The following is a 57,432-nucleotide window of genomic DNA, read 5'->3' as shown; positions in this document are numbered from 1 at the left end:
TGGTGCTGGCGGCATCGGCGCGGCGGCGCAGGATCAACTGCGAGGCCGAGATGACGAGCCACACGAACAGCGCGATCGCTCCGGAGGTGTTGACGAGGAACAGGAAGACCGTGTCGGGCCACAGGTAGTTCAGCCCCACCGTGACGAACCCGACCACGGTCGAGACGAGCACCGATCGGACCGGGACCCCGCGTCCCGAAATGCGGCCCCAGGACTTCGGCGCGTCCCCGCGGGTCGAGAGCGAGAAGATCATGCGACTCGCCGTGTACAGACCGGAGTTGAGGCACGAGAGGACGGATGTCAGCACGACGATGTCCATAATGATGCCAGCGCCGGGGATGCCGAAGCGCTCGATCACGGCCACGTACGGGCTCTTCGCCACGGAGGCGTCGTCCCACGGAAGCAGGGTCACGACGATGGCCATGGAGCCGATGTAGAAGACGAGAATGCGCCACACGGTCGAGTTGACCGCTTTGCGGACCGCGGTGACCGGGTCCGCGGACTCGCCGGCCGCAATCGTGGCGATCTCCGCGCCGAAGAACGAGAAAACGACGACGAGAATGCCAGCGAGCACAGCACCGCTGCCGTTGGGCATGAAGCCACCGTGGCCGAGCAGGTTGGTGGTGCCGGGCGCGGGGAGGCCGGGGATGAGGCCAAGGATCGCGGCGATGCCGGCGATGAGGAAGAGGACGATCGCGGTGACCTTGACCGAGGCGAACCAGAACTCGAACTCGCCGTAGGACTTCACGCTCCACACGTTGGTGAGCGTGAGGGCGACCATGAGCACGAGGGCCCAGATCCACTGGTCGACGCCGGGGAGCCAGCGGTGCATGATCGCAGCGCCCGCGGTGGCCTCGATGCCGAGGACGATGATCCAGAACCACGCGTACAGCCAGCCAATGCTGAAGCCAGACCAGCGCCCGAGGGCCTTGTCCGCATAGGCGGAGAACGAGCCGGTCTCGGGATTCGCAGCGGCCATTTCGCCGAGCATGCGCATCACGAGAATCACGACGACACCTGCCGCCGCATAGGCGACGAGGATGCCGGGGCCAGCTTGGTGGATCGCGGCGCCGGAGCCGACGAAGAGGCCCGCCCCGATGACGCCCGCGATGGCGATCATCGAGAGGTGGCGGGGCTTGAGGGTTTTGTGGAGTTCAGGTTGGGAAGCCATCGGGCTCACTTCCATCGAGGTTTTCAAATGCCGGATTAATGGTGGAGTGAGAACCTCTGTCTGTGCGGTGACTATTGCACAGTCTTTATGCGCCGCTCTCGGTCGACCATCCAAAACCGTTTCACGCTAGACAACGTATGTCTCTGAGGATCACCTTCGAAACCTCACTGCAACGTATCGGAGGCCACGCCACTCCGTGGTCTGCCACACACTTCGGCGAAGTGCGGCCCCTGTTCCGGAGCATCGACCAGGCGCGGCTGCGGTCATCGGGCTACCTTCCGGTCGGTGAGCGCCTGACCTTCAATGGCAACGGCGTCAGCGACCTCCTGGAGAAAGCGCGTGATGTCTCGTCGACGGTCGTCGGGCAGGGCGTCGATGAGACCTTTGACCCGGTGGTCACCGCGGCGGTAGAGGACGCGGAGCTCGTTCGCAGCACCCGAAGAGCGTCGATGACCTCCTGGCTCAACGGCCCGCCTCGGCGCTGGGGATGGGAGAGCTCGCGCGTCGGTCCGTGGTGGGCGAGACGGCCGCGTGGACGTGCTCGTTGGTGTCGAGCTCCGCCAGCATCGCCGCGGCGAGGTCCGCCCGGCTGGTGTAACCCTGAGTTGGGGCATCGGGATCGACCCGGTAGGCAGAACCGTCCGCTGCGTCGTAGAGACGCCCCGGCCGCATGATCGTCCAGTCGATGTCATCGCAGCGACGCAGGTACTCCTCCATCCGCCGCATGTCGGCGTACAGGGTGCGTCCGACCACCTGGCGCAGGAACGGGAACAGCACATGGTCGGCAAACCAGTTGGTGTGCGGCGGCGGGTAGGTCAGACCCGAACTGACGACGACGAGCCGGCGCCCACGGCCACCGGCCCGCAGCCCCTCGACGATGTGTCGGGCGCCTGCCGAGTACACATCGATCGGATGACGCGAGTAGGCAGTCCCCAAGGTAGACAACAACGGCGTCAGCACCGGCCACGGCCTCCGCGACGCCCTCGCCGTTGCTCGTAATATCTGTCAAGAGTCCGTCCCGCGCACTATTCAGGGAGACCTGGGGGCGGATTCGCCGTCCCGGCGCGGCATGAGCGCTCGATGGTCGGGCTCAACGTGGAGGTGGGCTAGCTTGGGTTCTTGCCGAAGACAGACACGCTGGGCCGTCACTGGCAGCGGCGGCGGCCCTTAGGTCCAGCTGCTCCCGACGGTTCGTGTCCGGAGCCTGGACGCAGCAAGGTGTGCTGCAGGCGGCTCCTCCCGGATGTCAGCCTTCGCCGCCCACGTCCGCTGCCATGTTCGCGAAGCGCGAGTAGTGGCCCTGGAATGCCACGACGATGTCCTTGGTGGGGCCGTTGCGGTGCTTGGCCACGAGGATGTCCGCCTCTCCCGCGCGCGGGGACTCCTTGTTGTAGACGTCCTCGCGGTGGAGAAGTACCACCATGTCCGCGTCCTGCTCGATGGAACCGCTTTCTCGCAAATCGGAAATCATGGGCCGCTTGTCCTGGCGCTGCTCGGAGCCACGGTTGAGCTGGGAGAGGGCGACGACGGGGACGTTGAGCTCCTTGGCGAGGAGCTTGAGGGCGCGGGAGAACTCGGACACCTCCTGCTGGCGGCTCTCCACCTTCTTGCCCGAGGTCATGAGCTGGAGGTAGTCGAGGACCACGAGCTTGAGGTCGTGCTGCTGTTTGAGGCGTCGGCACTTGGCGCGGATCTCCATGAGCGACATGTTGGGCGAGTCATCGATGAACAGCGGCGACTCGTTGAGCGGGCCCAGCACCGAGGCGATCTTGGACCACTGGTCGTCCCGCAGCGTCCCGCGGCGGAGGTCCTGCAGCTGAATGGAGGCCTCCGCGCTCATGAGGCGCATCGCGATCTCGTTGCGGCCCATTTCGAGGGAGAAGAAGACGGTGGCCATCTTGTGCTTGATGGCGGCCGAGCGAGCGAAGTCCAGGGCGAACGTGGACTTGCCGACCGCAGGTCGCGCCGCGATGACGATCATCTGCCCCGGATGCAGGCCATGGGTGAGCTCATCGAGCTCGTAGAAGCCGGTGGGGACACCGGTGAGGCCGCCACCGCGGTGGCCTGCGGCCTCGATCTCGTCCATCGCGCCCTCCATGACCTGCGAAAGCGGAATGTAGTCTTCCGCCGCCCGGCGCTCGGCAACGGCGTAGACCTCGGCTTGGGCCTGGTTGACGAGGTCCTCGACCTCACCGTCCTGCCCGTAGCCAAGCTGGACGATCTTGGTCCCTGCGCTGACGAGACGGCGCAGGACGGCGCGCTCCGCCACGATCTCAGCGTAGTATCCGGCGTTCGCGGCCGTCGGGACGGACTGGATCAGCTCATGGAGGTAGGCCGGGCCGCCTACCCGATTGATCTCGCCGCGTTTGGTCAGCTCGTCCGAGACTGTCACGGCATCCGCGGGCTCGCCCTTGCCGTAGAGATCGATGATCGCCTCATAGATCGCCTCGTGCGCGGGACGGTAGAAGTCCACACCCCGCAGCACCTCCACCACGTCCGCGATGGCGTCCTTCGAGAGCATCATGCCCCCGAGCACTGACTGCTCGGCGACGATGTCCTGGGGCGGTGTACGTCCGGCGTCCGAGTCACGGAATGACGGTGCCGAATCGACGTGGGACGTGGACACAGGCAACACCTCGGACGCTTGGCAATCATCCGGGAAGGCAACCCTGCACAGCTCCCCCGGAGGGACGAGCACACCGTATCGGCCCTTACCGACAACCGTGAAGCCCACTGTCCACCCCTACTGTGGACAACGTGTGGGAAACCCATGCTTGGATGTTCGCAGAAGCTGTGGACAACTGTGGAAAACTTTGGGGGGCGTCTCAAAACTCCCTGCTGATCTGCGGAAACGAAGTTGACAAGCTGTGGATCAAAAAAATCTGTCCACAGGAGCAATCCACAGCTCCTAGCGGCCCGGTTTGGCAAACAGATGTGTTCTCATTCATCTACGGCGCATTTGTGTGATCTGTGCCACATATTTATGTGATCCGCAGCACATATCTCGGGTTGAAGTGGCACGGCGATGCGCCTTCAGACATATATGGGTCCCCTCGCGACAGCCGCAGCACAGGCACTACGCTTGAACTGCCCGCTCCGCCTCTCGAGAAGCACCGATGGAAAACCTGCTGCCCCCGCTCCTGATCCTCCTGGTCGTTGCCGCCATAGTCGTCCTAGTGCTCCGTGCAGGCGCGCGGCGCAGCAAGACCTCCCTCGAGAGCGCGCCGACAGCGGGGCCGGACGCCGCAGCGTCGGCTGCCGCCCGGCTCACGGAAGCCCAGCACCGAGCCATCTACTCGCTCATCGCGCGCGGCCTCACCGTCCAGGCGATCGGGGCCTACCGCGAGGCGACGAGTGTAGGCCTCGTGGATGCCCGCAACGCCGTCATCCTCCTGGACCGGTACCCTCAGCCTTTCCGAGGCGACGCGGCCCCGAAAGGGGGAGCTGCACCGCAGCAGCCCACACCGAAGCCGGAGACGCCGGCAGGAACGCGTGGCCAGGGCGGGCGTGCCGAGGCGGTGCCCCCGACGCGCGACGAGCAGCGAACCGGGGCTAACAGGCCGCGGCCACAGCGCTTCCCCTACCGCTACCGCGCGATCGTGAGCAATGGGCGGCAGACCCTCGAGGTCGCGTCCAATATGCTCAACGACGAGATCTACGGCGAGATCAAATCCCTGGCGCAGATCGGGGACGCCGAGGATGCGGCACAGATGCTCCACCGCCACTCGGACATCAGCCTCGAGGATGCCCGCGCCTTCGTCGCGCTGCTCTAGCCGCCCACCTGCGCAGCTAGCCTGCGGAAACCTCGGCCGCCTCGAGGACGCGGAGCGCGTTGCCCCAGCACAGCGCCTCGAGATCCTCCCGCGCCCAGCCCCGCTCGTCCAGTGCGTCGAGCAGCGGGGCGTAGCCGGACACACCGTCCATCCCGACCGGGAGGTCGACGGTCCCGTCGAAGTCGCCGCCGAGCCCGAGGTGCTTCGGGCCGACTACCTCACGGGCATGTTCGAGGTGGCGCACGACGTCGGCAATGGTTGCCTCGGGCGCGGGGTTGGCCACCGACCAGGCGACGAACTCGTCTGCGGCCGCTGGGTCTTCCTCGGGCGCGACGTCGTGGAAGCCCGTGGGGAGGCCCAGCGCCCTGCGGATGTCCCTGACGGCGAGGGCATGCTCTCGGCACGCCTCGGAGACGAACTTCGGAACGAACGTGACCATGAGGATTCCGCCGTTGCCTGGGAGATGCTCGAGCACATGGTCCGGGACGTTGCGCGGGTGGTCGCAGACGGCGCGCGCAGACGAGTGCGAGAAGACCACAGGCTCATGTGTCGCCTCGAGGGCGTCCACCATGGTCCGCGGCGAGACGTGAGAGAGGTCCACGAGCATGCCGACGCGGTTCATCTCGGCCACGACCTCGCGCCCGAACTCCGTCAGCCCAGTGTCCTCGCCGCGCTCCATGGCCGCTCCGGTGGCTGAACAGGCCCAGGGGACATCGTCATTGTGCGTGAGGGTCATGTAGCGCACGCCCAGCCGCGCAAGCATCCGCAGGACGCCCAGTGAGCCGGCGATGCTGTGGCCGCCCTCGGCGCCCATGAGTGAGGCGATCCTGCCCCGCCCGACGGCGGCACGCACCTGGGCGGCCGAGGTCGCCGGCTCGAACGTGCCGGGGTGCGCGGTGACGATGCGGTGCACGCAGTCGATCTGCTCGAGGGTCGCGACGACCGCATCTGCGGGGCCCAGGGTCGAGGGGACGAAGACGGACCAGAACTGGGCTCCGACTCCGCCAGCGCGCAGCCGCGGGATGTCCGTGTGGAGCCGGGGCTGGCCTGCACCGAGCCCCGCCGCGACGACGTCGTACGCGAAATCCTGGCGGAGGGCCCAGGGGAGGTCGTTGTGTCCATCGAAAACGGGGACGGAGACCGGGGCACCGGAAGCACGGGGCGCTGGCTGCATCCCGCCATCGTACGTCTGGAGGCCACCCCCTGATGGCCACCGCGGAAGGTGACCGCCAGGGGATGACCTCCAGACAGTGGGGGAGTGTGCGGCTAAGCGCGCGGTCCGGTCAGATCCGCGAGGAGCTCTTCGAAGGACTTGTCCTCGGGACGGGTGGCGACCTTGGGCAGCGGGGCTCCTGCAGCGGCGCCAGCAGCGCCCACGCCCCCGATTCCATGCTCACGCGAGAGTTCCTGGACGAGCTCGGTCGAGGCGCGCTCGATGCGGGCAGTCAATCCGCCGCTCGCGCGGTCCGCCACAGTGCCATCACCCTGGCCCCAGTCTGTGGGGGCCGCGAACACGGCGGTGGGCAGGATCCTGGTGCGGAGATAGCTGAACAGGGGGCGCATCGCGAAGTCCAGCATGAGGCTGTGGCGTGCAGAGCCACCTGTCGCTGCCAGAAGGACGATCTTGCCCTCGAGTGAGCGCGGCTCGAGGACGTCGATGAACGACTTGAACAGGCCGCTGTAGCTTGACGAGAAGACCGGGCTCACGGCGATGATGGCATCCGCGCGCTCGACTGCGGCGATGGCCTCGGCGAGGTTCGGCGCCGCATATCCCGTGACGAAGTTGTTCGCGATGTCCACCGCGAGGTCACGCAGCTCGAGCGTGGTCACCGCGGGCGCCAGGCCGGCCGCGGGCGCGAGCCTCTCGACGGCGGCGGAGAGCTGGTCTGCGAGCAGGCGGCTCGACGAGGGGACCCCGAGTCCCGCGGAGATGACGACGATGGTGGTGTTCTCTGCCATAGCCCCTGTCTTAGTCGGAGATTCATGCGTTTGCATCTAGTCTCCCCAACACCTCCCCGTGGGAGGGTATTCCCGCAGGCACGGCGAAGGCCCCTTCCACGGATGCGGAAGGGGCCTTCGAGTCCGACCGTCCCCTGCGGGACGGACAGCGCATCGCGACTACTTGGCGGGGACAACCTCGAGGTTGACCACCGCGGAGACCTCGTCGTGCAGGCGCACGGAGACCTCGTACTTGCCGGTGGACTTGATGTGGCCGGGAATGACCACCTTGCGCTTGTCGATGGCGCCCAGGCCAGCGGCCTCGACAGCACCGGCAACGGCCTCGGCGCGGACGGTGCCAAACAGGCGACCCTCCTTGCCGGCCTTGACCTCAAGGCGCACGGGCTTGCCGGCAAGGGCAGCTGCCTGCGCCTGGGCCGCCTCGAGCGTCTTGTGGGCGCGGGCCTCGCGAGCGGCGCGGATCTGCTCGACCTGCTTCTCGCCACCTCGCGTCCACGTGACGGCGAAGCCGCGGGGAAGGAGGTAGTTGCGCGCGTAGCCGTCCTTGACCTCGACGACGTCACCGGCAGAGCCGAGACCAGTCACCTCGTTCGTCAGAATGAGCTTTGCCATGAAATTTGCTTCCCTTCTCAGCCGCGGCCAGCGCCGGAGTAGGGGAGCAGAGCGACCTCACGGGCGTTCTTGATCGCCTGGGCGATCTTGCGCTGCTCCTGCACGGACACGCCGGTCACCCGGCGGGCGCGGATCTTGCCGCGGTCCGAGATGAACTTGCGCAGCAGGGCGACGTCCTTGTAGTCGATGACAGTGATGTCAGCGGCCTTCAAGGGGTTGGACTTTGGTTTCGGCTTACGGATTTCAGCCTTGGCCATCGTGGAGCTCCTTAGTCTCTGGAGCCCGTGGCGGGAGCCACGGGATGGTTGATGATGTAGTGGAAGGACCGATCAGAACGGGGGCTCGGAGTCGTTTCCTTTGCCCCAGCCGCCGGCATTGCTGACGCCCGGGGTTGCCCACGGGTCGTCCTGCTGCTGGCCGGCGCCCCAGCTGCCGCCGGAGTTGCCGCCCTGGCCCTGAGAGCCCTGGCCGCCGCCCCAGCCTCCGCCAGCGTTACCGCCGCCGGAGTTGCCGCCTTGGCCGCCACCGAAAGTCCCGCCCTGGCCGCCGCCGAAGTTGCCGCCACCCTGACCGCCGGAGCGCTGGGTGCGGTTGACCTTCGCGGAGGCGTAGCGCAGGCTCGGGCCGATCTCGTCGACCTCGAGCTCGATGACGGTGCGCTTCTCGCCTTCCTTGGTCTCGTACGAACGGCTCTTCAGACGTCCAGACACGATCACGCGCATGCCCTTCGTCAGGGACTCTGCGACATTCTCGGCAGCCTCTCGCCAGATCGACGCGCGCAGGAACAGGGTCTCCCCGTCCTTCCACTCATTCGCCTGACGGTCGAATGTACGCGGGGTGGAGGCCACGGTGAAGTTGGCGACGGCCGAGCCGGACGGGGTGAACCGCAGCTCGGGATCATTCGTCAGATTGCCGATCACCGTAATGGTGGTCTCGCCTGCCATGCTTCCTCCTGGTTCGTTCGACGCGTACTGAAGATCGTTGTACTTGAGATCGAGGGATTCACGCCAAGACTACTTGGCGGAAACCTTCTGGTCCTCGGGGCGGATGATCTTGGTGCGCAGGATCGTCTCGTTGAGGGAGAGCTGGCGGTCCAGCTCCTGCGCCGAGGCCGGCTCCGAGGTGAAGTTCACGACGGCGTAGATCGCCTCGTTCTTCTTCTTGATCTCGTAGGACAGACGGCGGCGTCCCCAGATGTCCACCTTGTCGACGGTTCCACCGTCGGTGGTGATCACAGAGAGGAACTTCTCCAGCGACTGCTGGACCGTGCGCTCGTCGACCTCGGGGTCGATGAGGACCATCAGTTCGTATGGACGCATGTGTGAACCCACCTCCTTCGGGCTAAGCGGTTGCGGTCTTTCCGCAACAGGAGGTTCATGTGCGTGCCCACACGCCCTCCCCTGACAGAAGCCGGGAGCTGGCGCAAAGACTGCACAAGTCTACCGGATGCGCGGGCCTGCCTCGACCGGGCCGGTGAACCGTCCTAGGCTCAACGCTACGCGGTACGAGGCGCCGTCGTGCGTCGTAGTCTGCGCATGTGGACAATCCGCAGGCGCGAGAACGTGTGGAGGAAGAAGTGCCGAACCCAGGGATCGGAGGCATGAAGGCGGACACGCCGCGCGCCCGCTCAGCGCGCGCCAGGACCGCGCGCCACCGCATGTGGACGATGGTGGCGGTCGGGATCGCAGTCTTCCTCGTGACAGGTCTCTTCAATTCCTGGTGGCACGCGCCCGCGGCCGGATGGGGCGCTGCGGCCCTCGTCTACGACGTCTGGGTATGGTCCCGCGTCATCCCGATGGATGCGGTCAAGACCAAGGTGCATGCCCTCGAGGAAGACCCTGGCCGTCGCAGTCGGGATGTGCTGCTCTTGAGTGCGAATCTCGCGGCGATCGTCGCGGTGGCGATCGTCCTGGTTTCGGGCAACCAGTCCGACAGCGGGAAGGTGCTCTACGCCCTCCTCGCACTCGCGGTGGTCGGCGCGTCGTGGCTGCTCGTGCACACGGTCTTCACCCTGCGCTACACCGAGATCTACTACGTTGCAGATCCGGACGGGGGGATCGACTTCAATCAGAGTGAGCCTCCGCAGTACACGGACTTCGCGTACATGGCGTTCAGCCTCGGGATGACCTATCAGGTCTCGGACACGGCGATCACGAGCCACGCCATGCGATCCGAGGCGCTCAAGCACAGCATCCTCGCGTACGTGTTCGCGACCCTGATCCTCGCCTCGACGATCAACCTCGTGATCAATCTGGCGAGCTGAACAGCTCGTAGACGAGGACTGCCCGAAGCCACGCGACGAACCTCGGCAGCTCCCACCCGGCGTCCCGCACGAGGGCGTTGAACGGCCCGGCTCCGCCGTACATGAGGAGGAGTTCGAGGGCCTCCGCGCGGCCAAGGCCGGGGCGGAGGCCGAAGCGCTCATCGAGAAGCGCAATGATCTCGCCATAGCCTTCCCGGCGGAGCCCCTCGTTGTATTCCCGGACCGCCCGCGCCTCGGGCTCGTGCCGAGCCTCTCTGGCCACTTCCTCGATGCCGGCAGCCCGGGCCTGGATCTCGCCGTTCCCGGAGGCAAAGTGGCCGATCAGCTCCTCACCGCTGGTGGCGGCGAGCATCGCAGCGTAGAACGGCTGTTCCTGCGGCGGCCGCGGGTCGTCCTCGCCCAGGACCGCGCGGGCGTAACAGGCCTGGAGCAGCTCCGGCTTCGTGTGGAAGACGAAGTAGACGGTCTGGACCGAATAGCCGGCAGCCCGCGCGATGTCCGCCATCCGCGTCCCGGTGTAGCCCTTCTCGACGAAGAGCGCCGCCGCCGCCGCGACGATCGCCCGGCGGGTCTGCCGGGCCTTCCCGCGGCGCCCTGCTGGCTCCTCGAAACTTGCTCCCGCAGGCATCTTGACGCACCTCCCAGTTCGCCCCACACTATGTGGTGTAAGTCACTAGAGTCTACCTCTAGTGAAGGACTCTGGAAGGTGATTCCCATGCCAGTAGCCATGGTTTCCTACGCCGACACGCGCGACCAGTACGACTCTGTCCCGACCGTCCTCGACCCCAAGCCCGCCGGTCTGATCCTCCATGCGGCAAGCGAGCTTCCCGACGGACGCGTGCAGATCGTGGATGTATGGGAGAGCATCGACGCGAGCAAGGCGTTCGAGCAGACCCTCTTCCCGGCGTTCGAGAAGGCCGGCCTCCTCGAAGAGATGATGTCCCGCGAGCAGCCCGTGGCCTACGAGACGTTCGACCTCGTCAAGTAGCCCTGTGTCCCACGACTCTTCGCGGGCTGAAACCCCAGCGTCAGCCCGCGAAGAACCGCTCCGCCACTGTGGACAGCCGCCACGGGTCCTGCACCCCTGCGAGCTCGCGCGCAGAGTGCATCGACAGGAGCGGGATGCCGACGTCCACCGTGCGGATTCCCAGCCGCGTGGCGGTGAGCGGTCCGATCGTGGAGCCACAGGGGACGTCATTGTTGGAGACGAACTCCTGGTACGGAACCTCCGCCTCAGCGCACAGTCGGGCCCACAGCGCCGCGCCCGGGGCGTCAGTCGCGTAGCGCTGGTTCGCGTTGATCTTCAGCAGAGGGCCGCCGTTGAGGACCGGCAGGTTGGCCGGGTCATGCCGCTCGGCGTAGTTGGGGTGGACAGCGTGCCCGGCGTCGGCGGAGACGTGCCAAGAGGCGGCGAACGCACGACGCCGCTCGGTCGGAGAAGCGCCAAGGCCGTCACCGATGCGGGCCAGGACGTCCTCGAGGAACGGGCCCGCCGCGCCGGAGCGGGACCCGGAACCGACCTCCTCGTGGTCGAAGGCCGCGAGGACCGCGATGGAGCCGCCGCCGTTGTCCCGAGCGTTCGCGAGCGCGGTGAGGCCCGCGTGGACCGAGGAGAGATTGTCCAGACGGCCCGAGGCGAAGAACTCGCCGGCCCCGCCGAACACGGCAGGCTCCTGGGTATCCGCCACGACCACGTCGAAGCCGCCCACCTCCCCGGGCGCAACGCCGGCAGCTTCCGCGAGCAGGCCGACCAGATCTGCCGTTGACGGGTCCCCGAGCCCCCACACGGGATTCATGTGCTGCTGCTTTCCGAGCGTGAGCCCCTCGTTCACGGCCCGGTCGAGATGGATCGCGAGCTGCGGAAAGCGCAAGAGGGGGCCCGAGGCGACGAGGTGCTGCGCGCCGTCGTGCGTCACGAGACGACCGGCGAGGCGCAGCTCCCGGTCCAGCCACGAGTTCAGCAGGGGGCCGCCGTAGACCTCGACACCGGCCTGGAGCCAGCCGAGGCGGCCCGTGGTGGGCTTGGGCTTGAGCTTGAAGGAGGGGGAGTCGGTGTGCGCCCCGAGGATGCGGAATCCAGTGGTGGGCCCGGCGCCGTCGGGCACAGTCCACGCGATGAGCGCACCGTCGCGGACCACCGCGTGGCAACCCGGGCCGATGGGCCAGTCGGCCGCCTCGTCCAGCAGCTCGAAGCCGGCCTCGGCGAGCCTGCGCCCACCCTCTGCAGCGGCGTGGAAGCTCGATGGCGAGGCCACGACGAAGCGGCCGAGGTCCAGGGCGTGGAGGTGCGCGGCGGTAGGCATGTACGCGAGTCTAGCCAGCAGGGTCAGCGCGCATAGCGGGCCACGAAGTTGGCCAGGACCTTCTGCGGCTCGGTCACGCGCGTGCCGCGGGCGCGCTCCTTGACGGTCTCCGCCTCGTCCGGCGGGAAGTAGCCGGAATGCCGGTAGGCGTCGACGCGCCGCTCGAGGCCCGCAACGTCGAGTTCGGGGTGGAACTGGGTCGCGTAGAGGTTCTTGCGGAAGCGGAACATCTGCACTGGGCACGTATCCGACCCGGCGAGCAGCGCGGCCTCAGGCGGGAGCGTGCGCACAGCCTCCTTGTGGCCCACGAACGCGTGGAATGCCGGGTCGAGGCCTGCGCACAGCGGATCGTGGAGCCCTACCGTGCTGAGTCTCACCTTGACGGGGCCAACAGCCTCGCCGAAATGGCGGTCGACGACGGCCCCCATCTGGGTGCCGAGCATCCCGACTCCGTAGCACGCACCCAAGAATGGGAAGTCCTCAGCGACGATCTGGCGCAGGAGCACACCGATCTCCGCCTCGACGCGGCGCTGGGTGGCACTCTTCTGCTCGGCCGGATCAGAGGCGGTGAAAGGGCTCCCGCCGAGGATCACGCCCGAGTAGTCCGCGAAGCGGATCCCGGGGAGCGGCCCGGCCTCCGCGCGGACACGGTGGAGCTGCTCGGGGGCAAGGCCGCTGTACGCGCAGAAGGCGCGGTACTCATCCTCGGCGACCTCGTCGTGGTCCCGGGCTGCGAGGAGCAGAAACGGCCTCATGCACACATTGTGGGTGCCCTCTGCCTGCCGGGAAAAGGTGCTTCACCGAATCTGAGTGGACCTTTGAGCTCCGGTCTGTATGATGTCCTCGCAAGGTGCCGTTCGTTAGCTGAGGCTCCTTCGCGTACACAAGCCAGCGACCGCCCACGTCGAGAGACGCCCCCGGTCAGGACAGGCTGCCCCGGACTAAGGGGCAACCCCGATTGGCTCCTCCGGCCCCGCCGAAGGTCACGACGCGAAGTGCCAAAGGTCTTACGAGGAAGGGCCCCCGGCCACTCTGGCCGGGCTCCGAAGGCGCGTGAGATCCGTCCAGAGGAGGTGGCCGACCGTGTCCAGCGGCGATAGTAGTCCCTCCCCGCATACGCCCTGAGTCTTCAGCGCTCGATTCCCTTTCCTGCTGCGCGCCGGCAGGCCTGTCCCGCCCATTCATGACCGGGGCCGGCAGCCACGGCGTGCCCGCTTCACGAGCCCTGCCTCCGGCGGGAGGAAGCCGGTCCCCATGATCAAGACCCCACTGAACCGCGCCCACCACTCCGACACCCCGCCCCAGACGGCCGCCCACGGGCCCTCATCCGCCCCCGAACAGTCCGCCGTGCTCGACTCGGCGCACGTCGGCGACATCCACGGCGCGTTCGGCACGATCCGCGTCAGCGATGGAACAGCCGACGCCGCCGGTGCGTCCTCGGCGCGCTCGAGCTGGAAGGCCCGGATCAAGACGCTCCTGGCAATCATCGGCCCGGGGCTCATCGTGATGGTCGGCGACAACGACGCCGGCGCCTTCGGCACGTACACCGAAGCAGGCCAGAACTACGGCACGAGCCTTCTCTGGACGCTCCTGCTCCTTGTTCCCGTCCTCTACGTCAACCAGGAGATGGTGCTGCGGCTCGGCGTGGTGACCGGCGTGGGGCACGCGCGGCTCATCCTCGAGCGCTTCGGGAAGTTCTGGGGCGCGTTCAGCGCCATCGACCTGTTCATCCTCAATGCCCTCACGATCGTCACCGAGTTCATCGGCATCAGCATCGGCCTCGACTACCTCGGCGTGCCCAAGATCCCGGGCGTGGTCGTCGCTGCGGTCGTGGTAGTCGGGGCGGCCAGCACGGGCTCGTTCAAGACGTTCGAGCGCGTGTGCCTGACCCTCGTGGTCGGCTCGTTCCTGCTCGTGCCGGTGTTCTTCATGAGCAACCCGGACTACGGGCAGATGGCGCACGACTTCGTGGTCCCCGGGTTCCCGGCCGGCTCTGACGTCGCGGACGTCACCCTGCTGGTCATCGCGATCGTCGGCACGACCATTGCCCCGTGGCAGCTGTTCTTCCAGCAGTCCTACGTGATCGACAAGCGCATCACCCCCCGCTACATGAAGTACGAGCGCGTGGACCTGTGGCTCGGGATCGCCCTCGTGATCCTCGGCGCCGCCTCGATCATGTCGTTCACCGCGTCCACGTTCGCCGGGCAGCCCGAGTTCGGCCAGTTCACGGATGCCGGCGGTGTCGCGGAGGGCCTCGGGACGTACGTGGGCCATCTGGCGGGGATCCTGTTCGCGCTTGCGCTCATCGATGCCTCGATCATCGGCGCGGCGGCCGTTGGGCTCTCCACCTCCTACGCTCTCGGGGACGTGCTGGGCCTCAAGCACTCGCTGCACCGCAAGATCCGAGACGCGAAGGGCTTCTACGCCGCATTCGCCGGGGTCATCCTCCTCTCCGCAGTCATCGTGATCATCCCGGGCAGTCCGCTCGGCCTCCTCACGGTCGGCGTCCAGGTCCTCGCCGGAGTGCTCCTGCCCTCGGCCACCGTCTTCCTCCTGATGCTGTGCAACGACAAGCAGGTCATGGGCCCGTGGGTCAACGGCCGCTGGATGAACATCTTCACCTCGGCCGTCATCGCGGTCCTCGTGATCCTGTCCGTGGTCCTCACGGCGTCGGTGCTGTTCCCGGACATCGACGCCGCGACGATCCTCACGATCCTCGGGGTCGGTGCGGGCCTCGCGGTCCTCACCGGTGCAGGGCTCACCGTGGCCCACCTCGCGCGGCGGAGCCGGACCCGGCCCGCACCAGAGGGGACGCACGACGCCGCGCCCGCACCGGCCGTCGTCCGCCCACCCGACCGCTCCCAGCGCCTCACGTGGCGCATGCCTCCGCTCGCGCTGCTCGAGCGTCCCCAGCTTTCGACCGCCCGCAGGGTCGGCCTGAGCGTGCTGCGCCTGTACCTCCTCGTGGCGATGGTCCTCGTGGTGGTCCGGGTCGTGCAGCTCGCCGTCGGCGGCTGACCCGCCGCGCCGACCTTGGCCAACCCGACCCTAGCCGACCCGACCCTGGCCGCGCCGACCCCGGCCGCGCCGACCTCTCCATACCCGGACCCGCTCACGCCGACGTACAGTCGGCTCGAGAGCTCGACACGCTTTTCGAAAGGTTTCCGATGAAGGCCGCCCCCCAGACCCTCTCCCTCTCCGCGCTCCTGCGCCAGCCCGTCATCGACTCCGACGGGCATCGCATAGGCACCCTTGCGGACGTGATCGTCCGCTTGGGCGGCCACGACTACCCCCTGGTGACCGGACTCGTCGTGGCCGTCGGCAATACCCGGGTGTTCGTCTCCGGCGCTGACCTCGCGACGCTCACAGAAGAGCGGATCGAGCTCTCGCGCAGCAGCATCGAGATCCGCGACTTCACCCGGCGCGAGGGCGAAGTACTCCTGTCCGAGGACGTCCTGGGCCATCGGCTCATCGACCTGGCCCGCGTGGCGTTCGTCAAGGCCTACGACGTCCGCCTCAGCCAGGTCCTGGACGGGTGGGCGGCGACGGGCCTCGACGTCCACCGGCGCCGCTGGCTGGGCCTTGGCGCGAACCACGCAGCCCACGCCGTCCGCGACTGGAGCGAGTTCGAGCCGCTCATCGGCCACCGGGACTCCGCACAGGCGCGACGGGCTACCGGCCGGATCCCCGAGCTCAAGGCAGCCCAGATCGCTGACATCATCGAGGACGCGACAGGGCACGAGCAGGACGAGCTCCTCGCCCAGGTGCACGAGGACCCGGAACTCGAGGCGGACGTCTTCGAAGAGCTGGACGAGGACAGCCAGTCCTCGCTCTTCAGGCACCGTGGCAATGCGGAGGTCGCCGAGCTGCTCGGGCGCATGCAGACAGACGATGCCGCCGACGCGCTCATGGATCTTCCCCAGGAACGGCGGGTCGCCGTGCTCAACGCGATTCCGGAGCCGAGGAGGACCGAGGTCCACCGCCTCCTCGGGTACCACGACCTGACGGCGGGCGGCCTCATGGGCACCGACTTCGTCTCCGTCCCGGCCACCGCGACAGTCGGCGAGGCCCTCGAAGCGGTCCGGGCGGCGTCGTACGTCCAGCCCCAAGCCCTCGTCACCGTCTACACGCTGCGGGAGGACGGCACGCTCGACGGCACGCTCACCCTTGTCGCCGCGGTGCAGGCCGATCCCGGGCAGGTACTGTCCGAAATCGCAGACCGCGATGTGGTGGTGGCGTCGCCCACGGATGACGTCGTGGATGTCACGCGGCGCATGGCCGACTTCAATCTCCTCGCCCTTCCGGTGGTCAATGAGCGGCACGAGGTGATCGGGGTGGTCACCGTGGACGACGCGCTCGAGGCTGCGATTCCGCAGGACTGGCGGCAGCGGGAGTCGAACCACCGAGAGACCGGATCGGAGCTTTGACTGAGAGTTTCCCGGCAATTCTGGGAAATACCTTGATCGGCAGGCCGCTCGTCTGCCACTCTCTCACCAGCTGGTTTTGACCGTATCTGTTAGGTCGGGTGAAGAAACCGCCCATCCGGCGCGCATCCACTCCAGCCCCAGGAGGGCACCTCATGAGGAAGATTTTCGCCGCCGCGGCGGCAGGCCTGCTGCTCGCCGGGCTGGCCGCGGCCACCCCGGCAGGGGCGGCACCGACACCAGGGCCGAATCCACAGTCGGACCACTCCATTCAGGTCTGCGCGACGCCGCGCGCGGGCGACGCTGCGTGCCATGCGCGGCAGGCCGCCGACGCTACGGGCAAGCCGATCACCAATGCTTCCGCGCCGCCGTCCACGGGCCTCCGCCCGAGCGACATTCGCGACGCGTACAAGCTCACGGGCGCCACGGGTGCCGGCAAGACTGTGGCGATCGTGGACGCCTACGGTTACCCGAACCTCGAGCGGGACCTTGGCGTCTACCGCTCTTCGTTCGGCCTGTCCAAGTGCACGACAGCAAACGGCTGCCTGAAGGTGCTGAACCAGAACGGCGGCACGAGCCTGCCGCGATTCAACACCGGCTGGGCGCAGGAGCAGGCGCTCGACGTCGACGCCGTCTCCGCCGCGTGCCCTGACTGCAACATCGTGGTCGTCCAGGCCAATTCGGCATCCTTCGTCGACCTTGGCACTGCGGTGCAGACGGCGGCGGGGCTTCCCGGCGTGGTCGCGATCTCGAACTCGTACGGCGGCTCGGACGTGGCTGACTCGACCTACGGCAAGTACTACAACTTCCCGGGCATCGCCGTCACCGCGAGCACCGGGGACAACGGCTACCAGGGCGCCTCCTACCCGGCCTCGTCGAGCTACGTGACGGCCGTGGGCGGCACATCGCTCGCGCGCGCGATCAATCCACGCGGCTGGTCGGAGTCCGCTTGGAGCGGCAGCGGGTCCGGCTGCTCGACGTACAACGCCGCGCTCCCGGCCGCAGCCCCGTTCAACACCGGCTGCGCAATGAGGGCCATGGCCGACGTCGCCGCGGCGTCCGACCCGAACAATGGTGGCCTCGCGGTCTACTACCCGACCTCGAGCAGGGCCTCGACCTGGGGGCAGTTCGGCGGAACCAGCGAGGCCTCGCCGATCATCGCCTCGGTCTACGCCCAGAGCGGCAACACCGGCTCCAACTCAGCCCTGGCGAACTCCATCCCGTACACCAACAACCGGGCTGGCCTCTTCGACGTGATCGACGGCTCGAACGGCACATGCTCGCCAGCGCAGTGGTGCACGGCGGGCTCCGGATGGGACGGCCCGACCGGGCTCGGCACCCCGAACGGGACCGGCAGCTTCTAGCGTCACGCCCCTCACGCCGGGCCCAACGTTGAGGGGTCAGGTCCCTACGTTGAGGGGTCACATCCCGATGGATTCCCATCCATAGGGATGTGACCCCTCATCCATAGGGACCTGACCCCTGACCGCCCTCACCGCCTGATTGAGGCGGAGCCTCAGACCGTCGCCGAAACTCGCCGTCCCGGGTGGTCGGCGGCCAGCCGTGGGCCAGCCCCGAGCACGGTCGCCCGGAACGTCTGCCCCGGCACCGCCTCCGCGAGGAGTCCGCGACGCCGCAGCTCGGGCGTGACGAGCCGTGCGAACTCGAGCAGGTCCGCGGGCCGCACAGCGGAGGTCAGGTTGAATCCGTCCACGCCGCCCTCCTCGGCGAAGCGCTCGAGCTGGTCGGCCACCGTGGCCGGGGAGCCGACGATGACGGGCCCGCGCCCCCCGATGGAGACGAACTTCGCGACCTCGCGGAGGGTCCAGGTGCGATCGGGGTCAAGGGTCGTGAACTGGGCCAGAGCGGACTGGTTGGCCTCGCTCCTGATGTACTCGAGCGGGGCCTCCTGGTCCAGGCCCGAGAGGTCGAGACCCGTCCAGCCGGCAAACAGGGACAGCGCGGCATCCGTGTCGACATACGCCTCGTACTCGGCGAGCTTCGCGGCCGCGGCCTCGTCCGTCTCAGCCACGATCACCGTCGCGATGTTGAAGACCTTGACCGCCTCCGGCGAACGGCCGGCGGCGGCCAGCTCAGCGCGGAGCCCGTCCACATTCTTCCTGGCCTGAGCCGGAGTCGAGCTCGCGAAGAACACGGCCTCGGCATGCTTGCCCGCGAACGCCTTCCCACGGGCGGAGGCCCCGGCCTGGAACAGCAGGGGGCTCCGCTGCGGGGAGGGCCCCACCAAGGCGGGGCCGGGCACCCGGTAGGCATCGCCGTCGTGCGCGATGTCCCGCACCTTGGCCGGGTCCACGAACACGTTCGACGCCGCATCGGCGACCACCGCGCCGTCGTCCACCGAGCCCTCCCACAGCTTGTAGACCACGTCCATGAACTCCTCGGCCCGGTCGTAGCGCTCATCGTGCGGGATCTGGGCGTCGAGGCCGAGGTTCCGCGCGGCGGACTCCTGGTAAGACGTCACGATGTTCCAGCCGACGCGCCCACCCGTGAGGTGGTCCAGGGTCCCGAACTTCCGCGCGAGCAGGTACGGATGCTCGTACGTGACGGATGCCGTCACGCCGAACCCGAGCCGCTCGGTCGCGGCCGCGAGGGCCGAGACGATGAGGAGAGGATCGAGGGTCGGGTACTGGACGCCGCCGCGTACGGACTCGTCGGCGCTGCCCGCGTACACGTCGTACTGCCCGAGGATGTCCGCGAAGAAGATCCCGTGAAAGCCGCCGTCCTCAAGAGCCTTCGCGAGCTCCGTCCAGTAGCCCAGCTCGGCGAACCGGTGCGCCTGGGAGTCCGGATGCCGCCACAGCCCCGGCGACTGGTGCACCGGCACGAGCATCTCGAATGCGTTGAGGAGGAGGGGCTTGGCCATGGGATTCCTTTCAGGTGACAGGCTGGCGGCGGATGCGCGGGATGGACGCACGACGGCGCCCGGCTGCTCAGGCGGTCCGCTCGCTGCCGTCTGTGTTGGGCCGGACGGCTTGCCGGCTGGCGGCCTCTTCGGCGGCCGGGTCCTTCGCCGCGAGCGCTGCGACCGTGGTGAGGATGCCGAGGAACGCGAACCAGCAGGCCACGAGCCATGGCTGGCCGCCGCCTGCCTCGAGGAGCACCGCCGCGACGAGCGGGGTGATAGCCGCGGAGAGCACCGTGCCGACCTGGTAGCCGAACGAGACGCCCGAGTAGCGCAGCTCGGTGGGGAACTGCTCTGCGAACCACGCGGCCTGAGGCCCGTAGATCGCATCGTGCAGGATGTTCATGCCCACGAGCAGCACGAGGGGCAGATACGTCAGGCTGCCGTGGTCGAGGAACCAGAAGAACGGCCAAATGAGCGCGATGACGCCGATCGAGGCGGCCACGGCGATGCGGCGGCGGCCAATGCGATCCGAGAGCCAGCCCCAGAAAGGCCCCGAGAGCAGGCCGATCGCCGAGACGATGAGAATGGCCGCGAGTCCTGACGTCGTGTCGTGGCGGCGGTCCTTGAGGTAGCCGAGGATGTACACGGTCATGAGCGTGTAGATGGCCGGCTGGACGAGGCGCATGCCGACGGTCACAAGGATGCCGCGTGGGTGCTCGCGGAGCACCCGCACCACGGGCCTTCTGACCGTGCGTGCCTCCGTCTTGACTGCCGTGAACTCCTCCGCGTCCGTCACGCCGAGGCGGATCCACAGGCCCACCACGACCAGGACGCCCGAGAGCAGGAAGGGGACGCGCCAGCCGAAGGCCTGGAATTGGTCCGCCGTGAGGAAGGCCTGTGCCAGCGCGTACGCCGCAGTGGCCAGGAGCATGCCCGCTGCGGAGCCGACCTGGGTGAACGAGCCGAAAAGCCCGCGGCGCCCAGCGGGCGCGTGCTCCACCGAGAGCAGCGCCGAGCCACCCCACTCCGCTCCTGCGGAGAGGCCTTGGACGAGGCGGAGCCCCACGAGCCCGACCACGGCGAGGATGCCGATCGCGGCATAGTTGGGCAGGACGCCGATGAGCGTCGAGGCGATGCCCATAGTCAGCAGCGACGCGACGAGGAGGGCCTTGCGGCCGATCCGGTCGCCCAAGTGGCCCGAGATCACGCCGCCCAGCGGGCGGGCGATGAACCCGACAGCGTAGGTGGCGAACGAGGCCAGGACGCCCACGAGCGGGCTGGCATCCGGAAAGAACTGCTTGTTGAACACGAGCGCGGAGGCCGTGCCGTAGAGGTAGAAGTCGTACCACTCGATGGTGGTGCCGACGAACGCGGAGGCAAGGATGCGGCGCTTGGCATGCAGCGCGCTGCCGAGTCCCGGCCCGGAGGTGACAAGAGTGGCCATGCGGTTCCTCTTCGTATCGCGGCGCGAGGCTCGCTCAGGCGCCATACTTACGACGCCGGGGGCCCGGGCGCCGCCGAATCCTCACCTGGGGCACCCCACTACAGCTGGAGGGTTGCCGTCCGGCAAGCCAGGGCTTGTCGCCGGAACTCTTGATTCTTCGGCCAGTGTTGCCGATGCCGGCGGCTCGGGGGAAACGGGTTCGTCACGGATGTTCACACTCCCGACCGTTGAGGGGTCATGTCCCTGTGTTGAGGGGTCATGTCCCTGCGGTGAAACCTGCACATCCGGACCTCGGCCGCTGGGACATGACCTCTCAACCGGTCGGGGCGAGGGCGCCGGGGCGAGGGCGTCGGCGTGGGAGTGGATCCCTCAGGAGCTGCTGTCCTCAGTACTCCAGGTGCCCTCAGTAGTCCGGGTTGCTCGGGATGATGAGGCCCGTCTCGTACCCGTACACCACGGCCTGGACACGGTCACGCAGGTGCAGCTTGGTCAAGATGCGCCGCACGTGGCTCTTGACAGTGGCCTCGGAGAGGAAGAACCGGTGCGCGATCTCGGCGTTGCTCAGGCCCTCGCAGATGGCACGCAGCACCTCGAGTTCGCGGGGCGTGAGCTCCTTGAGCAGCGGATCCGGCACCGGGGCTGCGGGCGTCCCCGCGCTGGCGCCCCCGGTTGGGCCGCCCTGGCCGTTGCGCACATACGTCTCCAGGAGCCGCTGGGTCACCCGGGGGCTCACCACTGCGTCCCCGCTGGCCACGAGCCGGACGGCGTGCACCAGCTCGGCGGGGGCCACATCCTTGAGCAGGAACGCCGATGCCCCCGCCTGCAGCCCCGCGAAGGCGTACTCATCGAGGTCGAAGGTGGTGAGGATGATGATCTTCGCGCGAGAATGCTCCGCCACGATCCGCCGAGTGGCCTCGATGCCGTCCATGGTGGGCATCCTCACATCCATGAGCACCACATCCGGCTCGAGCGAGCGAGCCAGCCGCACGGCCTCGTCCCCGTTTCCGGCTTCGCCGACCACCTCGAGCCCGTCCTCCGACTCGAGGACGAGCCGGAATCCCATCCTCAGCAGGGGCTGGTCGTCCACCAGCAGCAGGCGCAGGGTCGCCTCCGCACTGTCATCGCCCCTCATCGACTCTCCATCCGTCAACGGTCCCCTCCGTCCAATGCAGCTCTGCCTCCACGAGCCATCCTCCCTCGGAACGGGGCCCGGCGTAGAGCGTTCCCCCGTACAGCGCAGCGCGTTCGCGCATGCCGGCGATGCCGCCGCCCGTCCCGAGGCGAGGCTCGGCGCCGTCGTGCGTCGCGCCGTCATTCTCGACGCGGATCCGCACCACGCCGTCCTGCCGGACCACGCCCACGTCCACCCGGCTGACGGAGCGGCCGTACCGCAGGGCGTTGGTAAGCGATTCCTGCACGATCCGGTAGACGGCAAGCTGGAAGGCGGGGTCCGACGGCGGCGGGGCACCTGCGAGCGTGAGGGTCGCCGGGAGCCCGGCGGCACGGAAACCCCCCACGAGCGCCTGGAGGCCCTCCGTTCCGGGTGCGGGCCCGAGGCTGGCCCCGGGGCCCTCGCGGAGCACGCCGAGCACGCGCCGCATGTCCGCGAGCGCGGTCCGTCCCGTGCGGGACAGTTCGCCGAGGACCTCCCGCGCGCGGTCCGGGTCCTTGGGCACCACTTTGGCCGCGCCGTCACTCAGGGCAACCATCACCGTGAGGGAATGTGCGACCACGTCGTGCATCTCGCGCGCAATCCGGTTCCGTTCCTGAACAGAGGCGAGCTCCGCGCGGCGCACCGCCCAGGCGCGGATCTCCGCCTGGTGCTCGCGACTGCCGCGTAGCCATGCGCCGAGCCCGGCGGCGAGCACGTTCATGAGCAGCACGGACACCGCCGCGACGAGTCCGACGTACCGGGCATTGGCGGGCATCTCCGGCCCTTGTGGCGTGTACACGAACGCGTAGTACACCGAGACCGGGACGGCCGCGAGCACGGACGCGCCGAGCGCCACGAGAGCCGGGGCCGCCGTCGCGACGGCGTAGACGGCGAAGAGGATCGCCACGCTCATCACCGAGCTGTTCGGGGACTGGTACAACAGGGCCGCGTCGATCGCGACGGCGACAACGAGCACCGCCCAGGGCGAGCGGCGTCGTGCGCGCAGGGCAAGCTGCTGGACGGCCAGAAGCGCAAACCGCCACCAGTGCCCCTGGAGCGCGAACTCCACGAAGAGGGGCACCGCCAGGAACATCGCGGCTCCGACGACGATCCAGTCCATCGCCACCGGATGGTCGGCCAGATACGCGCGGAGGGGGCCCCGCCGGGGCGGGACCGCGAGCGCGAAGGCCTGCGTGGGAGGCGCGTGCATGCGCCGCTCCTAGACGTCCCTCTGCTTGAGCGTGGCGAAAGCGGCGCCGAGGAGCACCACCACATAGGCGCCCAGGACCAGGACGCCCTGCCACGGCTCGAGGAGCGTCGTGTCCAGCGGCTGGGTGGACCCTGCCTCGAGCATCGCGTTCGCCGCGCTGGTCGGGAGGTACTTCCGGGCCTCCTTGAAGAAGTCGTTCGGGATGAGCTGGAAGATGATCGGCAGCACGAAGAGCGCAGCCACGAGGGTCACGATCGCGCCCGCCGAGTTCCTCAGCAGGGCGCCGAGCGCGAGACCCATGAGCGCCACGGCCGCGACGTAGACGGCGCTGAGGAGCATGACGCGCTGGACGTCCCAGCTGCCCATGTCCAGGTGCAGGCTGTAGTTGGACAGGATCGGCTGTGCCAGGAGGCCGCCGAAGAACGCGCCGACGTACGTGACCGCGAAGCCGACGAGGACGGCGTACACGCCCTTCGACGCGAGGACCGGCCACCGCTTGGGCACCGCGGCGAACGTGGCCCGGGACATCCCGGACGTGAACTCCGCACTGATCAGCAGGACCGCGAGCGAGCCGATGATGAGCTGCGAGAAGGAGACCCCGGCGTCCGGCAGATGCGGGAGCATGGATGCCGCGTTGACGCTCTCCCGCGGACCGGTGGCCCCCTTGGCCCGCGCCTCCGAGACCTGCCCGAACCCCCACGCCTGGAGCGCGGCGAAGCCGACCATGAGGGCCACCGCGCACACGAGGAGGATCCGGGTTGAGAGGAGCGAGAAAAGCTTGATGCGCTCCGAGGTGAGGACGCGGAAGAAGTTCGGACCGGTCAGCACCGGAGCTGCTTCGGCGCGTGACGGCTGGACTGCGGTGCTCATCGGGTCGCCTCCTGGGTCTGGGTGGGCTCGAGACCGGCCCCGGTGGGATTGAATGCCGTGGGCTCGGCCGCGACGTGCTTGGCGGTGGTGTGGCCGGCGTCGAGCCGGTCGGAGCGGTACTCGACGTCGTCCTTGGTGAGCTCGAGGTAGGCCTCCTCGAGGCTGGCCGTGAGCGGGGTGAGCTCGTAGACGAGCACGCCGGAATCCATGGCCGTGCGGGCGATCTCCCGCGGCTCGAGGCCAGCGACCTCGAGAAGCTCCCGCTCCTGGGCCTGGACGCTCACGCCCTCGCGGGCCAGGAGGCGCGTGAGCTGCTCCGGGGCGTCCGTGCGCACACGGGTCCGCATGCGCCCCTGCCCGTTGAGGATGTCCGCAATCGGGGCATCCGCGATGATCTTGCCCCGGCCGATCACGATGAGGTGGTCCGCTGTCTGGGACATCTCACTCATGAGGTGGCTCGAGAGGAAGACTGTTCTGCCCTCGGAGGCGAGGTACTTGACGAGGTTGCGGACCCACAGGACACCCTCGGGGTCGAGCCCGTTGACCGGCTCGTCAAGGACGATGACCTCGGGATCGCCCAGCAGCGCCGCGGCGATTCCGAGCCGCTGGCCCATGCCAAGGGAGAAGCCCTTGACCTTCTTGCGTGCCACCGCGCCGAGCCCCGTCATCTCGATGACCTCGCTGACGCGGGAGTTCGGGATGCCGTGCGTGGCCGCGAGCGCCCGGAGGTGGGTGTAGGCTGTGCGGCCGGGGTGGACCGCGCGGGCTTCGAGGAGGGCGCCGATCTCCCGCAGCGGGGCCCGGTGCTTCGCGTAGGGTTCGCCGTTGACGGTCACGGAGCCGCGCGTGGGCGCATCGAGGCCAATGATCATGCGCATGGTAGTGGACTTGCCGGCTCCGTTCGGGCCGAGGAAGCCGGTGACGCGCCCGGGGTGGACGGTGAAGGTCACACCGTCCACTGCGGTCTTGGCACCGTAGACCTTGGCCAGGTCCTGGGCCTGGATCATGAGTTTCCCCTTAGCTCTGCGTGGCGTGCTGGTCGTATGCCTCCACGCTAGGCCAGCAGGGAACCTACGGCGACGGCCGCGGGGATGAACTCTCGCGGCCCGCGAGCGCGGGTATCGTCCGGAAGGATGACGCCCGACGGCGCGCGGTCGCCTCAGGCGGGAGGGTTCAGTCTCCCTCGAGCGGCGAATACACCGTGAGCGCCCCGGCCTCGACCCGGATCCGCGCGCGGACCACGCCGTTCACCACCTCACCGTCGACGGCCAGGACGATCGGCCGATCGCTCGCCTCGAGCGTCACTTCTTCTGCCAGCCAGATGCGCGCCACCGGACTCCGCTCGACCGTGCCCGTGACCAGGGCCGTCAGGAGCCGGAGGCGGGCGAAGCGCGGCCGGGCACTGACGGCGCGCAGGTCGAGGACGCCGTCGTCCACCACCGGCCGCTCGAGGGGGGCGATGTCCCGGGGCCAATAGAGGCCGCGCCCGATGAAGAGGGTCCACACGCGGCGGCGCACGCCTCCGATCACGAGGCGCGTGGGAGTGGCGGCGCCGAACGTCCTCAGCGCCGCAAGCGTCGCGGCGGCACGCTTGGGCAGCCCGGGCAGGCGGCGCGTGAGATGGTCGCGGCGTCGCACGAGGTTGGGATACACGCCCACGCTCGCGGTGTTGAGCATGACCAACTCCTCTTCCGGTCCCCCGGGGTTGCCCCGCACTACGGTCACCCGGCCGAGATCGCAGCGGCGCCCCTGTCCGGAGGCGACGGCGGCCGCCAGCCCCTCGGCGTTGAGCGTGCCGATGTCCCGGGCGAAGTGGTTGAATGTCCCGCCGGGCAGGACCGCGAGCGGCAGGCCCATCTCGGCGCACACGCCCGCCACGGGTCCGATGGTCCCGTCGCCTCCCCACACGCCGAGCGCCCGGACCCCCGGAGCGGCCGCGAGGATGCGGGCGAGGTCCTCGGCGAGCTCATCCTTGCCGATGACCTCGATGACCGCCTTGGGGAACAGGTCGCGGACCTCGGCGACGGGATCGCTGTCCTGGGGGCCGCTCGCGGGATTCACGACGATGGCGAGTCCCTCGCTGTCCGGGAGCGCCGGTGCGCGAGCGGGGGTTGCGCGGGCGGGGGGCGCGGTCTCGAGCCGGGACCACCACGCTCGGGTGACGAGCGCCGCGCTCGCCCCGAAGGCGGATCCGAGCATGACGTCGCTGGGCCAGTGGGCGCCGGTGTGGATCCGCGAGTACGCGACCCCCGCGGCGACCGGGGCCAGGAGGGCGCCGAGGGCCGGGCTCACGAGCCCCACGCCCGTGGCGAATGCGACAGCCGAGGCCGAGTGGCCGCTGGGCAGCGAGGAACTTGTGGGCTGCGGATGGAGAAAGCGGTGGATCGGCAGGCTCTCTGGATGCGGCCTGGCACGCGGGAGCAGCCGTTTGGCCAGGATGTTCACCCCGGCGGAGGCGAGTGCGACGGCGATCAGGCCGTGGGCGCCGGCCCGCCGAGAAGTCCCCTTCTTCAGCGCGAGCGCGGCAGCCACTCCTATCCACAGCTTCGAGTGCGTCGCGGCACGCGTGAGCCAGGCGAAGCCGGGATCCCAAGGGCCGCGCGGGATCCGGGCCACCTGGTCGACGATCGCCGAGTCCAGGCGCTGCACGGCATGGAACGGCAGGCCCGGAGGCCTGAGGGCACGGGTGCGGCGTGTCATGGGTCCACGCTACTGCCGAGCAACGCCCTGCGGGACTTCTTTGCGGGTCACTCCTGCGAGGGCGAGGGCCACGAGGATGGGCACGAGGATCACCAGCAGGGCGTGGCGGAGGCCGAGGTGATCACCGAGGAAGCCCAGGAATGGCGGGCCGGCGAGGAAGGCGATGTAGCCGATCGTGGACACTACAGCGACGCGGGCTGCGGCCCGGCGCGGATCGTCCGCCGCGGCGGACATGCCCATGGGGAAGGCCAGCGCCGCGCCGAGGCCCCAGAACACGGCGCCCACCGCCGAGAGCCAATAGGTGCCCGCAAGGGAATATACGGTCAGGCCCAGTGCCGCGGAGACCATGCTGAGGCGCAGCGCCGCCACTCGACCGATCCGGTCGATCACGCGGCCCCCGAACCATCGCGCCACCGTCATGGACCCGACGAAGACCGCGAACAGTCCGGCACCGGCGGCCTCGCTCGCGTCGAGCCCGTCCACCACGCCCTTGGAGATCCAGTCGTTGCCCGCGCCCTCCGTCAGGGTCGCGCCCAGGACCACGACGCCGATGAGCACCGTGCGGGGGTGGCGCCACGCGTCCAGGACCCTCGGCTTCGGCGCGGTCGGGGCTTTGGCCTCGGCGTCGCGGCCCTCCTGGGGCGGCGCGGGGGCGTCGGGGGAGTGGGCGGCATGGTGTGCGAGGAAGGAGCGCGGCACCACTGCGACGACCACCGTGACTACCACGATGATTCCGAACAGATGAAGCGGAAGGTCGATGCCCGCGGCGCTCAGGGCCGCTCCGACGAGTGCTCCGAGCACGGCACCACCGCTGAACGCCGCGTGGAACTGGGGCATGATGGTCCGGCCGAGGCGGTGCTCGACATCCGCGCCTCCGATGTTCTGCGCCACGTCCCAAAAGGCAATGCCCGCACCGAACAGCACAATCCCCCCGGTGACCACCCCGACGGACTGTACAAGCAGGCCGCTCGCGATCACCGCGCCGGCAGCGATCGCGAGCGCCCCGCCGAACCGGACGGTGGCCTTCAGCCCGATCCGGTCCACGACCGTTCCCGTGAGCGGGAGGGCGACGAGGGAGCCGGCGGCGCCCACGAGGAGCACGGCACCCATCTCGCCGGTGGTGAGCCTGAGCGTCTCCGTGACGGACGGAATGCGTGCCGCCCACGAGGCGAAGATGAAGCCATTGGTTCCGAAGATCACGAAGATCGCGAGTGCAGCGGCGCGGACGGTTTCGGTGGAAACGGTGCGCGTGCTCATCCTCCTACTCAATCACGGCCCGTCTGGCGCGGGGCCTGTTTGGACGCGCGATGCCGGGGCAGAGGTGTGCGTATGAGTGACGACGACACGATGCTCGGCAGCCCCGAACCGGAACCCCGCGGAGGGCTTGACCGGGACCCGGACGACTGGGTGACCGGAGACGAGCCGATGACCGCCGCCCAGCGGAGCTATCTGGACACCTTGGCACGGGAGGCCGGGGAGGAGCTTCCGGCGGACCTGACGAAGGCGGAGGCGTCACAGCACATCGACCGGCTCCAAGGCAAGAGCGGGCGGCTTTCGGAGGAGTCCGACTCGTAGTCCTCGCCCCGTCGACAGCGGGCCCTCAGCCGGCCTTCACGAGGAAGTTCTTCAGCAGCGGACCGGACACGGCGGCACCAAGGCCGCCCTCCTCGACGAACACGGCGACGGCGAGGTCGCCGTGCGTGCCGATGATCCATGAGTGCGTCTTGGGCGGGTTGTCCGAACCGAACTCGGCCGTGCCCGTCTTCGCACCTACCGGCGCCCCGGGCACGTCCGCGAGGAAGCCCGCGTGCCCGCTCGTCACCACGGCCCGCATCATGTCTTGAAGAACCTTTGCCTCCGTGCCGTTGAGCGGGGGGCCGGCCGGGCTGCTGGGAACAGCACTGGCGGACGACGCCGCTTGGCTGGCAACGGTGCCCTGGCCCGCCGATGTGCTGCCTGCCTTCCCGCTGGGTACCCCCGCGGATGCCGAGCCTGCTGCAGAGGGCGACCGGTTCGCCGTCGTGCTTCCTGCAGTGCCCCCAAGTCCGTTGAGCACAAGCTGCGCCGAGACGGGTGAGCCCTTCGCGACCGATCCGGCCATGACCGCCGCGGCGAGCGGGGACAACAGGATCTTGCCCTGGCCGATCATCGAGGCCGCATGCTCGGTGCCGGATGCGTCGCTTGGCACGGAGCCGAGGAACGCGGGGGTGCCGAGGCGCGGGGCGTCCACAGCCACGCCGAGTGACGTCGCGGCGGACTCGAGCTGCATTTGGCTGACCTTGTCCCGCTGCGAGATGAATGCGATGTTGCACGAGTGCGCGTAGGCATCCCGCAGGGTGATGTCGCCGAGTGAGGAGGCGGGGTAGCCGTCGGAGTTCTTGAACGTGCGCCCGTCCACCGTCAGCGTCTCGGTGCACTGAACGTGCTTCTCCGGCGTGGCGCCTTGGCGAAGGAGTGCGAGGGAGTCGACGGTCTTGAAGATCGAGCCGGGCGCGTACTGGCCGAGCATCGCCGTGTTGTAGCTCTTGCCGCCGGGGCCGGATGCCACAGCGAGCACCGCGCCGTCGGACGGACGCAGCGCCACGATCGCCGATGCGGGTTTGACGTCGGCCAGCTCGTCCTCGGCGAGCTGCTGGAGGCGGGGATCGAGCGTGGTCTTGAGAGGGGTGCCCGGTGTCGGCGCCTTCTCGAAGAGCGTGCGTCGCGCCCCGGGGTTGGCCTTGAGCTTCTCCGCCGTGAGGCCTGCTGGCTGGGCATAGACGGTGACTCCGTCGAGGCCCCGCAGCTGGGAATCATACTGGGCTTGGAGGCCGCTCGCTCCGGTGGTGTCGCCGGGCTGGAGTGCGCCTCCGGAGTTCTGCACCTGCTCCGCCGTGGCCTGCCCGACGGTGCCGAGGACCGGCCGCGCGAACGTCCGCGTCGGAGCGAGCGGCATCGTGTCCTTGACAGTGATGGCGCCGGGGATCGCGGCGATCTCCTCGTCGGTGGGCGTGCGGCCAGCTTCGTCGCGGAGCGTGATCGCCTCGACGAATGCCTTCTCCCCTGCGCCGGCCACCTGTTTCGCGTACTCGGCGGGATCGGTCTTGGCCAGCTGCGCGAGCTTCGCCGCGGAATCGGCCTGGCGCTCTGTGACGAGCTGGGCCTTGTCGATGCCGACGCGGAGCACCGGACGCTCCGTCACGAGCTTCGTGTCCCCCGCTCCGAGGATGTCCGCACGCGCCGGGGCCTCGGTCGTGAGGGTGAGCACCTCGCCCTCGGCCAGCTGCGGCGCCAGCAGGTCCGGCTTCCAGTCAGTGACCCAGCGGTCGCTGTTGCGGACGAGCTGCGCCATGGTCTGATAGATCCAGTCCTGCCCGCCCAAGTGCCAGTTGTAGCTGAGCGCCACGGCGGCCTTGTCGCCGTCAACCTTCGGCTCGCCGGCGGTGACGGCCGGCTTCGCGTCCCCCAGACCCTTGAGGGCTGTCTCGAGCTGCTGCTGGGCAACGGCGGGCTCCGGGCCCTCCATCGGCACGCCACCAACGTCGCGTGCTGCGAGAGCAGAAGCGAGCTGGCCGCCTGCCTGCTTCGCCGCGGCCTGGCGGCCGTCATCGCACGAGGTGAGAGCGGCGCCCATGAGGGCTGCGGCAAGGACGAGAGAGACCACACGGATTTTCCCCACGGGCACAGCCTAGGGGGTTCCGCGCGTCGGCTCCTTGTCACAAACTGCACAACTCAGGGCCGTATCGGCTGGATTCAGGGCCGATACCACCCTGAGTTGTGCAGTTTCCCACGCCGTTCCCCACCGATCGGATCGAGCCGGGGTCACAGCCGCAACTCGAGCAGCACAGTGTCCCGCCAGGAGCCCGCGAGCGGCCCGTGGCGCATGAGCGCGATGCGCTCGCGCCTGCCCACCTCGCGGAACCCGAACTTGCGGTGCAGGGCCAGGCTCGCGGCGTTCTCCGGGAACACCGTGGCCTGGACCGTCCATATACCACGGGTGCGCGATTCGTCGAGGAGCGCTCTCATGAGCAGCGTCCCGACCCCGCGGCCGCCCGCCGGGGGGTCTACGTACAGTGAGTGCTCCACCACCCCGGCGTACACCTCCCGTGCGGACACGCGCCCCGCGCCGGCCCAGCCGAGCACCCCCAGGGAGTCGGAGTCATCGCCTCCCTCGTCCTCGGCGACGAGCACAAACTCCTTCCGCGCCGAGAACGCCTCCCAGGTGGCTGGCGGCGCGGACTCGAAGGTTGCATCGCCGGGCTCGATCCCGGCGGCGTAGATGTCACGGATACGCGGCCAGTCGCCGGGCCTGGCTGGGCGGGTGTGCATGCGCCGATGCTACGCCGTGGCCCTACCGCGCCCGCTCCACCCGCCCCTCGTCCCACACGGGCTCGGAAGCCTCGCGCACGGTCCCGTCGGAGCCGAAGACCAGGAACCGGTCGAAGGACTTCGCGAACCAGCGGTCGTGGGTCACGGCCAGGACCGTCCCTTCGAAGGCGTTGATGGCCCGCTCTAGCGCCTCGCCCGAGTGGAGGTCCAGGTTGTCGGTGGGCTCGTCCAGGAGCAGGAGCGTGGCGCCGGAGAGCTGGAGTAGGAGGATCTGGAAGCGGGCCTGCTGCCCGCCGGAGAGGGACTCGAACTTCTGCTCCGACTGCCCTGCGAGCCCGTACCCGTCCAGCGCCCCGGCGGCGGCCTCACGAGCGAGGCCCGAGCGGTGCTCGTCGCCTCGGTGCAGGATCTCCAGCAGCGTCCGCCCGGCCAGGTCCGCCCGGGAGTGGGTCTGGGCGAAGTACCCCGGCCGGATCCTGGCCCCGAGCTTGACGGTCCCCTCGTGCGGGACCGGCGCGATCACGACGTCGGAGACCGGCAGGTGCTCCCGCTCCGGGTCTGTCCCGCCGAGCGCGAGCAACCGCAGGAAGTGGCTCTTCCCCGACCCGTTGGACCCGAGGACGGCCACGCGGTCGCCGAACCAGATCTCGGCGTCGAACGGCTTCATGAGGCCCGTGAGCCCGAGCTTCTCGGCCACGACGGCGCGCTTGCCGGTCCGCCCGCCGCGCAGCCGCATCCTCACGTTCTGCTCCACAGGGAGCGCCTCGGGCGGCCCGGCGGCGAGGAACTTCTCGAGGCGCGTTTGGGCGGCGTGATACCGGTTGGCCATGTCGGAGCGGAACGCGGCCTTCGTCTTGTACATGGTCACGAGCTCCTTGAGCTTTGCGTGCTCCTCATCCCAGCGCTTGCGCAGCTCCTCGAAGCGCGCGTTCCGCTCGGCGCGGGCTTCGACGTAGGAGGCGAAGGCACCGCCGTGGACCCACGCGCCAGCGCCGTTGATTCCGGGCTCGAGCGTGACGATGCGCTCGGCGGCGTTGTTGAGGAGCTCGCGGTCGTGGCTGATGAAGAACACGGTCTTGCGCGAGGCGTTGAGCGTGTCCTCGAGCCAGCGCTTGCCCGGGACGTCGAGATAGTTGTCCGGCTCATCGAGGAGCAGGAGGTCATCCGGCCCGGCGAACAGCGCCTCGAGTACCAGGCGCTTCTGCTCACCGCCGGAGAGGGACGACGCCGCGCGGTGCTGCGCGCGCTCGAACGGTACCCCGAGCGCGGCCATCGTCACCTCGTCCCAGACAGTCTCCCACTCGTACCCGCCGGCGTCGCCCCATTCGGCGATCGCGTGGGCGTAACGCATCTGGGTGGCCTCGTCGTCGTCCTCCATCATGGCCAATTCCGCAGCGTCGAGCGCGCGGCCCGCCGCGGTGACGTCAGGCGGCGCGGTCCCCAAAAGGAGGTCCCGCACCGTCGATTCGTCCCGCACATGCCCGATGAACTGCCGCATGACACCCATCGAACCCGAGCGCCCCACCACGCCCTCGTCTGGGGTGAGGTCCCCGGCGATGATCTTGAGCAAAGTGGTCTTGCCCGTTCCATTCGGGCCGATGAGCGCCGTCTTGGAGCCCTCGGGGACCTTGAACGTGACGCCGTTCAGGAGCGGGGTGCCGTCGGAGAGGACGTAGTCGATGCCGGAGAGGTCGAGGTGGGCCACCCATCAAGCGTAGTGGCCCGCGCTAGGTCCCCATCCGCCGCTTCGTCTTCGCCGTCGCCACCGCCGTCCAGGGGTCCTCGGGCCAAGGGTGCTTGGGGTACCGTCCGCGCATCTCGGCACGCACCTGCGCGTAGGGGCCGGACCAGAAGGACGCCAGATCATCGGTCACGGCGAGCGGTCGCCCGGCCGGGGAGAGCAGGTGGAACAGCACCGGCACCCTCCCGTCCACGAGGCGGGGTGTCTCCGCCCAGCCGAAGCACTCCTGGAGCTTGACGGCGACGATCGGCCGGCCGCCCGCGCCCGTGCCGTCAACGTCCTCCACCGCCGGGTACTCGATCCGCACCCGCGACCCGCTCGGCACCTCGAGCCGCTCGGGTGCGAGCTCGTCGAACCGCGCCGCCTCAGGCCACGGCAGCAGCCGCCGCAGCGGCTCCGCGAGGTCCACGCCACGAACGGAGGCGCCCCTGGCGAGCGCGTCGGCCTCCGGCGCGAGCCACTCGTCGAGCCGCGCCAGCAGTGCGGGCTCGGACACGTCGGGCCACGGGTCGCCGAGCTCCCGCCGCACCAGAGCCAGGCGCCGCCGCAGCCCGTCCGCGGCGTTCGACCACCCGATCACCCCGAGCCCCTCCACCTCGAGCGCACGCACGACGGCGCCGTGCCCCTCCTCCCGCGACGGTCGCACCGGCGTCGACTCGAGCCGGATCGCGCCAAGGCGCCGCTCGCGCCGGGCGGCGAGGCGGCCGCCGTCGAACCTCGCCTCCACCCGGTCCGTGAGCAGGTGCCCTGCGGCGAGCTCCGCAACATCCTGGCCGATCGGAACGGCCGCTCGCACGACGGCGCCCGTCCCCGCGGCGTCGCGGGCCGCCGACCGCGCGGCGTCGGCAATCGCAAGCCACTCGTGTCCGGCGAGCGGGCTTCCTGCCGGCAGGCCGGCTCGCGTGCCGGAGGCGAGCAGGTACTGCTCGCGGTCGCCCGGGACGCGGCGGGCCACAAACCGGGGGAATGCGAGCGCGACGACGGCCCCCACCTTCCCGGCGTCCGTCGCCTCCGTTGCCACCACCCCGGTTGAGGGGTCAAGGCCTCCGGGGAAGCGGGTCCGAGCCTCCCCGGCGATCCGCTCGAACCGCCGCACGTCGTCGGCCCACGCTCGGGTCTGGGAATCCCGCCCGGAGCGGAGCGCCCCGAGGAGCCGGCCAAGGTCGGCACCGGCGGGCCGGAGGTCCCGCGCCACCATCGCCACAGCCTCCGCGGCAACCCGCGGGCCCACGATCTCGGCACCCTGAAGGAGCGCCCGGCCGAGGCGCGGATCCGTCGGGATGCGCGCCAGGGTGCGGCCGAGCGCGGTGGCTTGGCCGGCGTCGTCCACGGCACCGATTGCCAGCAGTACCGCCACGGCGTCGGCAAACGCTGCGGTGGGCGGTGCGTCCGGCAGCGCCAGGCCCACTCCGCCGGGCGCGCCCCAGCATGCGAGCACGAGCGCGGCCTCGGTGAGGTCCGCGGAGGCGATCTCAGGCGTCGAATGGGCGGGAGCGGCGGCCAGGGCGCGCTCGTCGTAGCACCGCACCACGCGGCCCGGTCCCTGGCGGGCGGCGCGCCCGGCCCGCTGCTCCGCCGACGCGCGCGAGCACGAGACCGTCACCAACCCTGACATCCCCCGGGACGCGTCCCGCCGCGGCTCCCGCGCGAGTCCCGAGTCGACCACGAGCCGCACGCCCGGAACCGTGAGCGAAGACTCAGCCAACGCCGTCGAGACGACGATCCGCGGCCCATCGCCGGGGCCGCGGCCGGACACGGCGCGGTCCTGCTCCACGACCGGCGCCTGCCCGTGCAGCTCGAGGACCTCGATGCCCCGAGTGCCGGCTGGCCCGCGGCGCCGCAGCCGGTCGTTGAGCCTGCCCGCGACATGATGCACCTCGCGGGCTCCGGGGACGAACACGAGGGCGTCAATGTCGTTCCCGGCAGCGAGCTCGGCGGCGTGCTGCGCGGATGCCGTGTCCGCGACATGGTCGAGGAACGCCCTCGTAACCCCGCGCTCGTCGAGCCTGGGTCCGGACGACGGCGCCCATACGACTTCGAGCCGGTGCAGCGCGGACGGGCAGTCGACTACTGGCACCCAGCCTTCCTCGCCGCCGAGCAGCGCAGCGAAGCGCGGAGCATCCACGGTCGCGGACATGGCCGCGAGCGTGAGGTCACCGCGGAGCTCGCGGACCTCGGCGAGCATGCCGAGGAGCATGTCCGTTTCGAGCCCGCGTTCGTGGACCTCGTCGAGGACCACCGCGGCGGTGTCCTCGAGCCCGGGGTCGGCGAGGAGCCTGCGCAGCAGGACGCCGGGCGTCACGAACTCCACGAGGGTCTCGGGCCCGGCAGCCCGTTCGGCACGGACGGTGTACCCAGCGCGCTGCCCCACGGGCGTGCCGTCCAGCGCCGCGAGCCGTTTGGCCGCCGCCCGGACGGCGACCCGCCGCGGCTGGGTGACCACGACGCGCGGGGAGCCAGCGGCGTCGTGGGCGAGTTCGGCCGAAGCGAGCGCGAGGTTCGCCACAAGCGGCGGCACGAGCGTCGTCTTGCCGGTGCCCGGCGGCGCCTGGACCACGGCCGCGGCGCCGGGATCGGCCAAGGCCGCCGAAAGCTCCGCCAACGATTCCGCGAAGGGCAGCCTAGCCCCGATGCGCTCGAGGTCGAAGGGCTGCACGGCCGGGCGGGAAGTCACCGGTTCATTCTGCCGCGCGGCGACGTCCGTTCCTGCTCGCACGGACGTGCGAACTGCACATTTCATCCGCGTGTCCCCGGCGCAACACGCCGAACGGCCCGGCCAAACTGAGCAGGAAGGCACGCGAGCAGCATCTACTCCCCGATGATCCGGTGCCGGAGGCTGTCCCAGGTGACGGCGTCGGGCGCTCGGTCGAACTCCCCTCCTTGGGGGTCGTCCTGACGGCTTCGGCGTATGGGATCCCCTGCGGGATCGTAGATGTCCATGAGCACGCGGACGCACAGGTAGATGACCCCGCCGATGTGGGCCAGGACAGCCCCCACGTAGTACGGGGAGTCGATGTTGTTCGTGGGTGGCCCACCGCTCGTCGTGGCACCCAGGTACATCCACACGGCCCACCAGTGGAGCGTCTCGATCAGCATCCAGATGAGGAAGTCGCGCCAGCGCGGACGCGCGAGGGCCAGGAGCGGGATGAGCCACACGACGTACTGCGGCGAGTACACCTTGTCGGTGAGGATGAGCGCGGCGACCAAGAGGAAGGCGAGCTGGGCCAGGCGGGGCCGGCGCGGTGCGTGCAGCGCGACGATGGCGATCCCGAGGCAGGCCAGCCCGAACATGACGGCCGCGATCGCATTGACCGCCGGGGTCTCAAGGGCCACCCACTGGAGGCGTGCCGCGATGAGGTTCCAGGCGTAGTAGATCGAGGAGAACCCGGCGGGCCGGTCACGCGTGAAGTCGAAGAAGTACGCCCACCCGGGTGCGTCGAGGAGCATGAACGGAAGGTTCACGGCAAGCCACGTGCTGCCCGCGCCGGCCAGCGTGAGCCCCAGCTGCCGATACCTGCCGGTGCGGACGGCGAGGAGGAGGATGGCGCCGAGCACGAGGAGGGGGTATAGCTTCGTGGCCACACCGAGTCCAATGAAGACACCGGCCCAGAACGGCTGGTTCCGGGAGAACAGGTAGATGGCCAGCGCAAGCAGCGCCACGGACCAGAGGTCCCAGTTGACGAACCCCGCCAGGATCGCGCCCGGTGCCGTGGCAAGCATCGCGGCATCCCACGGCCTCCGCCTGTTGGACCTCGCGGTCGCGATGACGGCGACGAGCCACATGACGGAAAGCAGGGCGGCGTTCACGTCGAAGTACGCCGTGGCCCGCGCCTCGGTGACTCCGGAACCGGGGACCATCAGAGCCGTGAGCCCCGCAATGAGGCTCGTCAGTACGGGGTACTCAAAGGGCGCGTTCTGGCTGAAGAAGGGCAGGATCCCATCGGCGAACCCCCGCTCCTTGAACAGGGCGGGAATGTCCGAGTAGCACGCCGCGTAGAAGTGCTGCGGGGTAATCCAGCCGTTCACCCGGCAGTAGCCCTTGATCACCACACCGAGGATCGCCGCCGCTGCCGTGAAGAGGACGAGCACCCGCTCCGGGGTCCAGAATCCGCTGCGGATCAGGCCGGGGGCCGCGTGGTCCCCGAGCGGTCCACCCACGATCTCGGACATGGTGTGTAGGAAGGGATCGTTGCGGGTCGGCGAGATGACTGCCTGCCGTGCATCAGGCTTCTCGTCGGGGCGCAGCACCATGTGCCGAAGCCTACCGGCTGCCTCCCGGCCGCGTGCGGTCCTGGCGCTCGCGCGGGCGGCCTCAGACGCTCAGCGCAGGGGCCACTCCTCGGAGAGCTTCCGCGCCACCTCTTCCCGGCGCGCCTCAAGGTATGCCACGTTCCACTCGTCCAACAGGATGTGGCGGGCCCACCGCCGCATGGCAGCGAGTCGCTTCCGGAAGGGGATGCCAGCCGGAGCGGGAGGCGCGAGCGCTGCGCCTCTGCTGTACGTGGGGCGATGGACCAGTCGGAAGGGCCGGACAGGGGCAGGGATGGCGTGGGCTGGATGCGTAGACATCGGAAGACCTCTGGGCAGATGGGGTGAGCAATACCGTTCGGGTGGATTTCACCGCCCGTGGATAGCGCCCAGCGCGCCGCATGTACGAGACCTGGATCCAGCGTAGCCACGCACGCTGGCAAGCACCACAGGTTTTCTCCATTTGTCGTACAAATTATGGGCCAGTCATTCCATAGCAACTGTCTGTGCAAACAACGGACGGGCCGTCTCGCGTGGAGAAGGCCCGCCCAAGGGGTGCGGGGCGTCAGGGGCGAACGCCGTACTCCGCCAGTAAAGCCTGGGACGCGGCGATGTCGACTCGCTGGTACCCATCGGTGGAGTCCGGCTTGCGCACCTCGGTCCCGTAGCCCACAGCCGTCGCGATCGTCTGGGCCAGACGACCCGGAAGGATCGCATCGAGCGTCCCAGCCGCGGCGATCGGGTAGGTGGGCTTGTCAGTCACCGGCTCGTCGAGCACGACGACGCCGAGATCGTTACACGTCGCTGTGCAGAAACTGACGGTGTCAGAGGAACGGTGTCAGAGGAGCGGTCGGGACAGTCCAAGCTCGCGCTCCACGGCAGCGCGCTGCGCGTCGATGCGAAGGGTGTCGATCCGGGTCGAGCCGATCGCGGACAGAACGTGCCGGATGCGCTGGGCCATGGTGGTCACCTCCTCGGAGGGCCTCGGACGTGCGGTGCCGGATTCGGCGGACGACGGCGCGTGGGGCGCCTGGGTCCCCGCAGCCGGCTGGGGCTGAGTGTCGGGCAAATGCAGGGTCTGACGCGAGGACATGGTGATCTCCGTGCGAAGGACAGCGCAGGATGGCGCGGTCGGGAAATGGACCGATCGATGAGCCGATCAGGGAGCATACGCCATCAAGGAATGAGCGGCGCGGAATTCGCACACACGACCAACTCAAAGGCATAGTGAAATTGCCCGTACGAATTGATCGGCGCAAAATGACCTAGGAAATACAAGAAATCCTAGGACGTGCCGCCAGCACGAGGAGCAGCATCAACAGGCTGCCTCAGTGGGCGGGGAAAGGAGGGCGGCTTGGCGGGTGGATCTCACAGCGCTCTGCGCGTGAAGCCCACACCCTCGGCGCGGGGCGCATAGCCACAAGGTGGGCGGTCAGACCGCGCAGAAGATGTGGCGTCGCAGGATGCTCGCTGCCGTGAGTGTCAGGCGCCCGTGGCGCCAAAGACCGGAACGAGGCCGCGTCGACCGCACTTAGCGAAATCGGTCCAACCCTGGTTGAGAACCTCGGTCATCGTCATCGGTCCAGCCTCCTTCGCTATCGTTCGGTCTTGGAGCTTGAGCTGGCTGATCGGTCATCGGACCCGCAATCGGATCGGCAATCGGATTAATCACGGCCGGTCAGCCAATAAATAAAAAGGTAGACCACTCTCTGGATAAACCGCAAGAGAATGCAGAGAAATTCTTTGGAGATTCTTGACGGGCGGCCGCGGCGCATTCACCGCCGTCCGCGGTGCACCCTCTGGTACGTCCTCGCTGACTGCCTACGGCGCCGCGCCTGGGAGCGGCTCCCACACCGCCTGGCCGATCGCGAGAATGCCGCGCGCGGGAAGCGCCACCTCTCCCAAGAGCGGATTGGCCTTCACGCGGACTGGCCGGCCCAGGTCCAGTCCGTCGAGGATCGCCGTCGACCGGTTGACGAAGTACATCTGCGAGGGCATGAGCGTGCCCGAATGCCCACTCGGCATGACGCCGCGCATCACCATGTTCGCCAGCCCGAGCCACCGCGCCATCACCTCACGGGCCCTTACCAGCCCGTCCGGGCGCCACGTGGCGAGGGGCAGGCGGGAACTCACCATGTTCACGGCGTCGAGGAGCGGGGACGACGTGGCTTCAACGGTCCAGTCGAGAGCGGGCTCGTCCATCCGCACGTGAAGCCGGGCCGGGCCTTCCCACTCGAGGCTGATCCGGGAGAACCCGGTGAACTCGCACGCGGCACCGTAGTACCGCGGGCACGCGGTCTCCAGTCGCGGACCGTCCACGTGGATAGACCATGAGCCCGCCGGATCCCGATGCCAGGGCGTGCGGTATGCCCCGAAGGTCCCCTGGAGGAACACACGGAGGGCGAGCACATGACCCGAATCGAAGGGCAGCCCGAAGGTCCCCCATCCGCGCACGTATTCCAGCCCCGGCCACGGCGGGGGTCCGCTGCCTTCAGGGAGGTCCCGCAGGATCGAGGCAAGGTCACGCATCGCGAGCCCCTCAGCGTGGAACGGCGGCCGCTGTGCGCCGATTCACCTCAGATTAGCCCCAAGGAGACGCGGCCCTACAGTCCCCAGGCCTCGATGGCGGGCGTCTTCTTGTCCCAGCCAAGCCGGCACACCTTGGCGGTTCCGAGGACGAAATGGCGGCCCGATGCAGCGGGCAGGCCCAGCCAACGGGCAGCCAGGATCCGGCAGAAGTGCCCGTGCGCCACCACGAGGGCGTTCTCCACACCGGCGGTCCGCACCCGCTGGACGATCCGGTCCGCCCGCTCCCCGACGTGCTCGAGCGCCTCGCCGTTGGGCACCCCATCCTTCCAGATGAGGTAGTCCGGGTGCTCCTTGCGGATATCCGCGGACCGCACACCCTCGTAGTCGCCGTAGTTCCACTCGAGCGCGTTCGGCTCGGGCTGGGCGTCTGGGAAGCCTGCGAGCTCCGCGGTGCGCCGTGCACGCTGCAGTGGCGAGGTGAGCACGAGACCGAAGTCCACGCCGTCGAGCGCCGCATGCGCAGAACGTGCCTGCTCCTCGCCCACGGCCGTGAGAGGCAGGTCCGTGAGACCGGTGTACTGCCCGCTCTTGGACCACTCGGTCTCGCCGTGGCGCAGGAGCCACAGGCGCGTGAGGCCGAAGTCCTCCATGCCGGGGAGTCCCATGCCGTTCATCGGGCACGCTCGCTCTCGTCGGCGTCCGCCGCACCGGCCTGAGCCGATTCGGGCTGGGTCGCCCACCATTCCAGCAGTTTTGCGCGGGCCTCACCCTCGGACGCAGGCCCGTTCTCCATCCGTTCGTTGAGGAGGAACTCGTAGGCACGCCCCACGAGCGGACCGGGACGGATCCCGAGAACCGCCATGATCTGCTGCCCGTCGAGGTCAGGACGGATGGCCGCGAGCTCTTCCTGCTCGGCAAGCTCTGAGATGCGCCGCTCGAGGTCGTCGTAGGCAAAGGAGAGTCGGTCCGCCTTGCGCTGGTTCCGAGTGGTGACGTCGGAGCGGGTGAGCCGGTGCAGCCGCTCGAGCACCGGACCCGCGTCGGTCACGTAGCGGCGCACCGCAGAATCCGTCCAGCCCGAGTCGCCATACCCGTAGAAGCGCATGTGCAGCTCGACGAGCCGCGCCACCGCCTTGATCGTGTCGTTGTCGAAGCGGAGGGCCTTCATGCGCTTCTTCACGAGCTTGGACCCGACCACATCATGGTGGCGGAAGCTCACCGCGCCGCCCGGTTCGAATCGACGCGTCGCCGGCTTGCCGACGTCGTGCATCAGCGCCGCGAACCGGAGCACGAAGTCCGGACGCGGCACGGGGCCATCCCGACCCGTCTCGAGGTCTGCCGCCTGCTCGAGCACCTTGATCGAGTGCTGGTAGACGTCCTTGTGGCGGTGATGCTCGTCCGCCTCGAGGCGCAGCGCCGGGATCTCGGGGAGAACATGGTCGGCCAAGCCCGTCTCCACGAGCAGGTCGATGCCCGCGCGCGGCGCGGCACCGTTGACGAGCTTGACGAGCTCGTCCCGCACCCGCTCGGCCGAGATGATCTCGATCCGCTCGGCCATCTCGGTCATGGCCGCCTTAACCTCGGGAGCAACGTCCACCCGGAGCTGGGACGCGAACCGCGCCGCGCGCATCATCCGCAGCGGATCATCGGAGAAGGAGAGCTCGGGGGCCCCCGGCGTGCGCAGCAGCCCGGCATGGAGGTCGGACAGGCCACCGAACGGGTCCACGAGCTCGAGCGACGGCAGGCGCAGCGCCATCGCGTTCATGCTGAAGTCGCGCCGTTCGAGGTCCGCGACAAGGTCCTTCCCGAACGCGACCGTGGGCTTGCGCGATTCCGGGTCGTAGGCCTCGGCACGGTAGGTCGTGACCTCGATCTGGTGGCCGCCCTTGCGCAGGCCGATCGTGCCGAACGCCCGCCCGATATCCCAATGGGCGTCCGCCCAGCCCTCGATGATGCCCACCGTCTGGTCTGGAGCCGCATCCGTGGTGAAGTCGAGGTCGGGCGAGGTGCGCCCAAGGAAGAGATCGCGGACAGGTCCGCCCACCAGGGAAAGTTCGAATCCCGCTTCCGCGAACCGCTTGCCGAGTTCGAGGACCACGGGGTCAACCGCGAACCGGTGGTCCTGCGCTGCCGTCTCATCTGCTGCCATAGTCCTTTAAGCTTGGCAGATCCCGGCACGGGCTCCGTCCACGGGTGCGTGTCCCGTCCCTGACTGGCCACTTTCGTTAGAGTGGTCTGCATGGTCATTCCGTTGCCGAGCGATCCTCAGAAGAGGAGGAGTGCGCCCCTGCCGTCAGCAGTGGGGCCGCACATCGCCCCGGCCACTGCGGCCTACCCGTCATCCCTGCCCACCGTCGAGGAGGTCTCGGCGGGCGGCGTCGTCGTCGACACTGCCGATCCGAACCTCCCGGTCGCGATCATCGCACGCCTCAACCGGGGCGGTCGGCTCGAGTGGTGCCTCCCCAAGGGCCACCCCGAGGGCCGCGAGACCAACGAGCGCGCTGCAGTACGGGAGATCAGCGAGGAGACGGGGATCAGCGGGGAAATCCTCGCGCCGCTGGGCAGCATCGACTACTGGTTCACGGTCACCGGCCACCGCGTCCACAAGACCGTGCACCACTACCTCCTGCGCGCCGTCGGCGGGAACCTGACCATCGAGAACGATCCGGACCACGAGGCGGTCGACGTCGCGTGGATCCCCATCTCGGAGCTCGCCCGGCGCCTGTCCTTCCCGAACGAGCGCCGCATTGCGGACCTGGCCCGCGAGGTGCTTCCCGAGCACCTGCTCGCGTGAGGTAGCCGTGGCCCCGCCCAAATCCGCACCGGCCTCTGAGGCCCGGTCGAGCGCCATCATGGCGGCCGGCACGCTCGTCTCGCGCGCGCTTGGCTTCATCCGCTCGTGGATGCTCATCCTGGCCCTCGGCCTCGGTTCCACGGTCGCGGACACGTTCGTCAACGCCAACAACCTTCCTAACCTCATCTTCCTGCTCGTCGCGGGCGGGGTGTTCAACTCGGTCCTCGTCCCGCAGATCATCAAGGCGAGCAAGGCCGCCGATGGTGGTGCGGACTACATCAGCCGGCTGCTGACCCTCGGCGTGCTCGTCATGCTCGTCCTCACCGCCGGCGTGACCATCGCTGCGCCATGGGTCATGCAGCTGACCACGTCCGGGTACAGTCCGCAACAGCTCGCCCTCGCCACCGTCTTCGCGTACTGGTGCCTGCCCCAGATCTTCTTCTACGGCCTCTACGCGCTCCTGACCCAGGTGCTCAACGCGCACGGAAGGTTCGGCCCGGCGATGTGGGCGCCGATCGTGAACAACATCGTTGCGATCGCAGGCCTGGGCATCTTCGTGTGGATCTTCGGTGCCAACCGGACCGACCCCCACAGTCTGGACAACTGGACCTCCGGGCACACCTTCTTCATCGCCGCGATGTCCACGATCGGCGTCGTCATCCAGACGGCGCTGCTGCTCCTTCCCGTGATGCAGCTTCGGCTGGGGCTGTCCCCGCGGTTCGGCTGGCGCGGCGTCGGGCTCGGCACGGCCGCGCGGCTCGGTGTCTGGACGCTCGCGACCACCGCGGTGGGCCAGCTGACCTTCCTGTACGTCATGAAGGTCGCCTCCCAGCCGGGCGCCGAGCGCGAGCGGCTCCAAGAGGCCGGCGACCCGCTCTGGCAGCAGATTCCCGGCAACACAGTCCTTGAGATCGCGTCGCAGCTGTACCTGCTGCCGCACTCGATCATCGCGCTGTCCCTCGCCACCGTGCTCTTCAACCGCATGACCGAGGCCTCACAGGCCGGGGACCGCAAGGGCGTTCGGGAAGCCCTTTCCCATGGCCTGCGGACGATGGCCGTGGCAACCGTGTTCGCCGCACTCGCCCTCTTCGCACTCGCCCCTGCACTGGGGATGTTCTTTTCGGGCGGCCGGGCGTCGGACGGCGTCATGCTCGCCCAGACCCTGAGCATCCTCGCGCTCAGCACGCCCTTCATGAGCGCGAACTTCATGATGGCCCGCGTGTTCTACGCCAAGGAGGACGCCCGCACCCCGTTCAAGATCCAGCTGTGGCTCGCCATCCTCAACGTGGTCGGCGCCTTCGCCATCCAGTTCCTGCCTGCGCGGTACATCATCTTCTCGATCGCCGGCCTGTACACCGTCGGGAACATCCTGTCAGTGGTGCTCAGCAGCCACTACCTTCGCCGGCAGCTCGGCCATCTCGATGGCGTGCACGTGGCGCACTCGTACATCCGCATGGGGTATGCCGCGACCGGCTCCGCCGTTGCCGGAGCCGTTGCCGTAGGACTCCTGGGCGGCTACAACCCGAACGGGTTCATCTGGAGCTCCAACTGGGCGGCGCTGGCGGCGATCGTGATCATCGCGCTGCCCATGCTCGCCGTGTACTTCATCCTCCTGCGCGCCTTTCGCGTTACCGAAGTGCGCGACCTGCTCCGGCCGATCCTCAGCCGCCTCGGCGGGCGGTTCGCGGCGGGCGACCCCGCGCCGTCGGCCGCGCCCTCCGCTCGCTCCGCGCACGACGCCGCCGCTGCCGCCGCCTCGCGCTCGGCGCGCGCCGAGCGTCCGACCACCGCCGCGATCAGCACCATCTCTGACGACACTGGCATCATTCCGCGCATCTCGGGCCAGTTCGATCCAGTGATGTACCGTGCGAGGCCCTCGGGCGCACCGCCCGAAAACCTCCCGGGACGGCGTTCGTTCCAAGGGCCGCCCGGCGAGAATCCGCACTTTCCCGAGGACTGAAATCGAGGACTCCCCCCGAGCTTGACAGCACGGTCGGCTAGGATCACTAGGAGCACAAGGTGCGGCCACCGGTCGTGCCCGCGCCAGCGACCAGGAGGTTTCCGTGTCCCAGTCCATCGACGTCGGCACCGTGCTCGGGGGGCGGTACAAAGTCACGGCATCGATCGTGACGTCCCGCGAGAGCGATCTCGTCCTCGACGGCGTGGACCAAGTCCTGAACCGGCCCGTCAGCATTCTCGTCGCGGGCTCGTCCCATGCCGACCAACTCGCCCAGAGTGCCCGTGAGGTGGCCATGGGCGAACGCCACGATGCGGTCCAAGTGCTAGACCTCGGCATCAGCCACGGTTCCACCTACCTCATCACGAACCATACCTCCCCCGCTGACCTGCTCGACCTGATCGTCCCGCAGGAGGCTCCTTATATCGAGCCGTTCTTCACGGACACGCTGGGGAGCGAGATCTTCGGCGAATCCCGCTCCCACGAGCCTGAGACCTATGACGGGACGGTCGATCCCGGGCGCCCCGACCAATACATCCGGTATGACGAGCACGGGCAGCCGACTCAGGAGCATCCAGTTCAGGGACGGCCCCCGCAAGGAGCGCCCGGGTCTTCCGCGGGCACCGGTGGGGCAGGAGCGACGGCGCTTGGTGCGGCCGGTGCCGGCGCCGCCGCTGCGGCTGCCGCCGGCCGTCAGGGCCAGGAACGCCAGTGGCGGGCACAGCAGGCGCAGCATCAGGACGCCCCTCTGAATGCCCGGCCCGCTGGTTCAATTCCGCCTCCACCGTCGGCCCCGCCACGGTCCAGCCGCGTTGGCGGCGAGGCGGCGCGGCCTGAGTCCGACCAGCCGCGGACTGGTGCGCACCCCTCGCCGGGTGCAGCAACAGGAGCGTTCGGTGCCGCGGCGGGCGCCGGTGCGGCCGGTGCTGCCGCCGGGGAGGCCGCCGGAGAGGCCGCTGCCGGCTCAGCTTCGGGCGAGAAGCGGTCAGGTTCACGTATCGCACCGTGGCCTCGGCGGGAAGATGACTCACCCGCGGGCGAGGCGCCCACTTCGCCGGGACAAGACGCTGCCCAGCCGCGCCAGCACTGGCCCTGGAATCGTTCGTCGGCCGCGCCGCCCGAGGCTGAGGCTGCTAGGCCGTCGTCGCCTGTCGACGACGAGGACTACGAGGACTACGAGGACGATGAGTCCACACGCCCTCGCTCAATGCCCTGGCTGGTCGGTGGCGTGCTCGCCGTGGTCCTGATCGCCGCGCTCATCTTCGCGTTCACCACACTCGGCGGACTGTTCCAGCCCCAGCAGGCGGGCACCGCGAGCTCAAGCCCCAAACCGACCCAACAGGCCCAGCCTTCTGCGAGTCCAGTTCCCAGCCAAACCGCGCCTGCTACACCGCCCCCGGCACCGCCGGCACCGCCGGCCATCGATTCCGTGACGCGGCTCAACCCTGGGGAGCTCAGCTTTGCCAACGCCTTCGATTCCAAGCTGCCCCTCACGTTCGACGGCAACACGGCGACCTACTGGTCAGACATGGAATTCGCACGCGAGGACTGGGGCGCGTTCACCAAAAGTGTGACACTCCTCGTCCAGCTCGCGGAGCCTGCCCAGGTGAAGCAGGTCACGCTGGTCCAGTCAGGGGGTCTGGGCGGCAACTTCAGCATCTATACCAACAACCAGCCGAACTTGACCGGCGCTACGTTAGCCGGGACTACCTCATTCACTGGACCGCAGGTGACCGTTCCGGTCGGTGCATCGCCCACCGTTCAGTACGTGCTCGTCCAGATCAACTCGCTGCCGCGGCTGTCTGCGCCGAAGACGCAGTACCCGTTCGGACTGCGGCTCGCCGAAATCAAGGTCGAGTAAACGCCACCGCTCACGAGGGCCCCGGATCTGTCCGGGGGCCCTCGTAGTTGGCTCTCACGATGGTGTGACGGTACTGGTGCCCCATAGCGCGGGCTTATGGGACGCAGGAAGGCCTTCGGTACCCTTGAGGAGGACAGCGGCGCGGAATATCGACCCAAACTGATGCGTTGTTGCTCCTGATACCGTCTGTCATCGCCAAGGAAGAGGTACGCATCCCGTGAGCACTGCTGAGACTGCCGCAGACGTTCGCGACGTCATCGTCGTCGGTTCCGGTCCCGCGGGGTATACCGCAGCCATCTACACCGCCCGTGCCAACCTCCAACCGTTGATTTTCGCGGGTTCTGTGACGGCTGGCGGTGAACTGATGAATACGACCGAGGTTGAGAACTTTCCCGGATTCCCGGAGGGCGTTCAGGGCCCCGACCTTATGGACAAGCTTGAACAGCAGGCCTCCAGGTTCGGCGCGCACATCGAGTTCGAGGATGTCGAGTCCGTTGAACTCGAGGGTGAGATCAAAACCGTCACCCTCGCTGGCGGTGAATCGTACAAGGCTCGTGCCGTGATCATCGCCACCGGTTCGGCCTACCGTGAGCTTGGACTGCCAAACGAGAAGCGCCTCTCCGGCCATGGGGTGAGCTGGTGCGCTACGTGTGATGGGTTCTTCTTCAAGGATCAGGACATCGCCGTGATCGGTGGCGGCGATTCAGCCATGGAAGAGGCGCTGTTCCTCACGAAGTTCGCGCGAACAGTCACCGTGGTGCACCGCCGCGACACGCTGCGCGCCTCGAAGATCATGGCGGACCGTGCTCTCTCCCACGAGAAGATCAAGTTCGCCTGGAACTCCGAGGTTGCCGACGTCATCGGTGGCGACAAGGTGGTGGGGCTCCGCCTGCGGAGCCTCGTGGATGGCAGCGAGTCCGAAATCCCCGTGACCGGCATCTTCGTAGCCATCGGAAACGATCCCCGGACCAGTCTGGTCAAGGGCGTCCTGGACCTCACTCCCGAAGGGACGATTGCTGTCGAGGGCCGGTCCTCGAAGACGAGCCTCCCCGGCGTATTCGCTGCGGGCGACGTAGTCGATCCCACGTATCGCCAAGCCATCACTGCAGCCGGATCTGGTTGCGTTGCGGCCCTCGACGTTGAGCACTACCTCGCCGACATCGAGGCTCGTGCCCTCTCGACCGCCCAGGCCTAAGTTCCCCAAGAGATCGGATCATACAGATGAGCAATGCCAAGAATGTCACCGATGCTGAGTTCACCGACAAGGTCCTCATGTCCGAGAAGCCAGTCATTGTTGACTTTTGGGCCGAGTGGTGCGGGCCGTGCCGCAAGGTCGGGCCGATCCTGGACGACATCTCCGTCGAATACGCGGATCAGGTAGACGTGGTCAAGGTCGACGTGGACAACAACCCGAACATCGCGGCTGAGTATGGAATCACGTCAATTCCGGCGGTCTACCTTTTTGAGAAGGGAAAGGTGACTGGAACAGTTATCGGCGCTCGTCCGAAGCAGTACTTCGAGAAGGAATGGAACGAGGTCCTCGCGAAGTAGAGGCTAACCGGGGATCAAACCTGGCAATGGGCCACAGTCCCGGGGAGGGTGCGACGATGTCGCACCCTCCCCGTTCCTTTTGTTCTTCGAGGGTGTCACGATCTCGGCCGACGTTTGAGCGTTTCACGTGAAACAGCTGGGCTCCGCGCTTCACGGGTCCGCGCTCAGAAGCTCCCCACAGATCGTGGCAACGTGGCCGGCCCTTCCAAACTTGGCTTCAATTCCGATAGCAGACCGGCCGGGCCACCCAATCTCACACGAAATCTCACACGAATCCGATCTGATAAGCAGTTGTTGTTGTTCGAGATTGCGAAGCCCATCTCCGCCGGATGATGACGACAAAGCTAATCTCCGCGGCCCAACGAACCGCGCTAGGGAGTCGGAAGGCTACCCCGCGAGACCCGTAAAACCCTGCCGCCCCCCGTGTAGAGCCGTGAATCAGACGGCCTCCTTCCTTCGGCGCCCACATCATCATTTGGTCGCCGAACCCCGTTTCCTCACCTATGCGGGACGCAACGGAAGTTCACGCGCTTCGCCGGTGTCAACGCGGTTCCCGGGCCGTCACCCATATAGCCGCGCCCGTGGCCAGCTGGTGTGCGCGAAGGAGGCCTACGCCTAGCGCCCTCCATCTCGTGCCGTAGCCAATGGTTCGACGGCGCGTGGCAAGTCAACCGTCCTTGCGGCCCCACTCCCATTTCCACAAACGAAAACATCAATTTCGTCGATTTTGTACAACAGGCACGGGTGTGCCTGGCCGGTGGCCCGCGGCGCCTCCGTTCGTGTCAGAGGAGCAGAGCCGGAGCGTAGCGGCGTCGCACGCCCTCCCCAAAACATGCTCCTGACCGGCGACGATCGACGAGATTCGATGATCGACGAACGCCGACGGCCAAGCGCACCACTCAGCACAAATCTTGGCCGGCGAAGGCACGACAACAGGACACTAAGCGATACGTCGTTCATGCGTGTTTCACGTGAAACACAAAGGTAGCGTACCTGCGCGCAGCGACGGTGTGGGCGCCGCGGCGTGTAGCGAGGGAGCGGTCCTCATGGGCGGGTACTGCTCCCTCTTTAGGCGCCGCTTCCGTAGGCGCGGGGAGAACCCAACGATGAGGTTGGTCAGGCTGCACCCTTTGGCAGGTTGCGACCTTCCCCTTTGGGGGTTTCACGTGAAACACAGTCCGCTATCCCGGCTGGGCGGAGCAGCGCTCTATCTGGGGTGACGAGGCCTAACCGCCCCGCCAAGGAAGGTGGGTGTCTAAGACGGCCCGCTGTTCTTCGCAGTCAAAACTGCCGCAAGAATGAGCGTTGTCGCTTGACCCGGTCCAGCTCAACACTTGGAACGGCCAGGACAGCACGTCTGGTGGTTTCGGAAGCAATGTAACCTCTCAGGGCCCGAATCCACCCCGCAGGTTACGGGGCAGTTTCGGATGGAAGCAGCAGTAGCACCGCCCGAACGATATCCACAGGGAAATCCACAGCGGCTATCCACAGCGGACTTTCGCAGGCGCGGGGCATCGTCTCACTTCGGGGCACCCTTTGCCGGTGCCCATCACCAGTCCCATCCGACTCGGGGCGTCGGAGAGTACGATCGTCTCAGGATGGCCCGGCGGCAAGTGCACATACATGTCGCAAATCCACGCGTCCAGCGCGCCGATTGGATGATGCTGCGCAGAAAGGAACCAAAAGCAGTAGTTTCTTTGCAGGCTCCATCCTAGGTCCGAATCCGGCAGCACACAGACAGCATCTCCCTCGCACGGGCTGATCCTTCTTGCTTGACGATATCGGCAAGATGCTACCTGTGGCACCAACACAAACTAGGGCCGGACTTCGTCCCCCCGCCAGCGTATCCAGTTCGCTTCCCCACACGGTTATCCACAGGCCACATCCCGGCTCGAGCGTCACACCGACAGAACTTATCCACAGGCGGCTCTGCGCCCGCCGCACGCTGCTCAGTGCGACCAAGGCGAACCGGAAGCTCCGATTGTGGTCAACCGCGCAGTTATCGCCCTCTGGAGACAACCCGTCAGACCTTCACCGCGCGCCAATCTCATCTGGTACCGCCTGGTCGAGACAAGCGATGGCGGGAACCGATGAAACAGGTGGCAACCTCAGAGCGCATTGCCATCCTGTTCAGAACGCCGTCCCAGCTAGTCCGCCCACGAGGTGACGGTGTGCGTCGCCTTGCCGGCCTCATGGGGATACGCGCTCAGACGGGGCGGGCGCGACGGGCATACTCGTTTGCCCCATGCCATTTCGGCTCTCGAAGCGTGCTCCGGCACCGAGTGGCACCAGCCTTCTGATCGAGGAAGGAGGACTGCTGCCTTCCCCGTGCCGTGTGAGCCGACCTCCTGGCCGTCCTCCCACACCACGCTCGGAAGTCAAAGACCCGGGTTGCTGCTCGTCTCAACGGGTTTCCGGTCGGCTCTTGCCCGGTTTTACGGCGGCCTGATCATTACGCGCGGCCCCACGCGGGCGTGGGGGTCAGAATGTGCACCGGCCGTGCATGCCTGGTTTCACGTGAAACACCGCACAGGGCCGGTCGCCCTTCCCCGAAGCAACCGGTCGGAGTGATCGACCCCGTGCGGGTAGCGTGCATGAAGACCTGCGCGCCTCCGGGGATAACCGGCACCCGCGACCCGTCAGCATCACCGTGACGGGCGAACTCGGCTTCGGTCAGAACTCCTGGTGTCAAACCTTTGCCGCCGCGCGCCCCGTAGCCTCGATGACCAGAGAAAGTGGAAACTGGCCCTATGCTCCCACTCCCGACGTCCTACCGTCCTCGAGGCATTAGGCATCACTCGTAGCTCGACTTCACCTGCCCCTAGGGTAAACATCGCCAGCCCCGCCGCGAGCGACACGCTGAGGGCCTTCTCGGCCAATCCCTTGCGTGGAACAACGGGGCCCGGACACCGTGGTCCTGTCTTCGTGATCGCGCTCGCGGTTGGCCAGCCTCTACTTCATCTTCACCGGTAGTGATCCATTGTCCGGAGCAAACGACCAACGCAAAACGTGGCTCACCAGGAGAACCGATATCGCAAGCGGACCTGAGCGCTACAGACCGTTGAGACCGCCAGTCCTGCAGCGCCGGTTGCGTTCCTAGAGCTGTGCGACGGCTAGGGGGCCTGAGAGTGCGATTGGTCCGATCGCGAGCATTGTGGCTCGCCGCACGGCCGAGCTTGAAGCGTCACCCCACGACGTCGTTCCTGGGTCAACTTTGTACGGTTTGGTTTCAGTGAGGTTGTCAACGCCAGCAACGCAACTCATGGCGTGGCGGTGGTGGAACCTTTCGGGCGTCGGGAGTTGGCTCCACGCCCGCCGGGAAATCCAAGCCGGTTCAGACCGATGGCGTAGTGGCTAGCCCAATCCACGTTTCACGTGAAACCGCGCCCCGAGGTGGGCCGCCTCTGCGCGTACTTCCCTGCTGTCCACTCCTCAGGTCGACACGCCCGGGTTTCACCACGGGGTGGCAGAAACCATACTCCAATACTAGGAACATGCGCGGACGTGTAGAAAAAACGAAGCGGGATCTGTCCACGTGGAACAGATCCCGCTTGTTCAGTGCCGCAATTGCGGAGACCTACGGGGTCCTCACTCCTCTTCGGGGCTGATGAGCGTCATGATTCGGTTGAGATCCTCAACCGAAGCGAACTCAATACTTACCTTGCCCTTGCGTGCGCCGAGCGAAATCTTCACGTTCGTATCGAGACGATCCGCGAGGGTCGATGCGAGAAAGTCGAGGCGCTCATGGCGGGCGTTGTTGCGGGAGGCTGACCGCCGCGGCTCCTGCGGTTCCTGGTAGAGAGTCACCGCTTCTTCGGTCGCACGGACAGACATTCCTTCGGCAACGATCTTCTGCGCCATGCGCTCTATCGCCGCATCGTCCGGTAAGGACAGAAGAGCACGAGCATGACCCGCCGAGAGAACGCCGGCCGCAACACGGCGCTGCACCAACGGAGGGAGTCGCAGGAGGCGGATCGTGTTGGAGACCTGCGGACGCGAGCGGCCAATCCGGTCGGCAAGCTCCTCGTGGGTCGTTCCGAAGTCGTCGAGGAGCTGCTGGTAAGCCGCAGCCTCTTCGAGCGGGTTCAGCTGGCTCCGGTGAAGGTTCTCGAGCAGCGCATCACGGAGCAGAGCGTCGTCTCCGGTGTCACGGATGATGGCAGGGATGAGGTCGAGCCCCGCCTTCTTGGCGGCGCGCCAGCGCCGCTCACCCATGACAAGCTCAAAGCGTTCACTACCAGATTCGGTTGACTTTCGGACAACGATTGGTTGAAGGATGCCGATCTCGCGCACGGAGTGGACGAGCTCGGCCATCTCCTCCTCATCGAAGGCAGTACGGGGCTGCTTCCGGTTTGGATGGATGTCCTCGACCTTGAGCTCGGCGAATTGTGCCCCGGGAACCTCGACCAGATCGAGATCGTCGGTGTCGCGCTGCGTTGCGCGAGAGCGAGTTCCCCCGCCACGAGCGCCACGAGAGGAGGGCGAAACCGTGCGCTCCAGGGATGGCGTTTCCGGGGCAGCAGAATCGGCCGATTCAGCGGGTACCGCCGATTGGTTGGGAGCCGAGGTCGGCTGACCTGGGGCGGCATCGGCGTTCGGAGCGGCCCCCACCTCCGTGGCCTCCGACTGGCCCGCTTCGCGTGCCTCTTCGTCGGTTGTGCCCGGGCTCCGTCCGGAGTCAGGGAAGAACAGGTCTACCGGGCGCGAGGGCGTCCCCGAGCCACTGGCCGCTGTGGCCGCGCTCGGGATGAGGGCTCCCAAACCCCTGCCCAATCCTCGGCGCTTCTCGCTCATAGCGGTTTTCCTCCCTCAGGGCCGATGGCCCAGCAATCTGGCTGTTCGAGTGGTCATGGCGGCGCTACCGCTGACCTAATGCTCCGCGATCTCCGCGGCAGCTTCGAGATACGACAACGCACCCGTCGACGTCGGATCGTAGGTCATCACCGTCTGCTGATAGCTGGGCGCCTCGGAGATTCGCACTGAGCGCGGAACAACAGCTTCGAGAACCTGTTCCGGGAAGTGCTCGCGGACCTCGGCTGCCACCTGCGCGGCCAAGTTTGTGCGCCCGTCGTACATCGTCAAGAGGATCGTGGATACCCGGAGATCCGCATTGAGGTGCTTCTGGATCATCTCGATGTTCTTGAGGAGCTGGCTCAGTCCCTCGAGCGCGTAGTACTCGCACTGGATCGGGATCAGGACCTCCGTCGCCGCGCAGAATGCGTTGACGGTCAGGAGCCCGAGGCTCGGCGGGCAGTCGATGAAGATGTAGTCGAGCCGCGGAAGGCCGGCCTCCTCACGCTCCGTTGCATAGTGGTCGATCGCCCGGCGCAACCGCTGCTCGCGCGCCACGAGCGAGACGAGCTCGATTTCGGCGCCGGCGAGGTGGATGGTCGCCGGAGCGCACACGAGGTTCTCGACGTCGGGACACTGGGCAACGACGTCGGCGAGCGGCTCGTCGTTGATGAGCACGTCATAGATACTCTCGACCTCGGAGTGGTGCTCGATGCCGAGTGCAGTGGAAGCGTTGCCCTGGGGATCGATGTCGATGACCAGCACCTGGAGGCCAGCGGACGCGAGGGCCGCTGCGATATTCACCGTGGTGGTCGTCTTTCCGACGCCGCCCTTCTGGTTGGACACCGTGAACACGCGGGTCAATGCCGGCCGGCGGAGCTCGCGTCCCTGCAGGCGCTCGCGCCGTCGCGCCTCGTTCGCCAGCTGACTCGCAATGGGGCTTCCCTCATCGAGGGTTTTGAGGAAGGACTGGCCCCCGCGAGGCCCGGCGCCCGACACCGCCGGGGTGACAGGAGCCGGTTGAGGGGCGGCCACAGACTTCTCCTCTGCAGCGGGACGTGCAGATCCGAGTGTCAAGAAAGGGGGAATTCTCTGGGCCGACGTCTCACCACTGCTCACTGTCAACTCACTCTCGATTCGCGTCGATTGCCTCACCCTAGACTAGCCGCTGGATCAGCACCACCGAGGTAGTTCACACTTCGCCGACATCAATTCTCACAACGGTCGTGGGCTCTTCCAGCAGCCCATCTCCGACCGTGTGGACCTCGGCTGAGTGGCCCTTGAACTTCCGGATCGCCTTCCCGGCCTTCTCGACCTCCTCGGCCGCGCTGCGCCCCTTGATGGCCACGAGGGTTCCCGAGCCGCCAAGGAGCGGAAGGGTCATGGGGATGAGTGTGGACAGGGCCGAGACAGCGCGTGCGGTGACAAACGCGACGTCGATCATCCCGGTCATCTGCTCCGCGCGCCCCCGCACCACAGATACATTGGTCAGACCGAGGTCCGCGATGACTTCCTCAAGCCACACCACGCGCCGTTCAAGAGGCTCAATCAGCGTCAGCCGGAGATCCGGTCGCGCAATGGCGAGGCACAGGCCCGGCAGGCCCGCTCCGCTGCCGACGTCGGCGATGGCCGCGCCCTGAGGGAACTCGGATTCGATGACGGCGCAGTTCAGCACATGCCGGCTCCACAGCCGCGGAACCTCACGCGGTCCGATGAGCCCACGCTCGAGTCCCGACGTCGCGAGATGACCCACATACTGGCGTGCCACGTCGAGACGATCGCCGAAGAGCTGCTCGGCAGCGGCCCGCTCGCCAGGGGCGAGTTCGGGAGCAGCCCCCACCGCGGGACCGGCCGATGACTTCTCGGCCATGGGTCAGTCTGCCGAGACGACGATATGGCGTCCGGCACCCTCACCCTCGGACTCGCTGACAAACCCGAGGTCGGCCACGGCGTCGTGCACGATCTTCCGCTCGTAGGAGCTCATGGGCTCGAGGTGGACAGTCGGCTCGCCGGCCTTGACTCGCTCGACGGCCTTCTCGGCGATCTCTGCCAGCCTGACGGACCGTTCGCCGCGGTAGCCGTTGATGTCCAGCACGAGGCGGGAGCGGTTTCCTGTCGAGGCCAGGACCGCGAGCCGGGTGAGCTCCTGGAGGGCCTCGAGGACCTCGCCATCGGCGCCCACAAGGATGTCGAGCCCTTCTGACTCGTCGTCACTGACCACTGAGAGGTAGGACCGACCGTTGCGGACCTCGATGTCGATGTCCCCGTCGACATCCGCGATGTCGAGGAGTTCCTCGAGATAGTCCGCGGCGACGTCCCCCTCCTCCTCGAGGCGGCTCAGCGATGTCTGCGAGGCAAAGTCCTCGCTGTTCTCGGCGGCTTCATCATCGGGCAGGTTCACGGCGGTGCTCTCGGAGGTCATGACTTCTTCTTCCTGTTCTTCCGCTGCGGCTGCTGGCGCTGGGTCTTGGGCTCCGGCGGGGGCGGCATGTCCTCGGGCTTGACGACCTTGCCTGTGGTGACGTCGATGGGTGCGAGGCCCTTGGCCGCGCGTCGCTCGTTGAGGGCCCTGGCGGCAGGCGAACCGGGGGCGGGCATGCGGCGGATCACATAGAACTGCTGCCCCATGGTCCAGAGGTTGGAGATGGTCCAGTAGATGAGGACGCCGATGGGGAAGTTGATGCCGCCGATGCCGAACACGAGCGGGAGGATGTAGAGCAGGATCTTCTGCTGCTTCATGAACGGACTCTGCATCGCGGTCTCGGACATGTTCTTGGCCATGATCTGCTTCTGCGTGATGAACTGCGAGGCGGTCATCGCCACGATCATGAGGATCGACAGGACCGCGACCGCGACGGCGTCGCCGCCGCCTCCGTGCAGGAGCGACGCGGAGAGCGGCGCCCCGAGGATGCTCGAGTTGTGGAACTGCTCAACCTGATCGTGCGTCATCGAGCCGATGCCGGTGTTGTTGGCCTGGGCGTTGCTGATCCCGGAGAGGACACGGAAGAGGCCGAAGAAGAACGGCATCTGGATCAGCATGGGAAGGCACGCAGAGAACGGGTTGGTCCCGTGCTGCTTGTAGAGCGCCATCTGCTCCTGGGCCATGGCTTGGCGGGAGAGCTGGTCCGTCTTGCCCTTGTACTTGGCCTGGAGCTTCTGCAGGTCTGGCTGGAGCAGCTGCATGCCACGCTGGGCCTTGATCTGCCGGACGAAAACGGGGATCAGTGCGGCACGGATCACAAGGACAAGGCCAATGATGGACGCCGTCCACGTCCACCCACTCGCAGCCGGAAGGCCGATGAACGCCAGGGCCTCGTGGAAGGTCACCATGACGAAGGAGACCAGCCACTCAAACGGCAGCATTACGGCGCTTAACGGGTCCATATGTCTTCCCTATTTCCTCGTGTCAGTGTCGTCGGTCCAATAGCGGTCGGGGTGGTTGAGCACCACGATCCGCGGGGTGCGGTCCTCGGGCCAATGCCGATGCCCTTCAGGGACGGGATCGATTCCCCCAGCGTTCCAAGGGTGGCACCGAACCAGTCGCCGTACTGCCAGATACGATCCTCGCACAGCACCGTGCACGCTGACGGCCTCGAGCGCGTAGGCCGAGCACGAGGGGAAGAAGCGGCACACCTGCCCGTAGAGCGGGGACACGACGGCGCGGTAGGCCTTCAGCAGCAGGATCAGGAGCTGCTGCGGCAAGGTCCACACGAAACGCACGACGGCGGCCGCCCACGTGGGCAGGGCCGCTCGCCCCGCCGCTGCGGGCATCTCAGCCCTGGCTGCCATCCGCTGTCCTCTCCCGTTCCGTACGCTCGCCGGTGCCGGCACCCTCGTCTGGGCCCTTGCCTTCGGCCGTGCCTCGCTCAAGTCGCCGAAGTGCACCGCCCAGCGCCGACTTGTAGTCATTGCTGAGCTCGGCCCAGCTCGCCCGTGCCGAGGCAGGCAGTGCACGCACTACCACGTCCAGCCCAGCCGGGCGGTCGCGGACGGTGAAGGCAGCGGCCTCCCTCAGCCTCCGTTTAACGAGGTTGCGGGTAACGGCGTTCCCCACGGCCTTGGACACGATGAACCCGAAGCGTGAGGGTCGGGGACCGGTACGCACCGCATACAGCACGACGTTCCGGCGTCCTTGGCGGACGCCGGAACGTACAGTATGCGTGAAATCGGCGCCGGAACGCAGGCGATGCGTCGCGGCGAGCATCAGGAACTCATCGACGCGTGCCTGCGACCGGGCCCGGCTGAGTCAGGACTCAGGCCGAGAGCTCGGTGCGGCCCTTAGACCGACGAGCGGCCAGGATCGCGCGGCCGGCGCGGGTACGCATACGAAGGCGGAAGCCGTGCTTCTTGGCACGACGGCGGTTATTCGGCTGAAAAGTCCGCTTGCTCACTTCTCTCACTCCAGTAGATCGAGTGCGTCTGCCGGACGGGTCGAAGTGCTGGCGGACGCTACATATTGGGGCCTGCCGCCCCCGCCGCGCCTCATGCCGGCCGCCGTTGAGCTCAATCCGAGAGGATTTCGCTGGGCGTCCGAGGACATGCGACAGGAGAAGTAGGCAGACACAGAGGACTTAACGACGTTAGGCCATCCGGGCGCGGAGCGTCAATTCGAGCGCAGCGCCAGATAGAGCGCCAGATACGACGACGCGCTACCGCACCCCTTGTCCCCAGCCTGTGTCCAACTCCACTCACAGGGCTGTGGACGGAATGGCCGTACCGCGGGGCGAGGGAACATCACGAGTGTAATTCATGTCCGCCCAGAACCCAGCTATCTTCGGGGTTGTTCAATCATCTAGGCTGTCCTAGTGCCACCTTCCGGGCCTGTGGGTATCCCTGTGGATGAACCACCTGGTTCCACGGAAGTGACGGTGCATGGGGGAACCGTCGTATCCCTGCCCGCGCCC

The 57,432-nt window shown here is 68.0% G+C and carries 50 protein-coding genes and 2 riboswitches (1 of these 52 only partly in view); of the genes, 12 read left to right on the top strand and 38 right to left on the bottom strand.

What is annotated here, in order from left to right; all coding sequences use genetic code 11:
* The 3 genes from LF262_RS07440 to dnaB form a co-directional block, all read right to left on the bottom strand.
* On the bottom strand, positions 1–1,171 hold the 5' portion of the coding sequence (locus tag LF262_RS07440) for an amino acid permease (protein WP_235779645.1). Its footprint begins 266 nt before the window's first position; the window shows 1,171 of its 1,437 coding nt (coding positions 1–1,171); it begins with the start codon at positions 1,169–1,171; its stop codon lies off the left edge, out of view.
* 462 nt (positions 1,172–1,633) lie between these two features.
* A complete protein-coding gene (locus LF262_RS07435; RefSeq protein ID WP_235779644.1) occupies positions 1,634–2,116 on the bottom strand; it encodes an NAD(P)H-binding protein in 483 nt (160 codons plus the stop codon).
* A 301-nt stretch (positions 2,117–2,417) separates the two neighbouring features.
* Positions 2,418–3,797: a replicative DNA helicase gene (gene dnaB, locus LF262_RS07430; RefSeq protein ID WP_235779643.1), complete on the bottom strand. Its 1,380-nt coding sequence runs from the start codon at positions 3,795–3,797 to the stop codon at positions 2,418–2,420.
* Positions 3,798–4,287: 490 nt separating this feature from the next.
* Here dnaB and LF262_RS07425 point away from each other — a divergent pair, with 490 nt between their 5' ends.
* The gene (locus LF262_RS07425) at positions 4,288–4,944 is read left to right on the top strand and encodes a hypothetical protein (protein ID WP_235779642.1); all 657 of its coding nucleotides are present in this window, start codon (positions 4,288–4,290) and stop codon (positions 4,942–4,944) included.
* A 16-nt stretch (positions 4,945–4,960) separates the two neighbouring features.
* On the opposite strand, the gene LF262_RS07420 is transcribed toward LF262_RS07425, so the two are convergent.
* The 6 genes from LF262_RS07420 to rpsF all read right to left on the bottom strand — a co-directional run bounded on the left by LF262_RS07420 (position 4,961) and on the right by rpsF (position 8,834).
* A complete protein-coding gene (locus LF262_RS07420) occupies positions 4,961–6,118 on the bottom strand; it encodes a dipeptidase (protein WP_235779641.1) in 1,158 nt (385 codons plus the stop codon).
* 92 nt (positions 6,119–6,210) lie between these two features.
* Entirely contained in the window at positions 6,211–6,903 is a 693-nt protein-coding gene (locus LF262_RS07415) for a CE1759 family FMN reductase (protein WP_235779640.1), read from the bottom strand.
* A 159-nt stretch (positions 6,904–7,062) separates the two neighbouring features.
* A complete protein-coding gene (gene rplI, locus LF262_RS07410; protein WP_235779639.1) occupies positions 7,063–7,515 on the bottom strand; it encodes a 50S ribosomal protein L9 in 453 nt (150 codons plus the stop codon).
* Positions 7,516–7,532: 17 nt separating this feature from the next.
* Positions 7,533–7,772 (bottom strand): 30S ribosomal protein S18, encoded by a 240-nt coding sequence (rpsR, locus tag LF262_RS07405; protein ID WP_026820365.1) that lies wholly within the window; start codon positions 7,770–7,772, stop codon positions 7,533–7,535.
* A gap of 72 nt (positions 7,773–7,844) precedes the next feature.
* Positions 7,845–8,459: a single-stranded DNA-binding protein gene (locus LF262_RS07400; protein WP_235779638.1), complete on the bottom strand. Its 615-nt coding sequence runs from the start codon at positions 8,457–8,459 to the stop codon at positions 7,845–7,847.
* Between the two features lie 69 nt (positions 8,460–8,528).
* Positions 8,529–8,834 (bottom strand): 30S ribosomal protein S6, encoded by a 306-nt coding sequence (rpsF, locus tag LF262_RS07395; protein ID WP_235779637.1) that lies wholly within the window; start codon positions 8,832–8,834, stop codon positions 8,529–8,531.
* A 218-nt stretch (positions 8,835–9,052) separates the two neighbouring features.
* Between rpsF and LF262_RS07390 the strand changes: the two genes are divergently transcribed.
* Complete coding sequence (locus LF262_RS07390) at positions 9,053–9,778, top strand: DUF1345 domain-containing protein (protein WP_235779636.1); 726 nt, start codon at positions 9,053–9,055, stop codon at positions 9,776–9,778.
* Here the strand turns inward: LF262_RS07390 and LF262_RS07385 are convergent.
* Entirely contained in the window at positions 9,762–10,406 is a 645-nt protein-coding gene (locus LF262_RS07385; RefSeq protein WP_235779635.1) for a TetR/AcrR family transcriptional regulator, read from the bottom strand. The genes LF262_RS07390 and LF262_RS07385 overlap by 17 nt on opposite strands.
* Before the next feature lie 87 nt (positions 10,407–10,493).
* Here LF262_RS07385 and LF262_RS07380 point away from each other — a divergent pair, with 87 nt between their 5' ends.
* Positions 10,494–10,766 (top strand): hypothetical protein, encoded by a 273-nt coding sequence (locus LF262_RS07380; protein ID WP_235779634.1) that lies wholly within the window; start codon positions 10,494–10,496, stop codon positions 10,764–10,766.
* A gap of 40 nt (positions 10,767–10,806) precedes the next feature.
* Here LF262_RS07380 and LF262_RS07375 read toward each other — a convergent pair whose 3' ends face one another.
* Positions 10,807–12,081, bottom strand: a complete 1,275-nt coding sequence (locus LF262_RS07375) for a M18 family aminopeptidase (RefSeq protein ID WP_235779633.1) — start codon at positions 12,079–12,081, stop codon at positions 10,807–10,809.
* Positions 12,082–12,104: 23 nt separating this feature from the next.
* The gene (locus LF262_RS07370) at positions 12,105–12,836 is read right to left on the bottom strand and encodes a glutamine amidotransferase (protein WP_235779632.1); all 732 of its coding nucleotides are present in this window, start codon (positions 12,834–12,836) and stop codon (positions 12,105–12,107) included.
* Positions 12,837–12,930: 94 nt separating this feature from the next.
* Positions 12,931–13,105, top strand: a riboswitch (M-box (ykoK) riboswitch).
* 230 nt (positions 13,106–13,335) lie between these two features.
* Here LF262_RS07370 and LF262_RS07365 point away from each other — a divergent pair.
* The 3 genes from LF262_RS07365 (at position 13,336) to LF262_RS07355 (ending at position 17,869) form a co-directional block, all read left to right on the top strand.
* Positions 13,336–15,099: an Nramp family divalent metal transporter gene (locus LF262_RS07365; protein WP_235779631.1), complete on the top strand. Its 1,764-nt coding sequence runs from the start codon at positions 13,336–13,338 to the stop codon at positions 15,097–15,099.
* A gap of 149 nt (positions 15,100–15,248) precedes the next feature.
* Positions 15,249–16,508 (top strand): magnesium transporter MgtE N-terminal domain-containing protein, encoded by a 1,260-nt coding sequence (locus LF262_RS07360; protein ID WP_235779630.1) that lies wholly within the window; start codon positions 15,249–15,251, stop codon positions 16,506–16,508.
* Positions 16,509–16,660: 152 nt separating this feature from the next.
* Complete coding sequence (locus LF262_RS07355; protein WP_235779629.1) at positions 16,661–17,869, top strand: S53 family peptidase; 1,209 nt, start codon at positions 16,661–16,663, stop codon at positions 17,867–17,869.
* A gap of 152 nt (positions 17,870–18,021) precedes the next feature.
* On the opposite strand, the gene LF262_RS07350 is transcribed toward LF262_RS07355, so the two are convergent.
* From LF262_RS07350 to LF262_RS07315, 8 genes are all read right to left on the bottom strand, one after another.
* The gene (locus LF262_RS07350; RefSeq protein WP_235779628.1) at positions 18,022–19,389 is read right to left on the bottom strand and encodes an LLM class flavin-dependent oxidoreductase; all 1,368 of its coding nucleotides are present in this window, start codon (positions 19,387–19,389) and stop codon (positions 18,022–18,024) included.
* A 67-nt stretch (positions 19,390–19,456) separates the two neighbouring features.
* Positions 19,457–20,815 (bottom strand): MFS transporter, encoded by a 1,359-nt coding sequence (locus LF262_RS07345; RefSeq protein WP_235779627.1) that lies wholly within the window; start codon positions 20,813–20,815, stop codon positions 19,457–19,459.
* Between the two features lie 38 nt (positions 20,816–20,853).
* Positions 20,854–20,970, bottom strand: a riboswitch (SAM riboswitch).
* A 248-nt stretch (positions 20,971–21,218) separates the two neighbouring features.
* The gene (locus tag LF262_RS07340) at positions 21,219–21,947 is read right to left on the bottom strand and encodes a response regulator (RefSeq protein WP_235779626.1); all 729 of its coding nucleotides are present in this window, start codon (positions 21,945–21,947) and stop codon (positions 21,219–21,221) included.
* Complete coding sequence (locus LF262_RS07335; RefSeq protein ID WP_235779625.1) at positions 21,934–23,178, bottom strand: sensor histidine kinase; 1,245 nt, start codon at positions 23,176–23,178, stop codon at positions 21,934–21,936. Before LF262_RS07335 ends, LF262_RS07340 begins: the two co-directional genes overlap by 14 nt.
* Before the next feature lie 9 nt (positions 23,179–23,187).
* Complete coding sequence (locus LF262_RS07330) at positions 23,188–24,048, bottom strand: ABC transporter permease subunit (RefSeq protein WP_235779624.1); 861 nt, start codon at positions 24,046–24,048, stop codon at positions 23,188–23,190.
* Positions 24,045–25,055 (bottom strand): ABC transporter ATP-binding protein, encoded by a 1,011-nt coding sequence (locus tag LF262_RS07325; protein ID WP_235779623.1) that lies wholly within the window; start codon positions 25,053–25,055, stop codon positions 24,045–24,047. The genes LF262_RS07330 and LF262_RS07325 overlap by 4 nt, the downstream gene beginning before the upstream one ends.
* Before the next feature lie 166 nt (positions 25,056–25,221).
* Positions 25,222–26,748, bottom strand: a complete 1,527-nt coding sequence (locus LF262_RS07320) for a bifunctional phosphatase PAP2/diacylglycerol kinase family protein (protein WP_235779622.1) — start codon at positions 26,746–26,748, stop codon at positions 25,222–25,224.
* A 9-nt stretch (positions 26,749–26,757) separates the two neighbouring features.
* Positions 26,758–28,005 (bottom strand): MFS transporter, encoded by a 1,248-nt coding sequence (locus LF262_RS07315; RefSeq protein ID WP_235779621.1) that lies wholly within the window; start codon positions 28,003–28,005, stop codon positions 26,758–26,760.
* A 90-nt stretch (positions 28,006–28,095) separates the two neighbouring features.
* Here LF262_RS07315 and LF262_RS07310 point away from each other — a divergent pair, with 90 nt between their 5' ends.
* Positions 28,096–28,323, top strand: a complete 228-nt coding sequence (locus tag LF262_RS07310) for a DUF3072 domain-containing protein (protein ID WP_372462753.1) — start codon at positions 28,096–28,098, stop codon at positions 28,321–28,323.
* 25 nt (positions 28,324–28,348) lie between these two features.
* On the opposite strand, the gene LF262_RS07305 is transcribed toward LF262_RS07310, so the two are convergent.
* The 10 genes from LF262_RS07305 to LF262_RS07260 form a co-directional block, all read right to left on the bottom strand.
* A complete protein-coding gene (locus LF262_RS07305; protein WP_235779619.1) occupies positions 28,349–30,406 on the bottom strand; it encodes a penicillin-binding transpeptidase domain-containing protein in 2,058 nt (685 codons plus the stop codon).
* Between the two features lie 143 nt (positions 30,407–30,549).
* Positions 30,550–31,056 (bottom strand): GNAT family N-acetyltransferase, encoded by a 507-nt coding sequence (locus tag LF262_RS07300; protein ID WP_235779618.1) that lies wholly within the window; start codon positions 31,054–31,056, stop codon positions 30,550–30,552.
* 22 nt (positions 31,057–31,078) lie between these two features.
* Positions 31,079–32,761, bottom strand: a complete 1,683-nt coding sequence (locus LF262_RS07295) for an ABC-F family ATP-binding cassette domain-containing protein (RefSeq protein ID WP_235779617.1) — start codon at positions 32,759–32,761, stop codon at positions 31,079–31,081.
* Between the two features lie 22 nt (positions 32,762–32,783).
* On the bottom strand, positions 32,784–35,537 hold the full coding sequence (gene hrpB / locus LF262_RS07290) for an ATP-dependent helicase HrpB (protein WP_372462750.1): 2,754 nt from the start codon (positions 35,535–35,537) through the stop codon (positions 32,784–32,786).
* Between the two features lie 68 nt (positions 35,538–35,605).
* Positions 35,606–37,048 carry a glycosyltransferase family 87 protein gene (locus tag LF262_RS07285; protein WP_235779615.1) on the bottom strand — a complete coding sequence of 481 codons (1,443 nt, stop codon included), beginning with the start codon at positions 37,046–37,048 and terminating at the stop codon, positions 35,606–35,608.
* A gap of 562 nt (positions 37,049–37,610) precedes the next feature.
* Complete coding sequence (locus tag LF262_RS07280) at positions 37,611–37,808, bottom strand: hypothetical protein (RefSeq protein WP_235779614.1); 198 nt, start codon at positions 37,806–37,808, stop codon at positions 37,611–37,613.
* Between the two features lie 75 nt (positions 37,809–37,883).
* Positions 37,884–38,138: a hypothetical protein gene (locus tag LF262_RS07275; RefSeq protein ID WP_235779613.1), complete on the bottom strand. Its 255-nt coding sequence runs from the start codon at positions 38,136–38,138 to the stop codon at positions 37,884–37,886.
* 728 nt (positions 38,139–38,866) lie between these two features.
* Positions 38,867–39,574 carry a hypothetical protein gene (locus tag LF262_RS07270; protein WP_235779612.1) on the bottom strand — a complete coding sequence of 236 codons (708 nt, stop codon included), beginning with the start codon at positions 39,572–39,574 and terminating at the stop codon, positions 38,867–38,869.
* A gap of 74 nt (positions 39,575–39,648) precedes the next feature.
* Entirely contained in the window at positions 39,649–40,248 is a 600-nt protein-coding gene (locus LF262_RS07265; protein WP_235779611.1) for a histidine phosphatase family protein, read from the bottom strand.
* A complete protein-coding gene (locus tag LF262_RS07260) occupies positions 40,245–41,723 on the bottom strand; it encodes a CCA tRNA nucleotidyltransferase (protein ID WP_235779610.1) in 1,479 nt (492 codons plus the stop codon). The genes LF262_RS07265 and LF262_RS07260 overlap by 4 nt, the downstream gene beginning before the upstream one ends.
* 138 nt (positions 41,724–41,861) lie before the next feature.
* Here LF262_RS07260 and LF262_RS07255 point away from each other — a divergent pair, with 138 nt between their 5' ends.
* From LF262_RS07255 to trxA, 5 genes are all read left to right on the top strand, one after another.
* On the top strand, positions 41,862–42,368 hold the full coding sequence (locus LF262_RS07255; RefSeq protein ID WP_235779684.1) for an NUDIX hydrolase: 507 nt from the start codon (positions 41,862–41,864) through the stop codon (positions 42,366–42,368).
* Positions 42,369–42,375: 7 nt separating this feature from the next.
* Positions 42,376–44,328, top strand: a complete 1,953-nt coding sequence (gene murJ / locus LF262_RS07250; RefSeq protein ID WP_372462749.1) for a murein biosynthesis integral membrane protein MurJ — start codon at positions 42,376–42,378, stop codon at positions 44,326–44,328.
* 103 nt (positions 44,329–44,431) lie between these two features.
* Positions 44,432–46,186, top strand: a complete 1,755-nt coding sequence (locus tag LF262_RS07245; RefSeq protein WP_235779608.1) for an ABC transporter substrate-binding protein — start codon at positions 44,432–44,434, stop codon at positions 46,184–46,186.
* Positions 46,187–46,403: 217 nt separating this feature from the next.
* Entirely contained in the window at positions 46,404–47,381 is a 978-nt protein-coding gene (gene trxB / locus LF262_RS07240) for a thioredoxin-disulfide reductase (RefSeq protein ID WP_235779607.1), read from the top strand.
* 26 nt (positions 47,382–47,407) lie between these two features.
* Positions 47,408–47,737 carry a thioredoxin gene (trxA, locus tag LF262_RS07235; RefSeq protein ID WP_235779606.1) on the top strand — a complete coding sequence of 110 codons (330 nt, stop codon included), beginning with the start codon at positions 47,408–47,410 and terminating at the stop codon, positions 47,735–47,737.
* A 3,588-nt stretch (positions 47,738–51,325) separates the two neighbouring features.
* Here trxA and LF262_RS07230 read toward each other — a convergent pair.
* The 8 genes from LF262_RS07230 to rpmH form a co-directional block, all read right to left on the bottom strand.
* Positions 51,326–52,531 carry a ParB/RepB/Spo0J family partition protein gene (locus LF262_RS07230; protein ID WP_235779605.1) on the bottom strand — a complete coding sequence of 402 codons (1,206 nt, stop codon included), beginning with the start codon at positions 52,529–52,531 and terminating at the stop codon, positions 51,326–51,328.
* A 75-nt stretch (positions 52,532–52,606) separates the two neighbouring features.
* Positions 52,607–53,647 (bottom strand): ParA family protein, encoded by a 1,041-nt coding sequence (locus LF262_RS07225; protein WP_308190502.1) that lies wholly within the window; start codon positions 53,645–53,647, stop codon positions 52,607–52,609.
* 73 nt (positions 53,648–53,720) lie between these two features.
* Positions 53,721–54,398: a 16S rRNA (guanine(527)-N(7))-methyltransferase RsmG gene (gene rsmG, locus LF262_RS07220; protein ID WP_235779604.1), complete on the bottom strand. Its 678-nt coding sequence runs from the start codon at positions 54,396–54,398 to the stop codon at positions 53,721–53,723.
* A gap of 3 nt (positions 54,399–54,401) precedes the next feature.
* Positions 54,402–54,950, bottom strand: coding sequence for a Jag family protein (locus LF262_RS07215; RefSeq protein ID WP_235779603.1), 549 nt, complete (start codon positions 54,948–54,950; stop codon positions 54,402–54,404).
* A complete protein-coding gene (yidC, locus tag LF262_RS07210; RefSeq protein ID WP_235779602.1) occupies positions 54,947–55,912 on the bottom strand; it encodes a membrane protein insertase YidC in 966 nt (321 codons plus the stop codon). Before yidC ends, LF262_RS07215 begins: the two co-directional genes overlap by 4 nt.
* Before the next feature lie 9 nt (positions 55,913–55,921).
* Positions 55,922–56,317, bottom strand: a complete 396-nt coding sequence (yidD, locus tag LF262_RS07205) for a membrane protein insertion efficiency factor YidD (RefSeq protein ID WP_372462748.1) — start codon at positions 56,315–56,317, stop codon at positions 55,922–55,924.
* Complete coding sequence (gene rnpA / locus LF262_RS07200) at positions 56,301–56,732, bottom strand: ribonuclease P protein component (RefSeq protein ID WP_235779601.1); 432 nt, start codon at positions 56,730–56,732, stop codon at positions 56,301–56,303. Before rnpA ends, yidD begins: the two co-directional genes overlap by 17 nt.
* 49 nt (positions 56,733–56,781) lie before the next feature.
* The gene (rpmH, locus tag LF262_RS07195) at positions 56,782–56,919 is read right to left on the bottom strand and encodes a 50S ribosomal protein L34 (protein ID WP_127513203.1); all 138 of its coding nucleotides are present in this window, start codon (positions 56,917–56,919) and stop codon (positions 56,782–56,784) included.
* Between the last annotated feature and the right edge of the window lie 513 nt (positions 56,920–57,432).

The organism is Sinomonas notoginsengisoli (genome assembly GCF_021554725.1).
GTDB lineage: Bacteria > Actinomycetota > Actinomycetes > Actinomycetales > Micrococcaceae > Sinomonas > Sinomonas notoginsengisoli.
The sequence above is the reverse complement of the archived record's forward strand: the minus strand, read 5'-3'. Positions and strand labels throughout refer to the sequence as shown.

What these genes read in the sequence shown, in the direction of transcription:
- LF262_RS07425 (WP_235779642.1), top strand. Translation starts at nt 4,288, where the DNA reads ATGGAAAACCTGCTGCCCCCGCTCCTGATCCTCCTGGTCGTTGCCGCC.
- LF262_RS07420 (WP_235779641.1), bottom strand. Translation starts at nt 6,118, where the DNA reads ATGCAGCCAGCGCCCCGTGCTTCCGGTGCCCCGGTCTCCGTCCCCGTT.
- LF262_RS07415 (WP_235779640.1), bottom strand. Translation starts at nt 6,903, where the DNA reads ATGGCAGAGAACACCACCATCGTCGTCATCTCCGCGGGACTCGGGGTC.
- rplI (WP_235779639.1), bottom strand. Translation starts at nt 7,515, where the DNA reads ATGGCAAAGCTCATTCTGACGAACGAGGTGACTGGTCTCGGCTCTGCC.
- rpsR (WP_026820365.1), bottom strand. Translation starts at nt 7,772, where the DNA reads ATGGCCAAGGCTGAAATCCGTAAGCCGAAACCAAAGTCCAACCCCTTG.
- LF262_RS07400 (WP_235779638.1), bottom strand. Translation starts at nt 8,459, where the DNA reads ATGGCAGGCGAGACCACCATTACGGTGATCGGCAATCTGACGAATGAT.
- rpsF (WP_235779637.1), bottom strand. Translation starts at nt 8,834, where the DNA reads ATGCGTCCATACGAACTGATGGTCCTCATCGACCCCGAGGTCGACGAG.
- LF262_RS07385 (WP_235779635.1), bottom strand. Translation starts at nt 10,406, where the DNA reads ATGCCTGCGGGAGCAAGTTTCGAGGAGCCAGCAGGGCGCCGCGGGAAG.
- LF262_RS07380 (WP_235779634.1), top strand. Translation starts at nt 10,494, where the DNA reads ATGCCAGTAGCCATGGTTTCCTACGCCGACACGCGCGACCAGTACGAC.
- LF262_RS07375 (WP_235779633.1), bottom strand. Translation starts at nt 12,081, where the DNA reads ATGCCTACCGCCGCGCACCTCCACGCCCTGGACCTCGGCCGCTTCGTC.
- LF262_RS07370 (WP_235779632.1), bottom strand. Translation starts at nt 12,836, where the DNA reads ATGAGGCCGTTTCTGCTCCTCGCAGCCCGGGACCACGACGAGGTCGCC.
- LF262_RS07365 (WP_235779631.1), top strand. Translation starts at nt 13,336, where the DNA reads ATGATCAAGACCCCACTGAACCGCGCCCACCACTCCGACACCCCGCCC.
- LF262_RS07360 (WP_235779630.1), top strand. Translation starts at nt 15,249, where the DNA reads ATGAAGGCCGCCCCCCAGACCCTCTCCCTCTCCGCGCTCCTGCGCCAG.
- LF262_RS07355 (WP_235779629.1), top strand. Translation starts at nt 16,661, where the DNA reads ATGAGGAAGATTTTCGCCGCCGCGGCGGCAGGCCTGCTGCTCGCCGGG.
- LF262_RS07350 (WP_235779628.1), bottom strand. Translation starts at nt 19,389, where the DNA reads ATGGCCAAGCCCCTCCTCCTCAACGCATTCGAGATGCTCGTGCCGGTG.
- LF262_RS07345 (WP_235779627.1), bottom strand. Translation starts at nt 20,815, where the DNA reads ATGGCCACTCTTGTCACCTCCGGGCCGGGACTCGGCAGCGCGCTGCAT.
- LF262_RS07340 (WP_235779626.1), bottom strand. Translation starts at nt 21,947, where the DNA reads ATGAGGGGCGATGACAGTGCGGAGGCGACCCTGCGCCTGCTGCTGGTG.
- LF262_RS07335 (WP_235779625.1), bottom strand. Translation starts at nt 23,178, where the DNA reads ATGCACGCGCCTCCCACGCAGGCCTTCGCGCTCGCGGTCCCGCCCCGG.
- LF262_RS07330 (WP_235779624.1), bottom strand. Translation starts at nt 24,048, where the DNA reads ATGAGCACCGCAGTCCAGCCGTCACGCGCCGAAGCAGCTCCGGTGCTG.
- LF262_RS07325 (WP_235779623.1), bottom strand. Translation starts at nt 25,055, where the DNA reads ATGATCCAGGCCCAGGACCTGGCCAAGGTCTACGGTGCCAAGACCGCA.
- LF262_RS07320 (WP_235779622.1), bottom strand. Translation starts at nt 26,748, where the DNA reads ATGACACGCCGCACCCGTGCCCTCAGGCCTCCGGGCCTGCCGTTCCAT.
- LF262_RS07315 (WP_235779621.1), bottom strand. Translation starts at nt 28,005, where the DNA reads ATGAGCACGCGCACCGTTTCCACCGAAACCGTCCGCGCCGCTGCACTC.
- LF262_RS07310 (WP_372462753.1), top strand. Translation starts at nt 28,096, where the DNA reads ATGCTCGGCAGCCCCGAACCGGAACCCCGCGGAGGGCTTGACCGGGAC.
- LF262_RS07300 (WP_235779618.1), bottom strand. Translation starts at nt 31,056, where the DNA reads ATGCACACCCGCCCAGCCAGGCCCGGCGACTGGCCGCGTATCCGTGAC.
- hrpB (WP_372462750.1), bottom strand. Translation starts at nt 35,537, where the DNA reads ATGAAATGTGCAGTTCGCACGTCCGTGCGAGCAGGAACGGACGTCGCC.
- LF262_RS07285 (WP_235779615.1), bottom strand. Translation starts at nt 37,048, where the DNA reads ATGGTGCTGCGCCCCGACGAGAAGCCTGATGCACGGCAGGCAGTCATC.
- LF262_RS07275 (WP_235779613.1), bottom strand. Translation starts at nt 38,138, where the DNA reads ATGTCCTCGCGTCAGACCCTGCATTTGCCCGACACTCAGCCCCAGCCG.
- LF262_RS07270 (WP_235779612.1), bottom strand. Translation starts at nt 39,574, where the DNA reads ATGCGTGACCTTGCCTCGATCCTGCGGGACCTCCCTGAAGGCAGCGGA.
- LF262_RS07265 (WP_235779611.1), bottom strand. Translation starts at nt 40,248, where the DNA reads ATGAACGGCATGGGACTCCCCGGCATGGAGGACTTCGGCCTCACGCGC.
- LF262_RS07260 (WP_235779610.1), bottom strand. Translation starts at nt 41,723, where the DNA reads ATGGCAGCAGATGAGACGGCAGCGCAGGACCACCGGTTCGCGGTTGAC.
- trxA (WP_235779606.1), top strand. Translation starts at nt 47,408, where the DNA reads ATGAGCAATGCCAAGAATGTCACCGATGCTGAGTTCACCGACAAGGTC.
- LF262_RS07230 (WP_235779605.1), bottom strand. Translation starts at nt 52,531, where the DNA reads ATGAGCGAGAAGCGCCGAGGATTGGGCAGGGGTTTGGGAGCCCTCATC.
- rsmG (WP_235779604.1), bottom strand. Translation starts at nt 54,398, where the DNA reads ATGGCCGAGAAGTCATCGGCCGGTCCCGCGGTGGGGGCTGCTCCCGAA.
- LF262_RS07215 (WP_235779603.1), bottom strand. Translation starts at nt 54,950, where the DNA reads ATGACCTCCGAGAGCACCGCCGTGAACCTGCCCGATGATGAAGCCGCC.
- yidC (WP_235779602.1), bottom strand. Translation starts at nt 55,912, where the DNA reads ATGGACCCGTTAAGCGCCGTAATGCTGCCGTTTGAGTGGCTGGTCTCC.
- yidD (WP_372462748.1), bottom strand. Translation starts at nt 56,317, where the DNA reads ATGGCAGCCAGGGCTGAGATGCCCGCAGCGGCGGGGCGAGCGGCCCTG.
- rnpA (WP_235779601.1), bottom strand. Translation starts at nt 56,732, where the DNA reads ATGCTCGCCGCGACGCATCGCCTGCGTTCCGGCGCCGATTTCACGCAT.